This is a genomic window from Blautia massiliensis (ex Durand et al. 2017), from assembly GCF_001487165.1.
Taxonomy (GTDB): Bacteria; Bacillota; Clostridia; order Lachnospirales; family Lachnospiraceae; genus Blautia_A; species Blautia_A fusiformis.
This window is the reverse complement of the sequence record NZ_LN913006.1, coordinates 1,146,966-1,204,636: the sequence shown is the minus strand read 5'-3', so window position 1 is coordinate 1,204,636 and position 57,671 is coordinate 1,146,966. Positions and strand designations below refer to the sequence as shown.

The window sequence follows — 57,671 nt, the reverse complement described above, 5'->3', positions numbered from 1 at the left end:
AACGATGGACAGCTCCGAAAGTTGCCGCAGTGGCAGCTGCGTGTGCACTGGCAGTTTCCACGGCAGTATATGCAGGAGTAAATCTGTATCACTGGTTTTTGGAAAAACAGGGTTCTTATGGTGTTTCAGTCAAAATTGATGCTGGTGATGCAGCAAAGAAGACCGTGCTTCCAGATGAGGTCCCAGAGGTAGATCTGTCTGCTAAATATGTTCCGGAGGGCATGAGCTGGATTGACGAGTACCATCTCCAATATCCTGAGCATGGCATGACTGGCGGGTTCAGTTTTTCATTTGTCCTGTTGGATAAAAATGATCTGGGACAGGTAGTACAGGATCAGAATGTTATTGATAGTGAAGAGCGTACATTTGGAAAATACCAGGGGATATATCTCAAATATAATAGCATTACCGAAAACGGGGCTCTTAACCAGAGAATTTATCTTGTCTGCCCGGATTTATATCGTGTGCTTATGATCTACATCGGAGATGATGTGTCAAAGGATGAAGCCATAAAAGTTGCAGAAAATCTGGTGATTGAGGGAAACACGACTATGGTAAAGACCGCCGGATTGCCTACATGGAGCGGAGAGATGATATCTGAAAAGACAGAAGATGATAATGATGAAATAAGTACTTCTGTAAATGAGAAAAAACTACCCATTTACCAAATTGGTGACACCTTTGATCTGGATGTGATTGGTGAAAACACAAATGGTGAATATCTGGAAAAAACGATTTCTGCAAAGGTAGATTCTGTTCAAATTTCTGATGATCTTCAGCTTCTCGATCCGGACAAAATACCACAAGAATGGGCGGAAGCCATTGATGCTGATGGAAAGCTATCTACAAACACATTGAATTATGTGAAATCTGGCGACGGAATCGATTCCCTGGATGAAATTGTGAAGTCAGAGGAAGTGAATCAGAAACTGGTCTATGTTACAGTTACCTATACCAATCATTCAAATGAGGAAATCGACCATATGCTTTATCTTGGTGCTTTACTGACCCTGACTAAGGAAAATGGAAAAGTACAGCTTTACATTCCAACAGAACAGGCCGGCGATGGCTATGACTACATTAGCTGGGACGGCGTGGCAAAGACTGGAGGAATGGTATATTATAGTGTCTCTGAAAATTATGGCAATGGTGGAAACTACATTTCCTCTATAAAACCAGGCGAAAGTGTACAGCTGAACATGGCCTGGATCGTAAATGAAAGCGACCTCAAAAATCTGTATCTGAATGTGACTGGAGACGGAGCTTCATATGAGTTCTCTGAATATATACTGAAAAAGGGACTAGTAGATATTCGCAAATAATATGCTATCGTTTATGATCCCATTTTTTTATATGTCATATATGAAAAAGCGTTTTTCGATTCCTTTTGGTTTCGAAAAACGCTTTCTTTGCTTCTTCGATCTCTGCACATGAAGTGTAATCTGTGGTATCCAATACGATTTCCTCATTCTTTCCATTGCCGGTTAATAATTATAACGACAGTGTACTATATGAAGCAACCGACAACAACAAAAATCATTAAATGAGTTTCGACAGAAAAAGAGATTCCACACTGTAAGTGGAACCTCTTATCTATTAACGCAATGGACAATCAGATACTTTTATATTTTGAGCCAGTTTATGCAACCCAAGATGTCTGCAGTAGTTTTCCAAATCTTTTGGATTCTGGGATGAACGTGGTCCGATAATAATTGAATTGATAATATCTTCCCTGTGCATATTTTCTGTTTCTAAGACTTTTTGTAAATCTAAAATGTAGAACTCTTTTATTATATTGAATGTTTTGTATTCGATATGAGGATCGTTGTCCGTTACAAAATATGGTGCGATTCGGATTTCCTTTTCAGCAGTAAATGTAGGATGTTTGTGAATAAGGGCACATAATGCTAAATTATCAATGAATCCATCTAAGTTGGAAAATCCTTCCAGAATTCCAGTGGAAATATATGAAGACAATAATTTGTATAATTCATGATCCCTGGTCTCCTGAGTATAATACTGTTCGCCAATGATCATCCCATGATAATATAACAGGTTGTGCAATGCTTCGGTATTGAATTCTATTGCAACACCACGTCCATGATCGGCATAGCGGTCCCATTGAGCTGCATCGTCTAATGCCTGTGACAAACAGAACATAAAAAGGTGTTTTTGCGATGTTCTGTCATATATTTCTTTAAATATTTTATCAACATCACATTTGGGTTTTATATTGTTTTGGGTAAGACCGTTCTCAATGTTCTGCTTCAGGTTATCAATAAACCCAATCACTTCTTTTGCATCATTCACATTCGTTGCGCTGCCAAACCAAATCTTTTTTTTCCTTAAAATTCCATCCAAGGCTGGAAAAGAAGTGTAATGCCATAAAGTTTTACCAACTTTCTGAACAAATTTGTCAGTAGATTCCTGTCTTTTCTGAATTTCTACTAAATTGTAGGTCATATACAATACCTCTTCTGAAATAATATCATTTGAATATGCATCGATCGGACAAATCCTTTATTCTGTATAGATGTTCCCATTCTCATCCGTCCAGGTGCCGTCACCATTGTCTGTGTATCCGACCCCATCTGCGTCACAATAATAATAATCTCCGTTTGTTGTTTCTATTACATTAACAGTACCGTTACTGCCCTGGAGTTCATGCTGTTCCAGTTGGTTTCCGAAATGATAACCTTCGTCATTCCAGGTACGATATGAATTTCCATTGGCATCTGCCCAGTTTCCATCTCCCTGATAACTGTATCGGCTCCCATAATAATCAGAATAGGTCCCATCTCCGTTATCGTAAAGAACTCTGGATTCTTCATCTCCTCCACCCGGTGCTACAATTGATGCTACACCGGAAGTAGTACTGAATCCACTGGTATATGGTACGCCTGCTGGCAGATTTTCATAAGATGAAACAGACCCGTTGTTGTCAGAGGTAATTCCATCATCGGTCGTTTCACTTACCTGTCCGCTGTTTTCCATGGCAGGTTCATCGTTTGTTTCCGCATCTGCTTTTTCCTCTTCGTCTACAGAATCCTCTGTATCTGTATTCTCTGTCACTCCTCCTTCGTCCTGGGTTTCAGCAGCTTTCTGCATAGTTACCATTTCAGAAAATGGTGCATAATCCGGTACATTATTTTTCTCTGGATCTGCATTTTTTTCAATACCAGACTTCTCCGTCTCTACTGAAACTGTATCTGTCCCGGCAGAGACATTAAATACCAGATTACCGCCTGCAAGCAGCAGCGTCACAAGAATTCCCGGAAGAATTCCTTTGCGGAGTTTCCGAATGTTCACCATATACAGAATCCGATCTTTAAACACCATTTCGCTGTCATTAAGACTTGCTGTCACATATGGAATCTGATTTTCCATGGCTACTGTCCTGAGAAGCAGCTGTCGATATAATTTATGTTCCTTTTTATTAACTCTGCGAACAACTGCTGTATCACACAGATTCTCAATATCCTTATCCGCTTCTTTCAGCATGATAAGAAGAAAGGGATTGAACCAGTATATCGATGCACAGATTCGAAGGAGCATCTTATACCAGAGATCCCGATGGCAATAATGTGTAAGTTCATGGTAAAAGATAAGTTTTCTTTCTTCTGCTGAATACCCGGTTGCTGGTAGATACAATTTTGTATGTAAAAGTCCTGCAAGAAGCGGTGTGGTAAGACCTGCGTTTTGCCTGAGTTCCGGTATTCTGCGTACGTGCTTCTTTTGACACGCTGCACGGTACATCTGAATACTCACCGTATCACTTACCTGCAGACTCATCCGTTCCAGATTCCTTATAGAAAAATAATATGCCAGCAATTCTCCCGTCAGTTTAAGTACCGCTACGCTCAGCCAGACAGCAGCAAAAATCAAAGCCACAATTCCCAGCCATTTATCTGATTCGTACCTGACAGTTCTCTTTTGTTCCGGGATTTCTGTCAGATTTTTCATGTCTTTGCTCGCAGATGATACGTTTTCTGTTATCTTCTGACTTTCCTCTGGTCTGACTGCGTAATCCGTTATCTTCGGGCTTTGCGTATTCTGTTGACTGCTTCTAAGTACTTTGAAATCCACCAGTGCCAGATTCGCCGGAAGGCGCACCGGAACACAAAGGCTTATCGTAATCAACAGCCAGATAAGGTACTTCCATCTCGCTGATACACGTCCTTTAAACAGAGTCGCAAGCACTTTTACCAGTAAAATTACTACTGCTGCAATAACATTCAGTTTCAGAATGTGTAGAATGAAAACCTCCATAATTCGCTATTCCTCCCTGTCCTCCAGGTTCTTAAGAAATTCACTGAGATCCTGGACTTCTTCCGAGCTGATCTTCTTTCCATGATAAAGTGAAGTTACAAACTTTTTTAGTGAATTCCCATAAAGTTTCTCAAGAACACTCTGGCTTTCATGTGCCTGATAATCTGACTGCGAAACCAGGGGTGTATACAGATTCATTTTTCCCTGTTTCGTCACTTCCACGAAATTTTTGTTCTCCAATCTGGTCAGCAATGACAAAATTGTTGTTGATGCAAGTTTTTTCTTCATAGTGATCACTTTCTCAATCTCCGGTCTGGTCATCGGCGGAGTATTATTCCAAAGAACGAGCATAATATCCAGCTCTGATTCCGGAAGTCTCTGGTAAGTTTTTTTCACTTTTTCATACCTCCTGTTACATATTTTCTACAAATGTAGGAATAACTCTATTTTACCACGGTTCACGGAAATGGCAAGGGCTTTTGCACAATTTGCAAATGCCCTTGCCATTCCTGCAGCTACTGACCACTATCAGTCTATTTCTGTATAACTGCTGCCATTTTCATCACTCCATGTCCCGTCTCCATTGTCCGTAAATCCTGTACCATTTTCGTCCTGGAAATAATAATCACCATTTGTAGTTTCCGTAACCGTCACAGTATTACCGTTTGCATCCTGAAGGTCATGCTGTTCCAACGTATGTCCCAGATGATGAGTATCATCATTCAGAGCTGAGTAGGTATTTCCATTTTCGTCGGTATAAGTCTCATCCCCATTATCGGTATAGTTCATTCCATCATCTCCACGATATTCACAAGAATAATCTTTGTGAAGAATGTAATTAATCTCAATGGTATTTCCATCACTGTCAACTAATGTCATTGGTGAGGTAGAAAGGATATCGGAATCATCATTGCTGTCCGAGGATTTTGCAGAAGCATTTTCTTCTGTATCGGAGGAATCTGAATCTCCTCCTGACTTCTGACTGGCAGTATCTGTAGTTGCCTTATCAGAATCATCAGAAGAATCATCGGTCTGGTTTTCATTCTCCTGTCTGGTAAGTGAAGGATTTCCAGGATACGAAATATATTCTACAAATTTTCTGACGTCACTGATGTCATCTGCATCTTTTGCATATCCCACTGCCATATACAGGCTGTTTCCCTCTGAATAAATTGTCTGATAGCAGGCATCGTATGTGTCATTGCATTTGGCAATCCCTGTTTTGACATCCTCCAGTGAATATTTATAGATATTTACATAATCATTTCCGTTCGTATAGCTTGCATAGGTACCTTCCGTATCTGCTTTTTCCCATTCAGATCCAGCCGGCGGCTGTGTATAGAAATCGTTATTTCCTGCTGCCATAACCGTTGCAGCTGAAAAAATCCCAAGTGTTGCTACCGTCATAAGTGTCATAAATTTTGTCTTCATCGTGGATTCTCCTAGAATTTTATTTTCTACATCTGTAGAAGTTAATTGTATTCTACAACTGTAGAATACAATTGTCAATTCTTTTTTCTATATTTTTTTATCATCTCAGTTTAATTTCTATTTTTCCTTCCACTGGGCTATATAAATCCAGAGGATCTTCATCGCTTTCATAAACACGTCCTTCGCCTTCTCCAAATGATTTGCGGCATACTGGACATGATAGTCAGAACTAATATTTCTTTTTTCATTTTTCTGCAATCGTATTTCCATCAAAAGTGCCATTTTACGCCATTCTTGCAATAAAAAAAAGGTCCTCCCGGATAGACTATTATTGTTCCTGTCCATCCAGAAAGACCTGAAAATTAAAATGTTATATTTTTTAGAAATTATCCATTAAATTTCTGCAAACATTTAAATAAAATCATGGGTTTCGTTTTCTACAAACTCCCCATCTAAGAAAGCAAGATCATCCGTAGCTTCCTGTACTTCTGCTTCCTCGTCAGAATATTCTATCTGCCCACCTTTCTCTTCCTGCCTTTCACACCATATGACCAGACGTTTGGAGGCATCTGTTCCACAGGTGGAAAGCAGAAGCGTCGGGACTTCTTCCTGCGTTCCAAGTAAAAAAGCATCTCCATCTGCCGGTGTATACTCGCATTTTACGATCACAAAGATCCATACCCCTTCATCCGGAAGATACAGATAGAGGATATGGTGTTCTTTTAAAAATTTATCGCCAAGGAAATTTCGAAGTCCGCGGAACATGCTGCCATCTTTCATATTGTGACCATAAATGATGTTCTTGTCATCAGAAAAATCGGCATTGTTATCGGAATCCAGGAAAATGGCCCCTGCCACATGTTCTGTCTTCTTAAAAGTATGTGTCAGGTAATAGGAGTCATCGTTTCCCTGAACTACCGGGTAATCAATGCTGGTATCTGGGATCCGGATCCATGCAACGATATCCGGATTGATCTTTTTTAATGCCTTAAAATCAACCACGGTCTGTTTCCCATCGCTTCCGTCTGTTCCTTCTGTGTGGTCATCCTCATCTGTTTCCTTGACGTATGTACGCAGGTCTTCATATTCCTGCACACCTTCCCGGTACATAAAGTAAATGCCAAAACCGGTACATACGCAAAAACTGAGTACCATCAGGCAGACTGCCACGATCATGATTTCTTTTATGTATCTCATACAAACCTCCGATTATTCTTCCTGGAAAAAGGGCTGCCGGTAAATCGAGCAGCCCTGAACCGTATTCCTTAATTTCCTTTTTTCTTCTTATACCAGATCACGCCGCCAATGCCGCAGGCAGAAAGGACTGCCAGAAGGATCGGAAGCCAGATGTTGGTGCTGTCCCCTGTTTTCGGGCTGTTTCCTGTCGGTGTGCTACCGGAAGGGGATTTGGTGTTTTTGATCTCTTTTACGATCTCGATCACCTTGGTTTTTCCGTCTTTGTATTCAAAGCGGATCTCTTCTTTTTTGCTGCTTAATTCATAACCATTTGGTGCTTTGGTCTCTACCAGGATATATTCCACGGTTTTCTCTACTTTTCCATTTTTATAAGTAGCAATCGGAAGCTTGCCGCTTGTCGCTGTTCCGGTCTTATCCGTTACCAGTTTTTCTACGACTTTTCCGCTTTCCTTTTCACGCAGTTCAAATTCTGCTCCTGAAAGGGCTGCCTTACTGGTGGAATCGGTCTTTTTGATGACCAGTTTTCCATATGGATGTGCGTCCTTCATTTTGACTTTCTGGACTTTTCCGGTATCTTTTACCGTAAATTTCACATCTTCCGCAATGAGGTATCCATCCGGAGCCTGCTCTTCACGAAGGGTATATTCGCCTACCGGAAGTTTTTCGACCATATGCGGTTTATCCGTGGACGTCCAGCTTTCAACTTTCTTTCCATCTTTATCCAGGATGATCAGTTTTGCTCCCGGTACCTCACTGGAATCCGTAATGTCTTTCTTGCTGATTTCCACTTTGGTCACATCATCAAGCATCTGGTGTTTCTGTACTTCTTTTGTGTTTTCGACGGTAAATTCAATACTTTCCGCAGTCACATAACCATCTGCCGGCTTTGTTTCTGTCATCTTGTATTTCTTTCCTACGATAAGGCCCTTGATGATATGTGCTTCCTCTTTGGATACCCATTCATCCACCGTATTTCCACCCTCATCTGTTACCTTTAAGGATGCTCCCGGAAGTTCTTTTTTGTCCGTCAGGTCTGCTTTGGAAAGTTCTACCGTAGTCTGTTCATCTTCAAAGGTGAACGCATACTCTGCAACACTGGTTCCACTGCCCTGGTACTCAAAAGTGAATTCCTGCGGTTCCTGGTCTGTCACATAGCCATCCGGGGCGGCAAGTTCCTTAATGTAGTACCTGCTGTCAATCGGGAGATCTGCAACAAACTGGATCTTTCCATCCTCATCTGTGGTCTTCAGTTCGATCAGAGTGTCTTTCGCAAGGAGTACTTTTCCTTTTGAAGATACGATGTCGTCTGCTGCATAGAGGCCAAAGATTGCCCCGGAAAGTACTTTGTCACTGTCCTTTTCTTTTTTCAGGACTTCCACCTGTACCCTCTGGCGCGCATTCTGCCAGTCGGCACTATAAGTAACCAGAGGTGTATCCTGGTCACGGTATGTAAGATCCACATATCTTGGTTCATTATCCAGAACGTAGCCATGTGCGGTCTCTTTTTCCACGATGTAATAACGTCCAAGCGGGAGGTTATCCATCTGGGCGATACCATTTCCATCTGTTGTAATGGAGCCGACCAGTTCATCTGCCGCATAATAATCTGCACTTACCCCGTCTGCTGCACGGATGGCTTCTGCCGCGTAAACATTGAAGGTTACATCAGTCAGGTTTCCGGTCACATAGTTGAACAGGTGCTCGATCATGCCTTTTGCATTGTCAAGAAGGGATACGCTGTCTAAGAATTCCCCTTTCTTGTTTACCAGAAGTCTTGCTACCGGGACTTCATCTTCCATTTTGACTTTCTGTACTTCTGCAGTATCAGAGATCGTAAACTCTACGTCTGTTGCACGTAAGTAGCCATATGGTGCAAGCTCTTCACGCAGAATGTAAGTTTTTCCAACCTGAAGTCGCTTGATCACATGTGGGGAATCCTTTACGGATGTCCAGGAATCGATCACGTTGCCATCCTTATCCAGTACACTCATGGAAGCCCCGTCAAGTTCTGTTCCGGTCGTGATATCTGCTTTTGTTACTTCTACCGTTGTCGGCTGGTTTTTCTTCACGGATTTTAATTTGATCGTTTTTACGTCCTGGCCCTGGTATGTGGCATCAAATTCCAGGATCTCATCAGAAGATACATAACCCGCCGGTGCCTGCAGCTCTTTCACATAGTATCTGCCAAGCGGAAGATCCAGCGTAAACGCTGCCTTACCTTTTTCGTTGCTTGTGATCTCCTGAAGCAGTGTATCTGCTTTTACAATCACCTTGTCGCCGGAAGAAATTGCTTCTTTATTGTATAATCCAAAGGTTGCACCTTTTAAAGCCTTTCCGGTCTCAGCATCCCGTTTTTCCACACTCAGCTCTACTTTCTGGCGTTCATTGGAAAATTCCAGTTTTTCTTCGATCTCCGGTGTGTTCTGATCCTTATAGATAAAGGCTACTTCCTGACTGTCTGGATTTAAGACAAATCCGGCCGGTGCTTTTGTTTCTTTCACACGGTATTTTCCAAGCGGAAGGTCTTTGATAACAGCTTCCCCATTTTTATTAGTGGTCACTGTTTTTACCAGGGTATCCTTTGCATAGATCACGTGACGGTTTCCCTGCTCGTCCACCTGATGATCCGGTGTGAAAATATCTTCTGCTGCGTAGATTTCAAATTCTGCCCCTTCCAGGGAAGCTTCTTCGTATACAAAATCCTTTTTAAAGGATTTTAAGGTTTCACCGGATTTATGGATCACCAGTTTGCCCTTGACCGGATGGTTTTCATAGGTCACGGTAATGATGGCATCCCCGCTGACGGAATCCATCTGATAAGCTGTATTCTTATCAACTTTGATCTCCACATACTGGGTATTCTGGGTGTAGCCATCAGGCGCTCTCACTTCCTCAATCCTGTAATTTCCGCATTTTAAGGATTCCGGAAGAATCAGGTAACCATTTTCGTCCGTAAAATAGGATTTATGGACAACCGTATTTGGATAGGTCGTTACCTGTTCCACGTACTTTTTCGCATCCAGGTCGTACACTTTGAATTCTGTATTGGCAAGGAGGACCGGCTGTTTGGTCTCATCATCCTGTTTCACGATCTTAAGCTTTGCTTTGAACTCATCGTCCAAAAGGACTCTCCATACCTGCGGTGTGCTGCTGTTCTCGGTTACGGTTACGATAAAATCATCTACCGGCATGAAATTATGCGGTGTTGTGGTCTCACGGACAATGTAGCGTCCATAAGGAATCGGGATGCTGCACGCATAGCCGCGTTCATCGGTAAACATTTCTGTTTTTCCATCTTCCGTAAGAACGATCGGGGTCGCATTTGTAAAGTCATAGCTTCCATCGTCCTTTACAGTCAGGCTGCTGATCAGATAAGCAGAGAATCCGGCACCTTTTAAAAGGTCCGCATCGGTCTTATCATTATCCGCTGCTTTAATCAACTGGAATGGCTGTTTGATCACGTCTTCTTTGGAAACGGTATTTCGTTTTACCGTCTCTACCTGGTCTCCTTCGTAGTTACAGTTTACATCATGCTCCTCTTCGTCCAGAAGATAACCTACTGGAGGCGTGATCTCCTTCAAATAATACTTTCCAAGATACAGGTTGCTTACGCTTGCTTTTCCCTCTTTATCGGTCGTCAGGGTAGCTACCTGTTCGTCCTTTTTATAAAGGACTCCGCTCCTGCCATCCGGATGGTTAATGTCTTCCCTTGCATAGAGCCCGTAAATGGCTCCTTCAAATACGGCATCTCCCTGTGCGCTGTTTCCTGTCTCGCTGTCTTCTTTTACCAGGTCGATTGTTGCATTTACACGCTTATTTGTAAAGGTATGGCTAAAGTTTACCTTTTCTTCCTTATCATTGGTGAACTTAAAAGTGAAGGTGTAAGTATCCTCACTGTTTCTAAGGTAAAGTTCCGGTGCCTGGATCTCCCGGATGCTGTAGCTGTAATTAATCGGAAGTTCCGCTTTATAAGAAGCTTTTCCATCGGCTCCGGTCGTTGCTTTTTCGATCAGGGTTCCTTTGGGAACAACGGTCTTACCATCAACTTTGATATCTTCTGCTGCATACAGCCCGTAGATGCCTCCGGAGAGCGGATTTTTTGTCTCTTCGTCCTGCTTTTCCACACGGACTGCAGCCTTCTGGCGTTCATTTAAAAATGTTGCACTGACAGTCTGCACTTCTACGGTCTGGCCTGCATACACAAGCTCAACAGTCTTAGACTCTCCTTTGCATACATAATTATCCGGAGCTTTCGTCTCGGTTACTGTGTAGGTGCCAAGATAGAGATCCTTTAACGTAACGCTTCCGTCATCTCCGGTAACCAGATTATCCTTGACAAGTGCACCTTTTTTATAGATGAGGGTGCCATCTGCCGCCTTGATATCTGCACCTGCATAAACACTGTAAACGGCTCCTTTCAATTTCCGTTTTTCGTAGGCAAAGGTCACACCATCTTCCGTGACGGTCGCTCCAGTAAGCACTTCTCCTTCTTTATAAATGGTGAGTGCACCTTTTTGCTCTTTATCCGTTAAGTTCTTGGAAGCGGTCTGCCCCACGACCAGTTTTACCCCATAGGCTTTCGTATCCAGCACATATCCGGATGGGCCTGAGATTTCACGAAGGTAAACGGTATCCTGTGTTTTGGTGATCTTTACTTCGGATTCCCCTTTTGCATTTGTTGCCGGCATTTTTTTGATAAGTTTCGTGCAGGCTTCATCTGCATAGATGCCGTAAACGGCACCTGCAAGGAGCGCGTTGCTTCCCTTATCTTTTTTGATGATCTTGACCGTTGCTTCATCCGGCCAGTCTACCTCCAGATTCAGCTCCAGTGTATCGGTATAATATCCAAAGCCGATATCCTGGCTGTTCGCCAGCTTTAAGAGCATGGCATGGAAATTAAGCGGATAGTTGGATGTGATCGCATATTTTCCTTTCAGGCTTCCAATATTCTGGGTGGTTGCTTCCAGATGGAATTTTTCACCGCCCTTTACGCTCACATTTCCGGTCCCGGTTTTTCCTGTCGTCTCATTTACAAGGGAGACCCCGTTTTCCAGATGGATCGTGATCACAAAAGCTGCGTTTGCCTTCCATGTGAAGGTCGGGCTCTGGTTTTCATTTGCAGAAGCACTGAGCCCAGGTGTCAGCTCCATGGTCGTTGGATCCGGCATCTTTGCAAGGGCTGCCTTGATCTCTTTTAACATGTTTTTGGCAGTTGTCGAAAGGGATCCTCCAAATCCGGATTCCCCGTCATATAAATAATCGACCAGATAATGCTGCATTGCACGGGTCTCGGAGGAACAGCCGTATTTTTCCATGATGGATTTGATATTATAGCCGTTGAATGTGCCGCCCCATCCGGGACCGCCATATCCGTAAAACATGGCCTTCCTTAAATAACGGTCATCGCCGCCCTCATCCAGTTCGACCATATTTTTATAAGTCGTTCCACTTGGCGGGGACTGTTTACTGTGCTGCATGCAGTATGCATAGACGGTATAAGTCTTTCCGCCTGCTTTGTAACGGATATACTTATAGGAATCATTTCCGCCCTGTCCCATAACAGAATCAAAAGGATGCAGTTTTCCATCTGAATAATAGTAATAGGTATTAGCTTCAATGTCTGTTGAATCATCCCACAAGTCTCCATCGGAAGCTGCCATGGTACTAATACCGCCCTCAGCCTGGTCATATACCACACTTAATGCAACATCATCTTCCGGCATCTCAAAGCTGAAGGAATTTGTTCCCTCATCGTAGCTTACTTCTGCATACAGAAGATCTTCGGTATTCTCTGTCTGGTTTGCTTCGACAAGACTTGTTCCCACTGCGATCAGGCTTCCCTGCGGGATATCACCGGAAAAGTTGACCGTCTCCCCCGTCTGGTAACGTCCGTCCTCGTGGTCCAGTTCAATATTGAATTCATTTCCCTGTACGATGTCAACCTGATGGCTTCCATCCTCTGGTTCCTCATCGGAAAATTCTTCTGCTTCCTCTTCTTCTGGCTCCTCCGTTTCTTCCGGCTCTTCCAGGGTTTCCGGGGCATCTTCCGGGCTTATGGTCGGGAGGACGGGGTCTGCCTCCGGTTCGTCATCGCCGCTTTCCTGTTCCTGACCGCCATTGGATCCGTCTGTTTCTGCTTCCCTTGGTGTCACCGTAATGTTTCTGGCAACCAGATAGGCTTCCCCGGATGCGGGTGTAACAAGATATACGCATTTATAGGTTCCCGCATGGTTATAATCAAATACAGTCCCGTCTTCCATTGCTGCTTTTTTCAGTTCCACATGGTCTCCTTCAGAGAGTTTCAGTCCTGTAAAATCATTCTGGATATCAAAGGCTTCCCCTTCGGTAACCATAAGCGCAAGTTCCGGATCAGCAACGGTTTCCTCGATCAGTTCTTCCTCGCTTTTCTCCGTCTGCGTTTCTGTCTGTGTTTCTGTCTGTACCTCGATCTGCGTCTCGCTCTGTGCGGAAACGCCTCCCACCTCAGCGGCGGATACTGCAGAAGCTCCCGTCTGCAAGAGCGTAGTGCAGCACAGAGCAAAAGCCATCGCACCCGCCATCCATCTTTTCTTCCAGTTTTTTTCCAAGTGCACGTTCTCCTTTCATGATCGCTTTTTTCCCTGCAGTTTTCTTTTGGTCCGTCTCTTATCTGCATCGCTTTCTCCTTTCTTCCGGCTTTTTCAGCCAGATAAAAAGGAAACTGAAAAAAATTCCAGTTTCCCTTTTATCTGACCAAACATTTTATGCCGTCTTCCTGTGTTCTTTTTCCTCTTTTTGAAGGATCCAGTCATCCACGCCTTTGTAGTGTTCCATCCAGGTACCGGATGCATCGGTATCCCAGGTAACTCTTTTGCAGGACACATTCAGTTCCTCACAGATCTCATATAGTTTTATACAGCCTTTTCGGATCATGTCCCTCTTTCTGCGCTTTCTGGGGCATTCTCCATGATACAGATGAATTCCATGTTCACATTGCCGGCACGCACTTTTTTCATCGTGCTTACAGGACAATTCCATCATTTTATCCATGTCGTAACATTCGTAAACTCTTTTTAACCCCTGCTCTTTCAGTTTTCGCAAGACAGTTTCCAGTCCTTTATGATTGGAAACTCCAGGGACTCCGATATAAGGATTTCCTGTACACATCCATGCGATCTCTGCCTTTAAGATCCCTTCTGTTACGTAAACCGTGCCATCCTTTATTTTCCCAAACATTCCTGCCGGGCTGCCGCTTGATGTGCCTTTTTCTAAGCCGCTGCTGGTAAACCAGAGGTACTTCCGTTCTTTTAAAGGAACATCCAGCCGGATCTGGAATCCTATGATCCGTTCCTTCCCATCCCGGACCGGGCAAAGATACCCGTTATTCTTCCTATAAAAAGCAGCTTCCCAGTCACCATCCCGGTTGATGAAAAATCCAGGAACCCCATCCAGGCGAAATCCCTTTTTTAAGAGCTTTCTGGCAATGGCCACGGAATTCTCCTCATCCGTACTTAAAAAACCTCGTTCTTCCATCTGTCTGACCTCATTTAACGTCAGCCCACGTAGGAGGAGGTTCCTCCGGTGTGTTTCCTTAAGCTTAAGAAAAGTGAGCATCTCCTTATATACCTGGTCCCGGTAATCCCATTCCTCTTCCGTAAGGGAAATGCGTTTCTTTTTAGGAACGATAGAAGCGAACCCATTTCGTGTCGTGGCCTGCTGCCTTTCATCCGTTCCAGAAAAAGAAAGTGCCTGCCTTATCTCACGGTAGGCTTCTTTATACCGGTTCCTTCCATAAATGCCGGATAGTTCCGCATACAGTGTCAGCATGTTTCCGGATGCTCCGCAATGATAGCAATGGTAAACATTTTTCAGTTCTCCATTTTTGCAGATGCAAAAACTGCATTTTCCTCTTAAATCCCCGCAAAAAGGACATTCCACCGGAAATTCGTCCTGGTAAGAATCACTCAGTCTTCGGATTGACAAAAGATCTGCTACTTCTGCGATCGTAAACGATTCTCTGGCATACATGCCTTCCTCCTTTTCATAAAAGATGGCCCCGTTCCCGGAGCCACCTCGAACTGTTTCTCTGTTTTCAGGCTGCTTTTTGCATTTCCTTTTCATGATCCAAAAGAATCTTCGCAGCTTTCTGTATTTCCTGATTCTGGCCTTTGTAACGCTGTACCAGCCATTTGATCGTCTGGTAACCTCTGGCATCCTGCATCATTTCCCCAAGAGGGGTTCCGGCATAGACACCAAAATTGCAGATAACCTTTTCTGCCCATTTCACTTCGTCTTCTGCATCCTCTACGTTATCTATATCCTCTACCGTTTCCTCTGCCGTCTCTTCTGGTGTTTCTTCCTCTTCTTCTGCATCAAAAGAAATCTCATCATCCTCATCAAATGGAACTTCATCCGTTTCTTCTACTGCACGGAAACCGTCTGCATCCGTCTCGGCAGTAATTTCCTCATCTACGGAGATTTCCTCGGTCTGAACCGGATCTTCCGCTTTGGTTTCTTCATCGGAAAATTCTTCCAGTCCGCTTTCACTTTCTTCCATTCCAAAAGTCATCTGTCCAGGCAGGTTTTCTTCTGTATCCGTTACTGCATATTCCACTTTTACAGGATCTTCGGATATGGCATTTCCATCACGCAGTTTTTTACGGTCCGTTTTCTTTTCCCTGACCGGTTCCGTTTGCTCCTGCTTTGCTGCGGTTTCTTTTCTTTCTGTCTTTTCCTGTTTCTTTTTCGGCTTTTCCGGTTTTACGGAAGCTTCCTGCTTCGGCATTTCTTCTTTTTCCGTCCCACGCATGTCCGGATCGTCCATTCCAGATGCCTGCATGATATTGAATTTATTCAAGAAATAATATTTCAGGCCATACGTCCATGCCGCACCTTTTGCTTTATCCGGTGCTTCATTGGTTCCAATGACATGCAAAAAGCTCCGTACCTTGTCTCCCGGACGGTCTGCATTGGTCCAGCACAGTTCCAGATCAGCCTCATATCTCCAGAGTGCTCCCATTTCCTTTAAAAACACGGAATTGCCCTGTTCGTCCATCTGAGTCGGCCTTTCACTTAAGATGTCAAAATCGACCCCGTATTTATTAAGGGCCGGTGTCAGGCATTCATAAATATCATCCAGTTTTACAAAATCATAAGTAACGTCCTCACTGTACCGTTTGCGGATCAGCTTCGGCACCTTTCTTCTGATCTTGATCATCTTCTGGTTCAGATTCATGTAATTGTATTTACCCATATTATTCGTTTCCTCCTGATTTTTTCATTTTTTATACTAAGCAGAACGCGGAAGGCTTACCTCCGGCCCTGTCCCAGTCTTTTTTAACATTTCTTCCATTTCCTCCCGGATACATCCGATACAGATCTTCTTTTTTGAGATCTCCGGAAGTTTTTCAAGCAGCCACTTCTGGGCGAAAAGCTCTGCTGCCCGCTGTGGGTTGCTTAAATATTCCAGAAACATCCAGTCAGAAAATTCCCACTTCATATCCGCAAAATGAAACTGCGGCTGATAGATCAGATCCTCCGGCCGCTTTCCTTTTTTAATAAAACGGTCTGCATTTAGCTGGATATAAACCCTGCTGATCTCCGGGATCATCTGTGAAGCTGCATACCCGCCTTTTAACAAAAGTTCATCCCATTGTTCCCGGATAAGTTTCTTTCCAATGCGGCTTATCTGTGTTTCCAGTTTCGGGATCAGATCCTCACGCACAGGAAAACCAAAATCATCCGGTATCCCGATCGGCTTCAGAAAAAGATCTTCTGCTTCATAAAGGGAATACTCCGGCATGTGGATCACGGCACACCAGTTCCGGTCTGTTTTTCTGTTTTCCTTTAAACAGTCAAAGAAAAAGAAACAGTTTCCATATCTTGCCTTTATAAACAGCTGTCCGGAAAATTCTTTTACTTCACAATCCGGCGATTTCAGCCATGCGATCAGTTTTTCTGCCTCCCTGCTCTCTTTTAACCAGTCCGGAAGTTTTCTATCCATCACATACCTCCGTAATTTAGATATATGGCAGGGAATACCTGGAATACACCATCTTTGCCCGTTTTAAAAATGCAGAGCCTTTTTCTGCTTTTGCAAACCATTCCACAAAAAACCGTGTCAGGTTCTGCTGCAATGTCCGGTGGGTATCAAGGGCATAATCCACAAATTCCCCATATCCGTCCATACTTCCTGCAAGCAGGTAGCAGGTAAACATTTTTGCCATCTGCTCTTCATCTGAAGGATTGATCTCCATTTCCTCTGCACCTTCATACACCAGGCGCACCCTTTCTGGCTGTTCCTTTACATGCAGACACAGATCATCGGCCATCAGTTTCGATGCTTCGTTTCGAAGGTCGTAATATCTGACCTCTGAAAGACCTTTTAGCCAGGCAAACCCAAGATAAGTGTAATTGTCTTTTATTTCCTGCTGCTCTTTTGCCATGGACTCCATAAATTTTTTGTGTCCGGTGGGATGGCAGTTCAAGTATTCATCTACCAGCAGCCTTGCCACATCTTTTCCATTCGTAACCTTCATGTTTTCCTCCCATCAAAAAAAGACAGTCCATACTGTCTCCATTCTTTTAAATCCTGTTAGTATTTTACAGTGCCAGGAATATCATATTCATGCCAGCGTTTTGACACACAGCCGGCAATTTTTTCTTCCAGAGCTAAAAGTCCTCTCTCATTCGTCTTTTCCTGCCTTGCAATGGTAATGGATTCACAGATCCCGCAGTAGATCTCGTATGCGCTGCATGGCTCATCCCCGGTAGTAGCCTTAAACTGCTCCACGGTTTCTGCAAGCAGTTTTTTTCCAAATCCCGCCTGCTTCATGATCCCTGCCATGGCATTTGCCGGATGCTCGATCCAGATATCACACAGCCGCATGACCCCTTTTAAGACTTCCCGGTAGTAATCAAAGATCGACTCTATGTTTTCCGTGAAATCTTCCATTCCTTTACAGTTTTTGTGCGTAACCTTCAGGGCATTGCCAAGGATCACATTTCTTGTCGGCTCCTGCAGGGAGTAAAAAACATTCGCTCCGGACACACCAACGTCTGACGTAGTGATCCGTACAACTGCTTTTATGTCCTTATCGGTCTTTCTTCCATAATTCTGCATCAGTTTCTTATAAACATCTGTAAGTTTCGTATCTTCCAGCTGCCAGGACGCCGTAACAGAATAATGATCTGCATAGCCGTTTAAAAACGTTGCCTTCTCATAGTCCCCATGGATATATGCCGAGGTAACCATGTACATATCCGGCATGGATATGATGGCATAATCTTTTTCATCACCAGACAGGACTGCCCTTATTTTTCCTTCACAGAAACGGATCAGTGCTCTTCCTCTTGCAACCTTCAGGCATTTATTCAAGATCTCTGCCAGTGTTTTCTTATCGACATCTGCCAGGGCTTTTCCATCAATCCTGGCCCGTCCTTTCAACGATTTGATTGCTGAATTTCCTATATAACAGATCCTATCGGGCAGGATAAGAACCAGCCTGGAATGAGATAAGGTATCTTTTTCCAGTGCTTCCAGGGAAATGCCCGGAACCTCTGTACAGGTTTCCTCTCCTGCAGCTGCTACCTTTAATTTCTTACTGGTGATCCGGATCCATTCTGCCCGGCTGTCTATCTCTTCCAGATACTCGCACAGTTCCTTTTCTGTCCGGAACTCCTTATAAAAGTCATCTTTATAATACATAATGTCCGCCTTTCCACGCTAGCTGAAAATCCGGACTTCAACAGCCTGTATCTTTCCATCTTCGATGCAAAATACATAGCCGTCTTCTGCCATCTCCATAAGCATTCCAATTTCCAGTGCATTTGCGTTTTCCCATTTAATTGTCTCCATAATCGACCCTCCTGATTTTACAATGTGTTTTCTTTTTTTGATGTTCTTAAGGTATTTCTTTTTGCAGTTTCCTTAACTGCCAGTTTCATTCGTGCTCCTCCTTTCTGCTTTTTATGCAATAAAAAAAGACACAAAAAGAATCTTCTTTCCTTCTTGCATCTTCCTTATATTTTGCATATCCATTTTTTCTCATTAAGGGCAAGACCGCCCCAAAGTGTTTCTTCCGGAATGTCCGGAACTAAAGAATAACCACAGTCTTTTATAGACTGTTAAATTATTTTTCATTTAAAGACTACCACAACATTTTGCGGTTGTCAATTAATTTTAACTATATATTGTGTTATTGTGTGAGTTATCTTTATTATTCTGCTACATGTTGTGACAGGCGGCATGATACCGCCTGTCTGTTTCATCCGTCTGCATAAGTGCATGTATCTGAGGGGAATAGGTAATCTGTACATGCACTATGAAAACGTCTTACTCAGCGTTTGGATCCGCCGGGGAAATATTTTTGGCAAGGCTTCGCCCATTGGCATCCGTCCCTGCTTCAAAAAGGACCGGCTGGCCACCGCTTAATTTCCGGTATCCATCCATCTGGATCTCCGAAAAGTGGGCGAAATAATCAATCCCGTCTTCACCGGTGATAAAGCCGTATCCTTTCTGTGCGCTGAACCATTTCACGGTTCCCTGTAGTGTTTCTGACATATCCTTCTCTCCTTTGCTGTATTTCCCGCAATAATCTTTTGCGGAAACAGGGCAGCATGGAATCGAACCATGCCTGGTGCTCCCCTCCCTGCTATAAAAGAAATCTCTTCCTCTTATATTTCTTCGTTTCCTAAAAAAGTCCCGTTATTGAGTGCTGCATCCACCCGGCGGATTCCTACCAGCTTCTTTTCATTTATGCCAAAATAAAACCGGTAACGTTTTCCCTCCAAAACTTTTACGTTTTTATCCAGCAAAAGTTCACTCTGCCGTCCGGCCGGATCACTTACCCGGATCTTCCGTAATCTTGCAAAGGGATTTTTCCCGTCTATCCCGGTTACCAGCCCTTCCATGATTTCATAGGTCTTTTTATCCGCGGTGCGGAAAATAAGATATGTTCTTATAAACCCGATAATCCCAAGCAGGAAAGACCAGAAAATAAAAGTTTTATCTTTCATCCATGTTCCCATAAATGATCCGAAAAGCAGGATAAAAAGAGACAAGATACCATATCGCTGGATCCTGTCCTTAAAAAAATCCGGTATATTCTGATAACGTATGCCAAAATCTTCCAAGCATCTATACAGCCTGTGCCAATACGAATGTTCCGTTTGCTTCAAGACAGTCCTCCCTTCTTATGTTGTCGATCACAAGCTGTTTCTTATAGTAAAGCTGCGCTACGCGGCTTATAAATTCCCGTTGTATCTGTTCCTGGAGGGAATCTGCTAAATTGGGTTCCCTGCTTTTTGCCTCTTCTTTTAAACATTTCAGGTGGCAGGAAACATCCCCTTCTCTTTGAAGATAGGAAAGTAGCTGGTATTCCTCTTCTGTAAGCAGCGGCTTTTTAAAAGCTCTCAGTGAAAACTTCAGTCCTTTTCCCATGGAAAGGGCTTCCATAAAATGCTTCATGCGTTCTGTCCATGAAAAGGCCATGGGAGCCATGACTGACCGGCTGATAATACTGTATACAGCTTCCTCTCTGGTACATCCTTCTGTCAGAACAACCAGGCCCCGCTTTACCAGACGGTTCAGGCAAAACTGAAAATCCTCTTTGTCCGCCCATTCCTGTGCCTGTTTTTCTCCAAGGCTAAATACAAGAAGACGATGCATCTGGGAATGGACCTTATCCTCTTCACAGAAAGACCAGGTGAGCGCAGCCCACAAAATAGTTTCCATTTCTGTAAGTACTTTTTCTTCCCCATCTACCCAGACACAAAACATTCCATCTGCATCATCTTTTTTCATTCCGATTGCTGTATACCATCTCATGACATTTTTCCTCCTAGCCATTTAAGCTCTTTCTAATCTCTGCTTCTGATCTGTTTTCTTTCATATAACTTGTTACCCATACATCATTTCCAGGAGTTTTGGAAGTACATACCCCAAAAGTATGCCTGCTGCCGTACAGATTCCGATATTCGGCCGCCGCAGTTTCCATACTTCCTGTGTTTTGGTCCCGATAATCCTTGTTCTTCCCGGTACAATCCATCTGAGTTTCCGATAAAACTCCATGAATCCCTGATTGTCAAAGCCAAAGGATCGTACACAGAAAACATCCCGTTCCTGTTCTTCCTCATCCAAAAGGAAAAAGCTTTTCTGTTCTTTCCCTTCTTTTCGGATCACGATATAAAATTCCGGAATTCCCCGTCTGGTTCCTTCTACGATCTTATCCATCTCATCGTAAAAGATCCTGCAGGACTCATATTTTCCGTTTCTTTCCGGCTGGCAGACTGCCAGGCTGTCCTCTTCAAGTGCCATATAACAGTTTTCTGCCTCCATGATCCTCCGGCTGATTTTTATGGCCTGACGAAGAAGCAGGATTATCGCAAGCGCCAGTGCAGTACACAAATATGCAAGATCCCAGCATCTTTTCTGGTATATGAAAAAGTATGCGCTGATTCCCTCTGCCACACTGCATATTGCTGTCATAATAAAATACTGTTCTTTAAGGTCCATCAGATGATATACATCATCTTCTGTCGCCTGTAGTCTCAAGGGCATCCATCCTTTCCGTCATGCCACGCTTATTTTATCCGGGGATTTCTTTTTTTCCTCTCGGCTTTTTATATAGTCTGTACATTCCCGGATGGTCTGTTCACACAGGTAATAAGAAAATTTCCCGATATGTGTGTCCTTTTCCCGGAGATTCAAACGGTTCTGAAGCCAGATATACGTGCTATGTTTGGTCATATAACCATTTTTCCAGATTGCATCCAAAGCTCTGTGTGCTTCGATCCGCTTATTACGCAGATTGCTGTCAGCCATGGTTCCCATGGGACGCATACTTTTTTTGTGTGCCCCAATGTATGAATCACAGGAAGGATAGCCGCTGCATACATACAGGTATTTCTCCGGATCCAGGTTGTTATCCCCATAGACATAGGCTGCAGGCCTAAGTACCCCGGGTCTTTTGCAATATGGACAGTACAAGGTTTCCCGCATCTGTTTTCTCTTCTTTTTTGCCATCTGACGTCACTCCTTTCCATCTTTATCTCCGATGTTAAAGAAATCCCTTTTTCTGTGTCAACAGAATTCTTTGAAAATCATAAAAACATTTTCAGGAAGCTCTTTTGATAAGCCTTGTGATAATGCCTTCTGCCACTTCATAGTTGTCGTTGATGCGGGTCACCACAAATCCGATCTTATCTTTCTTTCCCGGAAGTGCGGACATATTGCAGGAATGTGCCACGGCATTGACTCCGATATCAAGGCGGATAAAATAGGTTCCCTTATAGACTTCCGTAATGATCCCTGTATATTTTCCCTGTTTATGGCATTTCCGGAGGTTATCTTTATTGATATTGGCTGTCGGACTCTTTGCATCCACTTCTATAATGATCTGGTCAACAGAGCTTGCTTCCACCTTATTGACCATGACCAGCACCAGATCACCTACCTGGAATTTTTCTCCGGCATCTACCATCCACTCCCAGGCCATGTCTCTGGCCCGGACAGATACTTCTACACCAAAGACTTCCAGGCGGACTGCTTTGGGAGCTACCGCGATCACCCTTGCTTCTACGATCCTGCCTTCATAGAGCATTGGTTTTTCTGTATCTTCCCCAAGGTAAAAAGTCTGTCTCTTTTTAAGCATTGCATCTTTTCTGGATGCTACAACGCTCCGGCTCTTGTTATCCAGATCTTTGATGATGAAATCAATATCACAGCCGAGCATGTTGTTAGCAATACGGACCTGACGGTTTAAGGTATCCGCGTTTTCACGCCCGTCTCCCTGAAGGTTGATCATCATTTCATTCATTGGGATAATAATCCGGAAGCCATTAAAGTATGTAACAGCAACCATCCATCCACTCTCCAGTTTTTCAATGCCCCCGAGCTGGCCCGTCAGAATCTTTCTGGTACGATGTGCATTCAAAAGCTGATGCCATCTGGCTTCTTCCTGTTCCTCCATGCTTTCAACCTGCGCGTCTACATCGATTGTCAAAACACCATCGTAGACTGCACGCGGAACATCTTTTTCCCCGTTTCCCGCCAAAACTGTTTTTTTGGTATCCTCCATATATTTCCTCCTGTTCTTATTTATTTTTTGTCTTCTCTGCTCCATCCAGAAAACTCCTCCGGTACTCAGGAAAGACAAAAGAAGACACAAAAAAAGCAGCCCGTTTAAAGCTGCTTTCTTCATGCCTTCTTTTTACAGATACCATTCTATAATACATGGAATTCTATGTCAATATTACCTCGATTGCAATAGTGTCGCATATTAGTTCCTTTTATGAAGCCTGTACGACAGAAGGATTTGGTAACACTAAGAACTGCCAGATTCCTGTGTCCTTATAGAAAATTCCATCTCATATGTAATTGTTTTATTATATAGTGTTTATTTCTTCCTCTTAATCGTCCCAAATAAGACAACCGAGCTTCTTGTACATTTTTAAACTATAGATATTACGGAACAGTTGCAGTAGATATATATTTTTTCAAATAGCTGAAGGATAATACCTGATTATCTGTTATTTATATACATAATACATATTGAATTTTAGTAAAACTAGAGGATACATAAAAATGCCATTAACCAAAGAACAATTTCTTAAACAATTAAATTCTGATTGTTATTTCTCCACATACTCTTCTGCCATATGTACTGCCATAGCACCATCTGCCACTGCTGTTACTATCTGACGAAGTAACTTTGTTCTGACATCTCCTACAGCATAAACACCCGGAATACTCGTTTCAGTGTTTTCACCTGCCACAATATATCCTTTATTATCCAGTTCTATCTGATTATCTAAAAAATCTGTTGTCGGTTTTCTTCCTATACTCACAAACAGGCCGTCACATTCTATAATGTTTTCTTCTCCTGTAACTGTATCTTTCAACCGCACACCAGTCAATCGTTCTCCATAAATCAGTTCATTTACTGTATTGTTCCATCGAAACTCTATATTTTCAGTTTTCATCAGCTGGTCATGGTAGATTTTCGTTGCACGTAATGTATCTCTTCGATGAACAATGATGACTTTCTTAGCAATTCGACTTAAAAGAACAGCATCTGATACAGCAGAATTTCCACCACCAACAACCACCACGATCTTATCTTTATAAAACATACCATCACAGGAGGCACAATAAGCAACCCCATGACCTATCAATTCTTTTTCTTTAGCAAGACCAAGTTCTCTTGGATTTGCTCCAGTAGCAATCACTACTGTTTTCCCAATATAAATTCCCGAACTAGTTTCTACTCTCTTAAGCTTTCCTGTTAAATCCATATTATAAACTTCAGCATATTCACTTTTAGCGCCAAATTTTTCCGCCTGTTTTTGCATTTTCTCTGCCAATGAAAATCCGTCAATTCCATTTTCAAAACCAGGATAGTTATCAATCTGCCAGGTCAATGACATCTGACCACCTGCAGATAATTTTTCTATAACAATTGTATCAAGTCCTGCTCTGGCTGCGTATAATGCTGAAGTATACCCTCCAGGTCCTCCACCCACGATAATCATATCGTAAACATGATTTTCATTCATACAGCAGTCCTCCTTTTATTTTTCCAATGCTTCATTAATAAAATTCTCTATCATTATTTTTGATTCAGGTGCAACAATAGAATCTATTGCCTTTCCATCCCGATATAAAACCAGCGTAGGAATTATCTCAATCTTTTCAGCTTCTGCAATCTGTGGTTCTTCATCAATATTTACTTTTCCAGCAATAAGAATATCGCTGTATTCTTCACTTATTTTTTCATAAGCCGCTCCAATTCTACGGCAATAACCACACCACGGTGCCCAGAAATCAACCAAAACCGGTTTTTCCTTATGAATTAATTGTCCAAACTTTTCTTTATTTATATTTATAGATGTCATATTTTTCAACTCCTTCTCCTATTTGAACTTAATATATCGCATAAAAGATCTTGCTTCTGTGATGATATCACAGAAAAGATAATTTACTTTATTACACTTCTTTTTATTTCTATTTATGGCATATGCCAGTTACATAATTGACGCATCTAAAAAAAGCAAGTATACTATGTTCGTAAAGGAGATAACGGTTATGAACTTCGAAAATTGTTTTCCACTATGGAATGACTTAAATACAACACAGAAAAAAATAATTTCAGACAATTTAATCACACAGTATGTAAAAAAAGGGACAATCATTCACAATGGAAACCTGGACTGTACTGGATTATTACTGGTTAAATCCGGGCAGCTTCGAACTTACATACTTTCAGATGAAGGACGGGAGATTACACTTTACCGTCTGTTCGATATGGATATGTGTCTTTTATCCGCCTCATGTATCATACGCTCCATTCAATTTGAAGTAACCATTGAAGCAGAAAAAGATACTGATCTTTGGATCATCCCTGCTGAAATCTATAAGGACATTATGAAGGAATCTGCTCCCGTCGCAAACTATACCAATGAGTTAATGGCCACCCGTTTTTCTGATGTCATGTGGCTGATTGAACAAATCATGTGGAAGAGTTTGGATAAGCGTGTTGCTTCATTTCTTTTAGAAGAGACCTCTATCGAAGGAACAAACGAGCTGAAAATCACTCATGAGACGATTGCTAATCATCTTGGTTCCCACAGGGAAGTTATCACTCGAATGCTTCGATACTTTCAAGGCGAGGGTCTCGTCAAACTCTCCCGCGGCAAAATCACAATCCTTGATCCAAAAAGACTGGAAACACTCCAAAGGTCATAAAATTGTTTTTCTGTAACATATAAAGAAGAATCCTCCATTTATCAGAATTATGGAAGTCATTCTAATAAATGGGGGATCTTTTTATATTACAATCAAACTATAAAAATATTTTATTTATTTCTAATAATCCATACCACATGCATATGATCTTTCAATCAGTGCATGGTCATTAGCCACTGCATCATAAAAGCGGAATCCACCTGAAAAGTTGTATGTTTCATATCCATTTCCTTCCAAAATACGGCTTGCAATATAACTGCGTAGCCCACTCTGGCATATCAGGTAAACAGGCTTTCCCTTCTCAACTTCATTGATACGTTCCCTCAGTTCATCTACAGGAATGTTTTTGAATCCATCCATATGCCCCCTGTTAAATTCACCTACAGTTCTCACATCCAGCAACACAACACTTTTATCTCTAGAAATCTTATCCATATCTTCCAGATGCCATTGTTTTAAGGTACCTTTTGCTATATTGTCTATCATGAATCCTGCCATATTTACAGGATCCTTGGCAGAGGAATAAGGCGGTGCATATGCGAGATCCAAATCCTTCAGCTGGGTTGCCTTCAGCCCTGCATGAATTGCTGTTGCCAGCACATCAATACGTTTATCAACTCCTTCATATCCAATAATCTGAGCACCAAGCAAACGATAGGTCTCTTTTTCAAAAACCACCTTCATGGTCATCACTTTTCCACCAGGATAGTAACCGGCATGACTCATAGGAGAAAGAATTACTGTATCTACCTCTAATCCTGACTTTTTGGCATTGGTTTCATTGATACCTGTAGTGGCTGCTGTCATATCAAACACTTTTATAACGGAGCTTCCCTGACTGCCCAGGTAACGACTATCACCGCCACAAATATTATCAGCGATGATTCTGCCCTGTTTATTGGCTGGTCCTGCCAAAGAAATCAGCGCATCATTACCCGTAACATAATGTTTTACCTGAACTGCATCACCTGCAGCATAAATATCCGGTACAGAGGTTTCCATTCTGTCATTCACTACAATACTTTCCTTGATGCCAAGTTCCAGACCGGCTTCTTTTGCTAATACTGTGTCTGGTGTGACTCCGATTGCCAGAACTACCATATCAGCCTGAAGGGATGGATTATCTTTCAACAGGACCTCCACTCCGGTGTCTTTTTCTTTAAATCCTTCTACTGTATAGCCCAGTACCAGTTTTATCCCATGTTTTCTCATTTCATTATGGATCATGGATGCCATATCCGGGTCAAAAGGGTTCATCAGCTGCTTAGGCCGCTGGACAATCGTAACATCCATGCCAAGCTCCCTCAAATTTTCTGCCAGTTCCAGACCAATAAAACCACCACCTGCCAATACAGCCGATTTTGGATGATTCTTATTTATATATTCCTTTATCCGAAAAGTGTCTTCTACAGTACGAAGTGTAAAAAGTTTATCAATACCTACTCCGGGAAGTCTCGGCTGTGTTGGCTTTGCACCTGGAGAGAGGATCAGCTTATCATATTTTTCTTCAAATATCTCACCATTCTCTAAATTTTTCACTGAAACCGTTTTACGTTCCGGATGTATGGAGATAACTTCATGATGAATTTTCATGTTAATACGGAAGCGTTTAAAAAAACTCTCTGGTGTCTGTAGTGTAAGTTCTTCCGGGTCTGTGATCACGTCTCCAATATAATATGGAAGTCCACAATTTGCATAGGATATGTATCCGGATCTTTCAAACACAGTAATTTCAGCATGTTCATTCAGTCTGCGTATTCTTGCTGCGGCTGTAGCTCCTCCGGCTACACCTCCTACAATTATTACCTTCATCTTATTTTTCCACCTTTCCTGAGTAAGCTACAATGCCACCGATATTATTTACTTTAGAATATCCCATTCGTTGCAGTATCCCAGTTGCCTGGCGGCTTCGTGAACCGGAATAACAGTATACAAACAGTGGGATATCCTTATTCTTCGCTACAGAAGCAATATTGTCAAGTTGCTGCAACGGCACATTTTTACTTTCTGGTATATGTCCTTCCTGATATTCCTGCGGTGTACGTACATCCAGCAGAACTGCATCATCAGTCCTTTTATATTCTTCTATGCCTTGATTAATATTCGACTGTTTAAAGAGATCAAAAAATCCCATTAGCACACCCCCCCTAAAGCATTTCTAAAATCGCATTCTTAGGTCTCGCCCCTGAAACCTGCTGTACAATCTTCCCATTCTTCATAACCACTAAAGTTGGAATGCTCATAATACTGAACTTATTTGCCAGTTCAGGCTCTTCATCTACATTAATCTTTCCAACTTTAATATCTCTACGCTCACTTGCAATCTCCTCTACAATAGGTACTACCATACGGCAAGGCGCACACCAAGATGCCCAAAAATCTAAAAGAACGGGTTTATCGGAATTCAGTACTTCGTTCTGAAAATTATTTTTATTGATATTAATAGCAGACATTTTACAGTCCTCCTTATCTTTCTCTTTTTGTAGATTTATTATAGTCTTAATTTCATTTATTTTCCGTGATTACATCACCATACCTCATTAACTTAACTTCTTGCCATACCATCTACACTTAATATAACACCTGTAATGTAACTCGCCTCATCTGAAGCAAGAAACACAAACGCGTTGGCAATATCTTCTGGCTGTCCAAGACGACGCAATGGAATTCTTTCAATCATAGGTTCGATAACTTCCTTTGGCACGGCCTTCATCATATCAGTTTCTGTAATTCCAGGTGCAACAGCATTAACACGAATACCTTTAGGTCCTAGTTCTCTTGCTAATGATACAGTCAATCCGTTTACTGCAAACTTCGATGCCGGATAAGCAAACCCACTTGGCTGTCCCGAAATACTCACCATGGAAGAAGTTGAGAGAATGACCCCCTTGCCTCTTGCCACCATACATTCTGCTGCTACACGAGTAGTATTAAATACTCCTTTTACATTTAGATCCATGACTTTATCAAAAGTCTCCTCTGTATAATCCATAAATGAGGTGTTTTCTGAAATCCCTGCATTATTTACCAGTATGTCGACACATCCATATTTTTCAGTTGCCTCTTTAAAAGCCTTTCTGACAGACTCCATGCTTGCCAGATTTGGACTAATTCCAGCAACTATTGCATTGGGATATTTTTCTTTTAATTTATCTACAGCAACATCTGCCGATTCCTGTGAACTTGCTGCCAACACAACTGAAGCACCTTCCTTCAAGAATTTATCAGCTGTAGCAAATCCTATACCACGGCTTCCACCCGTAATGATTGCAACTTTATCTTTTAATCTCATTTAGACTACCTCCTTACTTAGTTTCTAACTACATTATAAGCAAAAGGTAGATTATTTTCTGTGATATCATCACAAAATATCGCAATAAAAAACCCTGTTGCTCACGCACCAGGGTTTTGGTTTATCCATCTGTATTTAACACAAGATTAGGCTTCTATTCAACGTAAGCGTCAAATAAAACAGTGTATAGAAAAATAACCGTCAGCCTTTTATACTAAAAGGTCAACGGTTATCGACAGAATTCTTTTACAAGAGGATTCCAAGGCAAATAATCATCCAGATATTCAGGATGTTCAAGAAAAGCACTCCCCGGCATGTCGGACAGGATATATTTTATATATTTCATCGGGGCAAGCCCATTCGCTTTCGCTGTCTCTACCAGTGTATAGATTCCTGCACTGGCTTCCGCCCCTTTCGGACTGCCGGAGAACAGCCAGTTCTTTCTGCCGATCACAAAGGGACGGATACAGTTTTCCGCAAGCGAATTACTGATGGAACAATTCCCGTCTTCCAGATAATTCCAAAAACCTTCGCGGTTATTTAAGGCGTAATGAAAAGCTTTTGAAAGTTTGGATTTCGGCAGCTCTCCGATGGCACTTTTTTCTGCCCATGACCAAAAAGCCTCGAGAAGCGGTTTCTCGCGGATAAGACGTTCTTTTTTCTTCTGATCAGGAGGGAGCGCCTCCAACTCTGACTCTATGTTAAAGAGTTGATTCAGACGGAGGATTGCTTCCGCTGCTTTTGATGCTTCCGAATTATGGATGTCTTTTGGGAGCGCATCCACGAAAGCCCGGCGCAGATGCGTATAGCAAAGACATCTTTTTACTCCTGAAACTGCATTGTATCCGGAGTAAGCGTCTGTATGGATATAACCTTCATATTCCCTCAGAAACGCTTCCGGATATTTCCCGCTTCGTCCCGGCTGGTACTCGAAGTAGCGGATGGGATTTACGGCATCTCTGATGCTGCAGTAAACCCACATATAGGAATCGGACGTATTTTTCCGTCCCGGTTCTTTCAGCACCTGTACATGTGTTTCATCGATATGAAGGTATCTCTGTTTCAGAAGTTCCAGCTTCAGACGGTGGACGATGTGTATAAGCCAGTCCCGATAGACAACCAGAAGCCAGTTTGACATAGTCGCTCTGCTTAAACGTAATCCCAAAGCCTCCCATTCTTTTTCCTGTCTGTACAGCGGGATGCTTAATTCAAACTTCTGGTGGATGAGCCAGGTGATGGTAGATGCAGATGCCAGAGAATGCAGGACGGGAGGATATGGCACCGGAGCCTTCTCCATATAAAGAGTTCCGTTTTTCCGGCATGACCTGCATTCATACGTTTCCCGGTAATGGTCAATCACCTTGAGTTTTGCAGGGATAAACTGTACTTCTGTGCGGACGAATTCTTCCCCTACTTTCACCATCGTACTCCCGCAGTTATCGCATATCTGTTCCCTTTCATCTATGGTATGGAGTACTTTGCTGTGAGGGAGATTTTTTACCAGTTCTTCCCGCTGACCGGTGTACTTCCTTTTACGTAGGTGCTTCTCTATCTCAACAAGCTCCAGTTCGTGTGCATCAGGATCCGCACAGGTTTCGATTTCATTAAAAAGAGACATCTGCCCCTCGATTTCGAGAGTAGATGTCTTCTCGGATTTTGTTCCATAAAGTTTACGGGTCAGGAAATCAACCTGCTCTTTCAGGAGCCGGACCTGCTGTTCCAGTTCTTTGATATGATTTTTATACTCCTGTTCCGTAGCTGACATAACCTGAAAACCCTTTCGTTTCGATAGGATTATTATAACATAGAATCGTCAGATTTCCCAGCATTTCTAAGGATTTTCAGTATTTTCAGACTTATGCGGGAGCCATTTCTGAACCGCCTTTGGCTGCTCCGGGTTCAAACCTTCCAGAAGCCAGCGCAGCTGCTGATCAGAAATCTGTTTTGCTTCTTCGCCGGTCCGCGGCCATTGGAGACGTCCGTTTTCGTACCGTTTGTATAAAAGGCAGAAACCGTCTTCCTCGTAATGGACTGCTTTGATCCGGTCAGCCCTCTTTCCACAGAACAGGAATAAGGAATTGCTGTAAGGATCCAGTTTGAAGTTGTACTGGATGATATCCAGCAAGCCATTGAGCTGCTTCCTCATATCGGTGTAGCCGCATCGGATATAGATTTTCTCCACATGGGAAAGATCTCCTAACATGACTGCACGGCTTTCAGAATGTTTTCCAGCATCTGGGCAGATGTGCCTTCATAAAGTTCCACTGTTATGGATCCGATATGAAGTATGGCTGCAGGAGTGGAACGGGAAATGTTTCTGTCCGGAAGTGAAAGCTCCGCAAACTCAGCCGGGGATTCCGTTAAAGCAGTTGACTGTTGGTCTGTACACATGTGGATGCCGTTTTTCTTACGGGGCACTTCTTCCAGGGCAAGCTTTCGAATTTTGGAAAGCCAGTAATAATAACTTTTCAAAGAGATATCGTGTTGTTCACACCAGATCTGATTTGTCAGTCCTGAGGCCCTGCATTGCCGTATTACATCCAGCCAGTATTGAAGTTTCACCTGTTTGTCTGGAGTCAAAGAAGAAAGATTCATAAGCCTGCTCCTTAGATTAGATTTAGAGTTTTTAGAGTCAACTCCCAAAACTCTAATCAATAGTTTACATGCAACAGCCAGAAATTTCGATACACCCTCTTATTGGACGCTTACTATTCAACTTCTGAAAACTGATCTTTTCCAACATTACATAATGGGCATTCAAAATCTTCTGGAACATCCTCCCACTTTGTTCCTGGTGCAATACCACCTTCAGGATAACCTTCCTCTTCATCATATTCCCATCCGCAAACGTCACATACATATTTCATTAGTTTATTCCTCCTTATAAATATATTAATACACAGCATATATTACTGTTGTATCTGAATTATTTTGTAATCTTAGCACGAAAGTCAAGTGTTTTTAGCATTTCCAGAGTCCATGAAGATTGCAGTATGCGTATACTTCTTCTACATATTCTCCATCACAGAGGCAGAAATCCGCAATAGGTTCCTGTCCTGGAATTAGCTGTTTTCTATAAATACCCTGATTTGTATTTAGTGTAATCCATTCAATGAAATGATTATCAAGCATTGGATGTTTTATTTCACCGACCACAACATGTACATGCTGTTTGTCCACTGTATATACAGGTACATGCTTCTCAACAGCAGCATCTGTCACTCCAGCTTTTAACTCATGCATAGCCTCTCCGCAACACATTACTGGTACGCCTTGATCCTTTAACATTTCAATAATGTTTCCACAATGATTGCATACATAATATTTTACTTCCATCTTTTTTATCTTCCTATGTTTAAAATTTAAAATCCAATTGTTTCTATAACTTTCTTCAAAGCATCCGTCGATTCTTAAACTTTAATGCTTCTTTACCAACCGATGCAGAACCAACAAAGCCACAGCCTATCATTACTGCTTTTTTTAATAATCACTTTCTTCTTTGTAATAATCTCCTTCTCTTTAATAGTTCTCTTCACGTATTTCGAAATAACTCTGTGGATGGTTACATACTGGACATATCTCAGGTGCCTTTGTTCCTACCACAACATGTCCACAGTTACGGCATTCCCATACCTTAACTTCACTCTTTTCAAACACCTGTGCAGTTTCAATATTCTTAAGAAGTGCACGATATCTCTCTTCGTGGTGCATCTCAATCTGTTTATTGTCAATAGATAATAGTAATAATTACTATTATTATAATAATCAATATTACTGATTACCTTTTATTTAAAATAATCATTCAATCATCATTTTTTCCGTTCAAAAACATATTCTGCATCTGATGATAAATCAGAGCGGAATGAATAGCCTAGTCTATCAAATTTCTTAATATCCTCAGGATTTTCAATTCTGTTTTCAGCCATGAACCTAACCATTTCACCACGGGCCATCTTAGCATATGTACCTTTTGTCACCAGTTTATCTCCTGATAACTCACAAAATGTAATCGTAATGTATCTATCCTGTCGTGTCAGATATTTTTCTATGCACTTAGAGTATTCTTTCGATGCCAGATTGATTATAATCCTGCTGTTATCAATCACTGAGCGGTATAATAAATCTCCCCAGTACTCATACAGATTTTTTGTTTCTCCTATTCCAACCTTCGCCTGCATTTCCAAACGATAAGGTGTCACACCATCCCTTGGTTTTAGCACACCATAAAATGCAGATATTATTCTCAAATGATTTTGTACATACTCGAATTGACTGTCCTCAAACACGGATGGAGCCATATATTGAAAAGCAATTCCTTCATATGATAAGACAGCTGGGGTAAGTAAATGATAAAGATCCATGTTTTCCAATCTATTGAAGTTCTGTTCTGTAATTTTGTCATTACATTTCCAGATAGTCTTCAGTTCTTCTTTTGACTTACTTTTCAACCAACTTTGTATCTCTGTCGTCTTTTCAATAAATTCAGGCAATCCATCCGGCGCTATGCTGTCAGTATCTGTAATCATCTTTTTAGCAGGGGATAATATTATCTTCATTAATCTAATTCCTTGAGCATATTTTCAGGATCATCTGCAGCCTTGACTTTATCATTTGCCTTTATAATAATCCCCTGTTCATCAATAAGATATGTGGTTCTTACTACTCCCATAGAGACTTTGCCATAATTTTTCTTTTCTTTCCATACATCATATGCTTCAATAACTTTCCGCTCTGGATCTGCTAAAAGTGTAAATGTCAATCCATATTTTTCCTCAAATCTCTTATGAGAGGATACAGAATCCTTACTGACTCCAAGAATAACTGCTCCTTTTTCGGTAAACTGAGGGTATCGCTCAGAAAACCCACATGCCTGTTTCGTGCATCCCGCTGTATTATCCTTGGGATAGAAATATAAAATCACTTTTTTTCCTGTATAATCCGATAATCTATGTATTTTCCCATTTTGATCTGGCAACTCAAAATCCGGTGCCTTAACCCCTACTTCCAACATTATTTATCCCTCCCTTTCTGTATCTTTCTCTTTATTCGCCTTTTTCTTCCTATTCCCGGTAATCATTTTATGACCTGTATATATCGCCATTACCATACATAACATAGAACTTAAAGCAAAGTATTTGTGACTTGATTTTTGCTTTTTATATCCAGTGTAAAAAGTCCCAAGCATTGTGATCAATGCTCCTACTGACCAATATTTATGTGCTTTCATGTAATTCCTCCATTTTTTCAGTGTATTCAATTCTAATTATACGCTACCATATTCCTATGTCAATTTGATAATAGAGCATTCCTATAAATTTTTTCAAAATATCATTGTCAAAACTATGTATTGTTATCCTTTAATTTTTCTTTGAAATAATTGACAAAAAGCTTGCTTTCAGGAGATTACTATTTAATCTCTTTTCCATCTATATATAGTTGAAATTTATCAGGATTATTGACAACATCATAGTCCTTTCCGTATTCTACAGGTCTATATTCGGCTGTCATTACCGATTCCCCGTCTTCAATATCCTCTTTCCATAAATAGATGTTCATATCAATGCTCGTCGCATATCCTCTGTCTGTGGAGAATTTTGTCGAATGAAAAGAGACTTTACAACTTAAAATTGGATAAAAAGGACAAAAAAAAGAAGAGCTGCTTGCTCTTCCCATATAGTAGTAGTAAAATAATATGTCATGCCAGCGCAATATATTACCTAGAATATCGCTATAACAGGAAAGGGGCTGCATTGTGACAGCCCCTAATTTACTTCATCACGTTGTCTACATTCTGAGTGAACTCGTTCCCTGGTTTATTTTAGCATCGGTCTGGATTTTGTTTCATAAAGATAAATTTTGCCACAGAGCGGTCGTATGTTTTAATGTGTCCAAACAGCCAGTCGATTACATTTTTCTGTACAAGTTCACTGAACCGATCTGTTGGTCCTTCATACTCCTGAAGGTATTCATACAGTTCTTGAATTGTCTTTTTAAACTCTTCATGTTTTTCATAATGTTTTTCACGCTCTGGATAACCGGATTTTTCCTGAAGCTTTTCCTCTTCTTTGAAATGAAAGTCAGTATATTCATCCAGATAATCCAGCATTTTGATTGCTTTTACTTTGCTGTCGCCATTTTGACAGGCAGTTACAAAGTTCTGGATACGGTCAATCAATTCTTTGTGCTGTGTATCGATTGTTTTATTTCCTGTTACTAAATTGTCATCAAAGGTAATGTTTAAATCGTAAGTCATAATTTGACCTCCATTTCTTTTATATGTTCTCTTAGGCTCTTTTAATGTCTGGCAGTTTCGTACCTGCATTTTCTGCTTAGTCTTCTACAGGAACGAAAACATCTTTTCCTAATCCGCAGATTGGGCATGTCCAGTCATCTGGAATATCCTCAAATGCAGTTTCTGGAGCGATACCGGCGTCTGGATCTCCTACTGCCGGATCATAAATATATCCACATGGTTCACATTCATATTTTTTCATAGTCATTTTCCATTTTCAATGTCGATTTATTTTTGTTACCAAGTTCCTAGCAATTTTTCTAACACTTTGTTTCTTGTATATCTGTATTATACATGATAATTATTCTTTTGTCAATAATAGTAATTATTATTATTTTTGCACTTAGCATAAACTGATATTTGAATTGCACATTTACATATTGTATATATCATGGGAATAGTTGAATAAAAAAATGAACTCTATTCATTAAAGACAGAGTTGCTGGAAATTATTTCTCTCCAACAACTTTCTTCGTCTTTAAGTCCTTGAAACACAATACTGTCCCATCAGATTCATCCAACTGTTATATTTATTCTTTTCACACACCTTTCGACAAATTTCATTTTCCATCAATACACAGAACATCTTATCATAATCAAATGCCCAAACAGCACCATTCACATGGTTTTCCACTGCTTTCTGATCTATGTACTTTAAACGTGTGACCATTTTTTCAATTTCTCCATTTCTCAAGTTACCGATATTTTTGCAGATAAACCGAAAGAAATTCAACGTTGCATATTCGTCATGCCAATGGAACTCTTCTGGATTGTTTTTAATTTTACTGGCTCGCTGCTGTTCTTTGATTATTTGATCAGCTACACCTTTCATCGAATCTTCGTATCTCATATTACTCACCTACTCTTCCTCAACGCCCAGTGACGGTTTAAATCTTTTATCCTTTGCCTGCGGTACCACGATCTCGTAAAAATAAAATCCTAAATATCCAAGTGCCTGCTTCTTCATTTTATAAAAAGAAGTCCTGCCTATTCCTAGCTCCTGCTGTACTTCCACATCTGTCTTATTATAATGACTGCAAAAACAGGAATGAAGGATTTCACTGAGCATCACACCATTCGGTGCATAGAACTTCACCAGTGTCATTCCACGATAGATCATATCAGACAAGCCATAAATGATCATCAGGTTATTCATTTCCCGGTGCATCTTTGGCACATTCAGCTGATTGTTATAAATGCTCAGATAACTCAATGCATATGCCATATCTTCATTGATTTTCTCCTGGCACTCCATATCCAGTTCTTCCAATACAACTGGTTTTCTAAAATCAGTTTCTGGTAGCTTGTCATCAGTTCTTTAATATCAGTATAATGTCTTAATCCTGTGCATGACTTGCCATATGGAAGGTAATTTCTTTCACTGATTTAATTGCATAATCTCTGTCTGTCATCAGTTTCAAAATCTCCTTATCATCATCACACTAACTGGCGGTCTTTCAGACCAGTTCGCTTTCCCCATGATTTTGATGGGAAGCAATTACTTACTACAACTTGCAGAAGCGGATATCCAAAAGGCATTGTGGGAGCTGCCTTTGCTGACCGAAATCCATCTTCTTATGTAAAACCTGCAGGAATATAAAGGGAAAGTGACTATCCCTGCCGATTAATAATCCAAATAATATCGTCTATACCAATCTCTCCTTATTTTTCAAAGCATCTGTAAAATCGTTTTCTATCATTTGGTTATAAAGTCTCTTCTGCGCCAGTTCATCTGTATAATACGCATAGTCATGATTATAATCTTCCATAACTGTTTCTGCCGCCATAGATGCATAATCATATATGGTAGCTATTGAAAGATTCTTATCTATATTTTTGTAAATACCATATTTAATCTTTATTCCTTTAATCGGAGCATTCTCTACAAACTCATTAATAACATTGTCCATTCTCCGATGATCCAGCTCACAATCATCACTTAATAAGCAGAGAAAAGATGCTTTTTCTTTTCTCACCGGTGCTGCTCAAGTTCATAATGCCTAACTCATCTAATCTTATATCTGAATCCTCACTTGCAAACGCAAACACTATTTTTTCGAATGTATCTGCATTTCCAATTCTTGCACATTTCATACGATAACGCAAAATATCATTACCATTTTTTATCCTGTAATGTATTGTGAACTGTGAGACCAGTTGCAGTTGTTTGCATATATTATTAAAATCCGTAGCAACCAGCATTTTATTTCTGTCTTCTTCAAATACATTGGTCTCTATATACTTTTGTATTACGGTTTCATATGTTTTCTTCTCGTTCATTAATTCATCTAACTCTGTGTTTTCATTTAGATGTCTATAAATCTGAATGTACTGATCTTGACGATTTACGCAATATATACTACTAAACTCATTCCCCAAAATGTTAATAATATCCGTAATCAGCATTTTTCCCCTTACTCTTCATTTACATATCATTTTATTGTAATCCCTTGATCTTTTTCAAAGATACTTTCGCTGTTGTTCCAAAGTTTCCATGTCTCTCTTTCTTTAAAATACAACGAAAAGTGAACTCTTATGTACTTGAAGAATCTGAAATACGATTCCTCCCTGTAAATATCAATCTGTTCCACAAAGCAAGTGACATGCTCCCACCACTTAAATCTTACGATTTTGAAGTGGGGGCTTCCTGCTCGATTACCCTTTAGGGCAAAGCTAAAACAGGCTATCCCCGCGTGTCCCGCGGTTTTGTTTTTTATGTTTATCCGGTTACGGATTTTTTTCTTGTGCCGTCAGGCACATTCTTTATAGATTCTTTTTCCTTCTTCACGGATGTTGACTGCTGCATTCACATCCCGGTCTATCCTATTTCCACATTCACAAACATACATTCTGTCCGACAATGCCAGTTCCTTTTTCTTATGTCCGCATACACTGCAGATCTTACTGGATGCAAAATAACGGTCTACTTTTATAAGATGTTTTCCATATTCTTCCAGCTTGTATCCCAACATGAACAGAAACTGCCCGTACCCGTTATCCTGCACACCTTTCCCAAGGTGCAGCCCTCCGGACATTCCCTTCAGATTCAGATTTTCCACACATACTGCATCATATCTTTCCGCAAGCTCCCTGCTGAGCTTATGCTGGAAATCTTTTCTCTGGTTCTTTATCTTTTCATGACATAAAGCTACCCTTTTTTTCTGTTTCTGATAGTTCCGGCTTTCTTTTTCACAGTGGGAGAGCTTTCTCTGTTCTCTTGCAAGTTTTTTCTCTGCTTTTCTGTAAAACATAGGGTACCCGGCTCTTTCTCCTGTAGAAAATACACACATTCCCTGCATGGCAAAATCGATCCCAAGAAATCTCTCTGCCGGTCTTTTTTCCACTGTTTGGTTCTCACAGCAGAACAAAAGGCTGGCAAAATATTTCCCGGATGGCTCACGGCTCACAGTTACAGACTTCAGTTTCCAGTCTGATGGAATCTGACGGTGAAGTTTTATCCTTATGACGGACATCTTTGGAAGTTTCAGATGGGTATCCTGCAAAAGGATATTTCCGTTTAGTGCATTGGTCGTATATGAATTTCTTGCATGCTTCTTTGATTTATAACGTGGAAATCCGCAGGCTGGTTCCCGAAAAAACTTCCGGAACGCACTTTCCAGATGCAGCTGCGCATTCGCCAGGGCAAGGGAATCCACCTCCTTCAGCCATGGATATTCCTTTTTATATCCGGCCGGTGTGTTCCGGAGCATCTTTTTTTCTTTCTGGTAATAGCTGATCTTATCTGCAAGCATCTGGTTATAGATAAAGCGGCTGCAGCCGATTGTTTGCTCTATCTGAACTCTCTGCTCTTTATTTGGATAGATCCTTATTTTTACGGCGCGGTTCATTCTTCTCACCCTGGCTTTCTATATACTGCCGTATCGTTTCAATCGTTGCTCCACCTGCACTGAGCAGGCCGAAGATCTGACCCCAGAATGCATCTTTCATGGTCTAACTCCATTATATTTATCGTCCTTTTTCTTATATCGACGGATATGTATTTATGAACTAATTGTTCTTTTTCAGTATACTACATCAGGGAAGGGAGAACGAGTGTTTCTTTTATACTATAGAGATTTTTTTTGAGCAGATATGCTCAGATGTGCAATTCATCTCACCACCTGAAGAGGTGGGAGAATTCTTGCTACATTTGTTAAAATTTATTCTTCTCAGTGGCCTTAATATATAGTTTATCAAAATATAGAAGAAATGGATATATATTTTCTTTTAATATTTTTCTAAAAAAGCTTTATTTTATCACTCTTCAGTCACCGGACGCATCATGGAAAGCAGCTCCTTCCGGTAATGATCGGCCTTTTCCTGATTGCCCTGTTCTTTCCGTACCATCTTTGTGATTCCCGGATACTGTCCCGGGAAGCTTTGCAGCATGATACCATCTCCATAGATCAGGTAAACATCTCCGTCTGTCATATCTTCCTCTGTCAGCTTCTTTCCATTCTCATCCGTAAGCTTATCCGGTATCGTTCCGGAAAAAATCGTGTCCGTGTCCAGATCCGCAAAATACCAGCTGTTATCATCTGTATGAAAATACACTGCTGTCATCGGCTTTTCCCCACATCCCGCCAGACAGAACATAACAAGTACCGCCAGCATCACGATCCATTTTTTCATTATTCCACCTCCTAGTCTCTGTCAGTATTTGATTATTTCGACTTCGTACCGTGCTAGCACCATGAAAAACATTAATATTACTGACTTCTACAATGTTTTTTATCTGGCACTACCATTAGTGGGAGATTTTTAATATAAATTTAATTGATCGTTGGAAGTACTTCCATAACCTGATCAATCACTTCCACAATTCTCTGTATATCCATATTTTCTTTTACATCAGAACTATCATTCACGTTCAAACCATCTTGCCAGTCCTGGACAATAGATACTGCCGGGATATTCACTAATGCAAACGGATAATGGTCACTGTTGGTTGCCATTGTCAGGAAAAATCTGTCACTGGGTGTAAATAGTTCTGACATACTGTTTTTATTTAATTCTGCCAGTTTTTTCAATCCCTCATCATCATATTCCGCATTGTCTGGTCTTTTGTTTCCTTCGATCATCGCCATATAACCCAGATCACTTTTTTCTGCAATAGTATCAATATTTATTACTCCGATGATCTGTTTCCGCTCGTCCTCCGTCAGCTTACCAACATACCATCTTGAACCCAGCATATATTTCTCTTCGCCCGAGAACAGGATGAATTTTATATTATACGGTATCTCTGTATCTTTTAAAATCCTTGCCAGTTCAAGCACTGCTGCCACTCCGGAACCGTTATCATTGGCGCCCACCGAATCTTCTGCACTGTCATAATGGGCACTTATGATCAGATTTTTTGTAGTATCAATGGATGAGTTTTTTGTCACAATGATATTTTCACCAATGCCGTCAACAATTGCATTCTCGGCTGTTGATGCCAGAAACACATCCGCCTGCGAGGAATGCCTTATTGCATTCTCATTGTTTTCATCGTTATATTCGAATTTCTGGTATTCTATATTGTCATATCCCAGATTGCCAAAATATTTACTAATATATTCTTTTACATTCTGTATTGCATCAGAATTTATTGGACGCGGTTCAGAAGTGATTTCATCGATGATCTGTTCAATATTCTGTTCCAAAGGCTCTATTATTGTACCGTTCTGGGTAACACTCTCCGCCATTGTCTGAATTGGTGCTATTAATGATATAACCATAATTAAGGCAATTGTAATTTTTTTCATTTGTGAGCTTCCTCATTTTACCAAGTATTAATCAGTATCTTTTATCCAATAACTTTCCATGCAGAACCATAGGCTACAACGAAAGCTTTTTTCCATACCATAAACATTATCATTTAAATCTCAGATTTTGAAAAAGGGACAGACATTGATAAATTCACTTAGTTCCATTCTGGGCTATGTACGGAACATTACAACCACATGATCAAAAAGCAGTAAATCTGATATTCAAATGTACATTGTGATTCTTTTTTTTACAAAATTAGCTTTTTTATCATTTATGTTATCAACTGATACTATTATACCATGAACTGCATCACCAACCAAGTGTTCTTTTTTGCTTTTACAGCGTTCGTACAGTGCTTTTACAATTCATTGCACATCTGTAAAGGAAAGAGACTTCTTGCTATATATTATGTTAAATTCCTGAAAGTAATTTCTTTGCGTTCTCCAGGTTATTCTTTCCATTTATTTTTAGATATACTTTACTGATCTCAGAAGGCTCTCCTATTTCTCTGCAGAGATCCTGTGCCTGGGAAATGGGTATGTAGATTTCGTTTCCTTCTATTACTACAGCGGCTTTACAGGGCATATATGAGATTTGCGGTTCTCTTGCGGAATTGCCGGACAAAGTGGTAAGATCATCCGTGGCTTTGGAAGTATCCTTCTCTTTTTCATCCAGGGAATAAAAAATATTTAGGTTTTCACCCATCTCTAGAAATTTTTCCTGTTGTTTTTTTGAAATGGCATGATTATTATAGTCTTTCATATCCCGTAGGGAACCATTTCCCAGCAATAACAACGGCATCTTCCCCAATTCATTCTGAGTTGGATTTTTTCCAAACGCATTCATATCAATTCCTGAAAAAGTCGTTGTTTCCGTATAATCTTCAATTTTGATGACAACCGGGACTTCTATGACTGGCCAGATTTCTTTTATACCTTTTATCTTCTTCGCTTTCTGCAAAAAATCTTCATCATAAGCCAGATCTCCAAGTGGGAGCAACACAGTAAATTGCCGTTTTTCTTCTTTCATGCCTGCCAGCAGCATTCCTAATAATGTAAGTATCAATGCCAGCAGAAGTATGACAAATAAGGTAAAACTGTCTATTTTTTTTCTTTTCAATGAGAAGCCGCCTTTCTCGCTTCTTCAAGAAGGATATTTTTCTTATGAAGCTTTCTGACCAGAATCAGGATTATGGAAATAAGCAGTACTGCAACAACTGCAGCTATGGAATACCACCAGTTATTGGTTTTCTCCTGGTCATCTTCAACCTTTAAGGACTTTATCTGGGTTTCTTTGATTTCAGAATCAAATTTTATTTCTTCCTCATATGATTTGCCATCGGCATCCTCATACGTAAGAATTAATTGACCTGCACATTTTCCTGTTTTTCCTTTTACATATATGCGAAGACTTCCCTGGGATAAATCTCCGGCCTCTATGGTCCCTAAGAATGCCGTATCGTTTGAACTTAATTCATCAGCCTTTAAGCTGACACTTGCATTGTATATTTTGTCTCTTCCGAGATTCATTGCTTTTACCGGGATCTCTACTGTATCCATAGTGTATAAAACAGATGGAATATCTGAAGCTTCCAGCTTAACACGAACCGGTTGGATGATCTGAAAAGACAGTAATTCTGTACCGGTGGTTGCCGTTGCTTTCGAATCTTCATAATCCAGAGAAAAAGTAATGACAGCCTGGCCAGGATCACAGTTTTCTGTTATAGTAATCATCTGTTCCAAAGTAATTGCTTCACCAGGAGCCAGGACTTGTACATAAAAAGAGTTTTTCTCAAATTCGATTCCTTTGTTCTCTGTAGAAAGGGAAATTTTTAAACCAAATACATTTTGACTGCAGCTTTTATTTCGAAATGTCAGCGACATTTCTGTTGTAGAACCAGCCTCCAATCGTCCACCTGAAAGATTGCTGTCTTCTAATAATAACTGCGGTTTATGTAATATTTTTTCACTTGATGAGTCTGATGTTGAATTATCTCCTCCCCCACCGCCCGAATACCCTCCGTTGTCTATAACCGGATCTGTTATCTGCGGGGCGTCACCGTCCTCCGGATTATCACTGTCTATTACAACATGAAAAGGATTCGATTTAGAACCATCACCAAAGTCATCTCCTGATGTAAAAATATCCGGATCCGGATTTTCTTTATCGCTATCAGCTTTATCAGGAGTCTTTTCATCCTCTGCCGGAGGTTCGGTACTCGGAGGTTCGGTACTCGTAGAATCATCCTCTTTTTCATCAAGGGTTAACGAGTTGTCATTCTCATAAGATACGGACGGATCTGAGTCCGTAAATCCTTCTTCAGCAGATGTAATCTCCGTGTTTTGAGGCTCTGTGGCAAAAACGGTAGCTGGAAGAAATATTATTGTCGTACATAATACTAATGCCGTTTTTACAAATAAATTTTTCATTATCAGGCAGTCCTTTCTCTTAAGATTCCTCCATCCATTTCATATACGTGGTCACATAAGATTCTGATGTCCTCTTCATTATGGCTTGCCAGCAAAATGGTTTTTCCTGCTGCTTTTAAATCCAGCAGCAGTTCTCTTATTTCTTCCACGCCATGTTTATCCAGTCCATTAAACGGCTCATCCAGAATCAAAAAAAGAGGATCTTCCATAATGGCCTGTGCAATACCAAGGCGTTGACGCATTCCTAGGGAATATTTTCCGACTGGTTTCTTCATGTCCGGATCCAATCCTACCCTTTTTAAGACTATGCGGATATCGGCCTTCGAGATCCGGCCATTCATGTCTGCCAGGATCTCCAGATTTTTAAAGCCCGTATATTGTGTAAGAAAACCGGGAGTCTCGATAATAACTCCAAGACTTTCAGGAAAATCCACATCATGGCCTATTTTTTTTCCAAATACAAAAATAGTGCCCGTAGTTACAGGAAGAAACCCACAGATGCATTTCATAAGGACGGTCTTTCCTGAACCATTATTTCCAACAATCCCATAGACGTTCCCTGTTTTCAGGGAAAGATTTACTTCCTGTAACACGATGTCTTCACCGAAACGTTTGGTCACGTGTTCTATTTTTACGCAGGTGTTCTGCATCATTCCACTTGCTCTTTGCGGATCACAGGCCAGATTAAATGTCCCTTCAGATTTCTTCCAATCTTCCATATAAAACACCTCCCAGAATTCCCAGCATTACTAATAAAAACAACAGTAGAAATAGCCAAACTCCTATTTTGTCCGGTCCCCAATTTTCATCAGCCAGTATCCATTCTACTGGATAAAACCATATCTGATTCTTAAAATAGCGGTCATGAAGGATAATTCCGAAATAAAAGCTTACAAAAGGGATTCCATATGCCATGTAAGCAGAATCCCATAAAATCCCGCAGCTTCCACCGAAAGTACTTATGATACTTCCGATAAGTCCTGTCCGAAATGCCTTCATGAGTAAGTCCAGAAGTGCTTCTTTCTGAATAGCACCCTTTATCTCCAGCGGATAGAACACAATAAAATTGATAAAAAGTACCGTTAGTATAGATAACGTCCAGACCATAAAACCAGATACCATAATGGAAAAGACTTTACCTTCGATATACTGTCTGCGAGTCGTTCTGGGAAGTATTTCCTTTAAAAATCCACTTTTATATTCTTGCAGAATGGAATCACTCCATGGCAATACGGCTGCTACCGGAATGGCAAAAGATACTGCCTGACTTTTTAAGGAACCTTCCAGTATACTGATAAAAGTACCACATGTCAGTGCTTTTTTTAAGCTGGGATAAGTCTGTCCAAGGGCGATGGAGATGCAGGCTATCAGCCATGCTGCCAGAAAATTCTTATTAAAAAACATACGTTTTGTTTCACCCCACATAGGTTTTCCCCCTTCCAATCATGTCTTTTCTCCAAGAAATTCAAAGGTATATTTTTTCATCCGGTTAATTGCAAAAACTGCAAGAAGAACTAAAATACCCAGAAAAAACATATAGGAATGCGTGATTTTCGGAAGCAATGGGTCATAACCCAAGTTATGTTTTCCGTATACTGCCTGGTTCAGAGGACTGATCCAGCAGATTAATACATTTACCTGATACATTTCGTATTTTTCTTTATGTAAAATTGCAGCCAGTACTTTCGGGTCCAATAAAAAACCAAAGACACTGTAAAGAAGGCCAAAAATCATCCCCTTAGTCTTCCCTTTATAGAGATTTCCTACAAGGATTACAAAGCTTAAGGTCAGCGAATAACAAAACAGAAGAAAGAAAACCTGCAGCATACAGCCATAGGGTGAGATACTTTCCATGACTCTTACTGTAGAAGGGACCTGCAGGTTTTTTCCTAATTCTGAATAACCAAGCATGGCCGCAGTTTCGCTCCACAGATTACCTGGATAACTCTTTTTCATACACAGCACGGCCGTAAACAGCAGCATCAAAACCGTATATAAAACAGTTACAAGAATAACATAAATGAATTGACCTAAAAGCCATTTCCTCTTGGTTGTCCGGGTCAGCTGGTATGGAGTAACAGGTGTCATCTTCGGCAGGTCAGAAAACATAAGAAGCAAGAGCAGCGAACTGGACAGTACTGCTATCCCATCCCCAAATGTCCAGATAAATGGTTCAATGGCCTGTACCGGTGTATCGTAGGTCTCCATTACAACCATGATTCTGCCTGTAAGCAGGAAACTAAGTACAAATTCTAACAGAAAAATAAAAACAACTTTGGGATTGCGTAGAAATCCGAAGAAATTGTACCTTACAATTCCAAATACCTGTCTCATGTCAGTAACCCAGATTCCGGTTTATAATACTGCCATCCACGGCATTAATGGTAAGGAAACTTTCATTCGGATCTTTACTGGTATTTGATTCTGTTTCTCCGTTATATTCACTTTCTGAAGTCATGCTGCCGAAAAAATCCCAGACGGGGATCAAAATACCTGTGTGTGCGTCAGTAGACGGCTCATATATTCTGGCATAACCAAGAACGATCCGATCAATATTATAGACCCTGGAATTTTCATATTGCATATTATCAGCGTTTGTTACCACCATCATTTTTTCATAAATTTTCATAACCTCGCTGAATGAAAGAAGATTTAAATTCTCTGTCTTTATTTTACCAATTGTGTAGGGATTTGAATAAGTCATGCTTTCTATGCCATCTTTATCGACATAGAAACAGAGACTTTCATAAGACCATGTTTCCATTGTGCTGTCCATATCTTCCAATGCCCCACCGTCTGCAATTGTCTGAGTTACCGGCACACCATTTATGGTACGTGCATAATCAATTCTATATCCATTTCCAAAATTACCTGAACTATTATCGCCTTCAAAACTTTTGCACACCGCGTAATTCCAGTTAGAAAACTGTAAATCTGTGATGCCCATTTTTTCAACTTTTTCCTTTACAAGTTTTTTTGCTTCATCCAGGGACAGCCCGATAGATTCTTCTGTGGGTTTTTCTTCCTCTTCAGAATATCCGTAATCACACCACATTGCATCCTCCGGTATTTTTTCCCCGCCCTTGTTTGCTGCTTTCTTGATCTTGACTGACAAGGTATCGGAGCCATCGGAAGATATTTTATAATAGTATTGTGAATCGTCTGGCATTTGTGCAATACAATCGAAAAAATTTCCGGCAACAGGTTTTGCCTCTGTCAGGGTTTTCTTTTCCGGAGCAGTTTCGTATTCCTGTTCCCATGTCTCAATATCTTCATAGATATCATAGACATAATTCCCATCATCATCTGTTCCATAGTTATACGGGTCCAGGTTTCCGTTTGCAACGTCTTCTTTTAGTTCATCCAGAGTTTTTTTAATTTCATCCTTTGTCTTCACGTAATAACTATCCATGGTATAAAGTTTTGCCTCTGAGAAGAATGCGTTTGTAATACGGTCGAGAAGCTCCTGGGTAACTTCTGCCGCGGTGACAGAAATAGCAGATATCTTTTCCACTTCCGGAATTTCTACGCTTGCATCTGTATTTACCACGAGCTTGGCACTGTCATCTTCCACATGGCTTTTATAATTTTGAGGAGCATCAATGAGATTCCTGATGGTTGTCTTTGACTCTGAACCGTCATCGTTCTTGCTTTCAGATACTTCTCCTTTAGAACCGCTAACATCATCCGCTTCCGTATAAGCATCTACAGCCTTGCTCCCCTTCGGCTTTACCAAAGAAGAATCCGGGGTCTGTGCGCATCCTGTAAACATTCCAATACAAAGCACTATTCCTGCAAACTTTTTTATGTTTTTTCTCATTTCTGGTAATATCTCCTTTCTAAGGTTGTTATAAGTATATCATCGAGCATTACACCAAATCTTTCGCGATTTGTAACTGATATGTAAACGTTAGTGTGATTACCAGAAAACAGAGACGGTAGTTCCTTTTCCCGGATTGCTTTCAATCTTCAGTTGGAAATCGTGCAGTTCTATAATTTTCTGACATAAAGAAAGACCGAGTCCTACACTTCCTTTTGCCCTGGAACGAGATTTGTCTACCATATAAAATGGTTCCGTCACCATTTCCAGATCCTCTTTCGGTATTCCCTTTCCAAAATCCTGAACCATCAGATGGTCTGGGGTTGCCTCAAGCACAATTTTAGATTCTTTCCTGGAAGCTTTGACTGCATTATCAATTAGATTTGTCACTACACTTATCATTAAGTCCTGATCAAACTTCTTTACCAATTCTTTTGGTTCACAAAATACATCAAGAGAGATGTTTTTTTCTTGAAGCCTGCAATCAATGAGTTCTTTTACTTCTTTCAGGAAATTATCCACCTGTATTTCAGCTGGATTGAATGAGTCTTCCGAAGCTTCGTAGAGTCCGGTTAATTCCAGCATTTTCATAGAAAGTCTTGACAGCCTGCGACATTCATTTTCAATATAAATCAGAGCCTTCTCCTGCCTTTCCGGGGTTAGGCGCACAGTAAGCAATGTATCTGCATAACCTATGATTGCAGTCATTGGGGTTTTCAGCTCATGAGCCAGACTTCCAATAAGCTGTTTTTGTGTCCGGTTTATGTTAGAAAGACTTTCAATTTGTTCTTTTATTTTACCTGTCATAAAATTAAAGGTTGCACCTACCTGCGCAAGTTCTGTATTTCCCTCTGACGGTACTTTAAAATCATAAATACCTTCAGAAACAAGAAGCGTAGCTTCTCTTAGGCTTGTAAGCGGTGCTGTGATTTTTCGAAGGCTCAAATAAAGGATAATTCCCATCACCACGATCAAAGATAAAGTAAATACACCCGTCTGAAAAAACAGCAGATGACTTTTTTCTATTACATCTGTTATATCTTTATAAGTAACAATCTGATATCCCATATTTACATTGCCATAGTAAAATAACAAAAGTGTCCTTCCATTTATCTGACTGATCATAGGGCCATGACCGTCACTGTTGCTGCCATGAGCCACCATGTTTGCCTTACTTGCACATAATTCTCTTAACTTTTTTACATCGAATTCATAAACAGTTCCATTATAGGTCATTTTTCCATCAAGATATAAAACCGCGCTGTCATGAAAAACCTGCCGAAAAGCATAAGTAACTATTTGGGGGCGCATTTCGTTGTCGGCATTCTGTTTCTGATTGTCAGAAAGGCTTGTTTTATTTTCAAACTGTAAGATATTTGTTCTGAATATACTGCTTTCATAACTGTTGATATTCTGTATACTCTGATTTTTCCAACAATAAGTGGTATAGAGAAAAATCCCTGACGATACCAACAGAATGATACATGTAGTCTGAGAAAAGATCTTTATTAAGAGTTTCATAAATCCACCTCAAGTCTGTAACCGATTCTGGGAATTGTTTTAATCTTATCCTGCCAGCCAAGCTTTTTCCTGATACGACCCACATGTGCATCCACAGTTCTTGTTTCTCCGCAGAACTCTTCATTCCACAGTTCCTGCAGAATCTGATTCCTGGTCAGTGCTTTATTCGGATTTTTGGCGAACACCATGAGGCAGTTATATTCCATTGGCTTTAAATAGATTTCCATGCCCATTTTTGTAACAGTACGACTAGACGTATCAATGATAACATCACCAATTTGAATCTGTTCTTGTACAGTGCCATTACGTTCCAGTACCTTTTCAAGACGGACCATTACTTCCAGCATTTCAAATGGTTTTACAATATAATCTTCTGCACCGTCTTTTAATCCCTTTATCTTGCTCGCGATATCTCCCTTTGCGGTAAGAAATATTACGGGGATTTCATACTGCTTCAGTTTCGGTAACAGGCTATATCCGTCTCTTCCGGGAAGCATGATATCTACAAGTGCACACTGAAACGCATGATCTTGAATAATTGCTTCATATGCCTCATTTCCATCCAGATATCCCACTGTTTCATACCCTGCAATCTCCAAATTCATACATAGCAGGTCATTGATTGACATTTCGTCTTCTATCACAAGAATTCTTGCCTTCATAATTATTACCTCACATGTTTTTATAACTATCTTTTCACAGGTTAATTATACATTAAATTCTATAATGCAGTTGTAACTGATTTGTAACAGCAAAAAAGGAAACCAAAACCATTCTGTGAGAATAGTTTTGATTTCCTGTATAAACCGTTATTTTCTGATCGTTTATAACGCTGGTGAGAACATTTATTATTATTTTTACTCCATTCCGGAATCATTCGAAAGAGAGACAATGCAAATACAAAAATTATTAAAATCACTAGAATTTTCATACGTAGCCTGATTCCCTTCATTTACCTTTATCAGATCGTGTCATTCAAATCACATCCACTGATGATGCGATTCCATAAGTTCTCCCGCTTGTCCATTCCTTTGGTAAAATAGGGAAGTCTTTCTTCTTCCAGCTCTTCCAGACGAAGCACATTTCCATTCAGATAATTGTCAATCCGGTATCCTGTACTTTTAAGTCTTGTAATTACGCCACCAATTTTTATATCCAGAATCTCATAACCAAATGGCTTTGCATCGTTCATCCAGATTTTTTCTCTTGATGATTTCATATCTGTCAGATTGCAGATGATTCCAGGAATAACATTCTGACTGATATCTTTCAACGCTGCTCTGTCCGATCTGTCATATGCTGATTTTATACACATGCCCAAATCGGCTTTATCAGCTAATACCGCCGCCAGTTTTTCATAAAATGAGAATAAAAGCTGATATTTTCCTGTTTTTTTTGCACATTCCTTCATACATTTCTGTATGTTTTGGTAGTAAGATTTTGTATTGACACCTGATTCTTTCACATGATAATCAAAAATGCCTAACATTGGATCCTGGTATAACAGATATTTTGAAGGATTTTGAGCCTCTTTATTCTCTTTCGTATTTAAGAATAAGGAATCAAAATTGTCAAGTGCCATAAAATCATCAAATTTTCCGCCTGTGCAGTTCCTGAACTCCTGCTTAAGGATTGTTTCGTCATAGTCTCTGTGAAAATCAAGGTGTGCAAAAAGTACAAGTCCCGGAAGCAAAGCATCCACCGGGGTTTCTGCACCATTATCCATCCATGCTGTACAGAGAACCTCTTTTATATTGTATTTTTTACAAGTAAAAAGAGCTGCTTTGGTACACGCATAGGTCTTAGAATAATTGGGGGAAATTCCGTTCCAAATCCAAGATCCTCCTGCAAAAATAACGTTATCCGAAAGCTGCGCATGGATATCCAGCATTTTTTCATAGGTTCTGGTATCATCATGATAATAGTCCCAATATACTAATCCTAGATCTTTTTTCGGTTTTTCCCATTTGGAGCAGTCCGTGTTTTCGGGCAGATCATAGTATCCGCCTGTAGAATTTGCTGTAATGTACATGTCACTCCATATCATAGGCTTTAATTCTAATTTTCTGCAAATATCTACGACCCTGTTACAATGTTCCCTGATTATCAGTGACCCTTTTTTATATCCATTTTCTTTTAGATAATTTCCAAGTCCCAGCATGACAGCCTCATCCATTCCAAGATGTACCCTGTTGGTAGAAAAATTCTCTTTTACTGAGCTGAGCAGCTTTTCAATAAACTGATAAGTTTCCTCTTTTTCAGGCTGGAGAATATCCGCAGAATCACGAATCTTATCCATTCCCGGCCACTTCAGCACATTGTGCAGATGAGCCAGGGTCTGAATACACGGAACAAGCTCTACCCCAAACATGGAAGCGTAAGCATCCAGCTCTTTTATTTCGTCCTTGGTGTATTTTCCGCGATAAGCTCCAAAATAAGGCTGCCCTTCTACTTCATAGGTATCTTCTGTATAAAGCATGAGTACATTCATTCCAAGTTTTGCCAGTGTCTTGATCAGGAATTTCACCTTTTCAACTGTAAATACAGCATTTCTGGAACAATCCAGCATAAGACCGTTTCTTTCAAAACAGACATGCTCTTGATATTGAAATTCATCTTCTTCCATATGATGTATGGCATAATTAAGTGCGCGGTAATAATGAGATATTTCCCGACAGATGATATGAATCTGGTTTTTTCTTTTATTGATCAATATTTCTGGTCTGTCCTGAAATTTAACAAACAATTCTATGTTTTGGTTGAAACCGTCATTTTCAGCCAGCAGTATTTCAGTACCTTTTTTAATAGTATTATATTCTTTCTTATCAGATGAAAAAACAATGTTCATACGTATTCCTCTTTCTTTAGGAATTCTGCTCTTCTTAATAAATCAATCTTTTTAGCAGAGCATCCCCTGTCAATGTTCTATTTTATTCGTTTGTAAATAATCGGCTCATCATAACCAAAAGTTCTTTTCCCATTTACTTCCATGGACTCTGATACTTCCAATTGATTTTCAGTGAACTTTTCATGCAGAGAAAATTTCAATACGGGTGAAAACATACTTACACTTCCGCCTTCCCATGTATCACCTGATTTTCTGAAAAATGCAGGAGTAAATTTTGCAGAACACTTTAGCTGATCATAGTCGGCACCTTTGAAGATTTTGTAAGTAAAATTCTTTTTATCATATCCTTCCGGTATCTCATAAGAAATAAGCTTTATTGAATTGCTTTCTTCCATGAAAAGAAACAAATGTGAAGAAGAGCGGGTAGTTCCCTGTACAGAATAATAGCTCTCTTCAATCATAAATACGCCTTCGAAACCATTTGGGAGATTTGCAATTTTGGAATTACATATTGTATTGATATGCTTTGCATATGGATACTGTGGATTTGTCTTACTTATTTTTTCAAATTGATCCTTATTATCAAATTTTCCATTCAATAGCGTAACAAAATTTACCAAGTCAGCCATGATCTTATGCCTCCATAATTTTTATCATATAGTTTTCATTCACTATACACCTTCCATATAAAAGAGTCCATGTACAAAATAAGGGAATATATAAACAAAATGCATCAGTTAACAAACATCGGCAGAGGGGCATATCATTGTCCAATTGATATGCCCCTCTTTGTCTGAATTACTGTTCCATTTTATAAATTTACGCATAATATTTCGTACCACACCCTGTTTCTATGGCTGAATCAGGCTAATAAGAACGTTACTGTTAATTGTGTTTATATCTACTTAAGGCACGAATCAGTTTTTCTGACTCCAGTGGTTTGGTAAGATAATCGTCCATTCCAGACTTCAGTGCTTTAGTCTTATCTTCTGTAAAAGCATTGGCGGTCATAGCTATAATCACAACAGCAGATGCATCACTTCTGTTCATTGTACGTATTTCTCTGGTAGCTTCCAGGCCATCCATAACTGGCATCATAATATCCATCAGAATTACATTGACCTCACCAACACCTGATTTTGCAAATGCTTCAACAGCCTCCTTACCGTTTGAAGCCCTTATAATTTCTGCTCCTGCATTTGTCAGAAGGAATTCTGCAATTTCCATGTTCAATTCATTGTCTTCGGCCAAAAGGATTCTCATGCCTTCAATTGATACATCGTCTTCCTGGCTTTCTGCCTGCTTCATATCAGCAGAAATAAGGAATGGGAGCTGTACCATGAATGTGGTTCCTACATTTTTCTCGCTTTCAAATTTAATCGTACCGCCCATTTTCTCTATTAGTTTTTTTGTAATTGGCATACCAAGACCTGTTCCTCCATAAACAGATCTTGCACCGCCTGTTTCCTGAGTAAATGGTTCAAAAATATGGTTCTGAAATTCTTTACTCATTCCAACTCCGGTATCCTTGCAGTGAAACTCAAACAGTATATGCCTGTCATCCACCTGTGTTTCATAATAGCTAAGCAGTATTACTCCTTTTTCTTTATTGTATTTGACAGCATTACTTATGATATTCATAAGGATTCTTTTTAAACTTTAATCACAGCACTTTTGCATGCTCTGTCAATGTGTTTATTTCCATAAATAAATTTTTCTTTGTACCCATTATATGGTTCCAGTATTGATACGTCAATCCCATTAATGTGCCTTCTCTTCTTCACTCTTTGTGAAAGGAAGAGATTGCTAGCTTTTACCAATCACTCTGCCACTTCCACATCAAGTCTGCTTTGTTCTGGATTACCGAGCGGGTGATCATGTGCCAATCTGATACTGTTGACAATGAAAACAGGAGCCAGCTGCATTACAACTTAGCTCCTGTCCTGTACATCTTGACTATAGAATTAGTAAAAACAGATTATCGGGACATCATACTGAATAAGACTATAAAGCTGTCCGGCATTTTCTGGTGGAAGATTGATACATCCATGAGAACCACCTGTAAGATATCTGTCACCACCAAAGTACGGCTGCCAGTCTGCATCATGAAAGCCAATTCCTCCATTGAATGGCATCCAGTACGTTACCGGCTGTTCATAAGAATAGGTTCCATTTGCTGTCATTTCACCTCGCAGCACGGACGGACTGCTCTTTGAATTCAATGTGAATATTCCAGGGGGTGTTTTTCTATCCGGATCGCTTGGCAGTCCGGATACGATTTCTGATTGGAAAATAATATTTCCATTCTGATAATACCACATATACTGCTCTGTAAGATCTACCTCTATATATGTATCTCCGAGATCATTGATCCCGTGTGCATTTGCCCTCATAGAATACACCGGTTCCCTGGTTGTCTGGGTTCCTGACTGAATTTCCTGCATGAGCTGTGCTACTTCCTTGTCCTGATCAATCTTCCACCCATAGGCAGAACCATATACATACACAGTCCTTCCGCTCGTGGTCTGAAATTGTCTTTCAGTGCCAACTGTATCATGATCTGCTGCAAGCTGTGCCACATAATCCACTACGTGCTGCCGGAAGGCTTCATCATTCTGGAGCAGCTGCCCTTTCTCGTCAAACTGCAGCCAGTTTTTGATGGTATTCCCATCGAGTGTTACCGTTTCGTCTCCAAATGTATATGTGATATTTGCTTTTGTCAGGTTCTTATATGTATTTACCATATTCTGAAGTTCTGAACTTTCTTTCGTCACATCTGCTTTCTTATAAGCCTTTGGATCACTTTCCAGATTTACCTCTGCCGCATCGTTATCGATTGCCCTGCATATCATCTGATAAGCTTCTTTGGTATTTAATTCGTTGCCTTCCGTTTCTGGCACAATAGTGAATTCTGAGTTAACAAAACTTACATACGCATTTTCCGGTGCTATCTGATTCTCTTTTTTCGCACAATTTAATGAATTTACCTGTTCTTCCAGTTTCTCCCGGCTGAAAAAAGTCTCTTCTTGAACCATATAGTTTTTTGTTTCAAAAAGACTGCCGATCCATTCCCATGATTTCTGAGTTTTCAGCAGCTGGAGAACCGCACCGCTGGATACGTATTTATAATCAATGTCTTTTCCTGTAATGGCCTGCGGGTCCTGCATTCTTGCCCTTACCTGAATAGTATAGTTATCCTTTTTCCCAGCAATCTCCTGCTCAACCTCATATGCTGTCTTATTTGAACTGTCAATCCCATTGATGGTCGTCCCATAAAAGAAGTGATATGAGTAATAATAAGATATACCTGCATACATACAACAGCCTATAACAAAAATCATCAATATAATCAATATTACAATTTTCTTAATTTTATTTTTCTTCTTTTCTGAAAATATAATAGATCTGAATTCCGATTTATCCATCGGCACATACACAACTGAACCTGGTCTTGCCGATTTTGTGGTTCTCATTGACTGCCCTATCACTTCTTTTTGTCTCATATCCTACTTATCTTTCTTTGAATCACTTAGTTTTTTGCACTGTCTCACTGTCATTATCAAAATGTAATGTCTTATGATATTTCGCATTCTCCTCTAAAAGTTTTTTCCATTTCTGTCCATCCTCTTTTGTCGGATTATTAAAATTCTGCTGCCCCTTCAGTTCATCCATATACTGGATATAATCCAGGAAATAAATATCTACTGTCGAAATATCCCTGTCCTGAATTACGAAGTTATTACAGTTTCCAGTAGACTCATTATATGGAAGTGTGTTTCCGTTGGCATCAAGAGCTACCATGAAGCAGTCACTGTTGGATCCTTCCTTATAAAGTTCATTTACCGTCAGTTCATACGGAGAACGAATTACGGATTTGAGTCCGATACCAGCATCGTTTGTATCATTCAGTTCCAATACTTCTGTCCGGGAATCATCTACTGTAACCGGGATATCGAAACTCCAGTCACCTTCATATTTGTAGTAGCCGGCATCCCTTCCATAGTTTTCATCATCCGCTTCTGACCACTCATAGTCTGCTTCCAGCCCTCTTACCTTCGAGATATCCAGATGCAGATTAAAAGTATCCGGAATCTCAATATCTTTAATATATTTCTGATATGCTCCACCACGCTCAGATACTTTATTGATAAACTCTTCCAGCAGTGCATAACCTTCATCCGTCTGATCATCTAAGTCCGCCTGAGTTATTCCCATCTCATCCATTACCTGCTGTGTCATTTCATTGTATTTCTCATTATATTCCGTATAGTCTTTTGCCGCCTGAGCAAGATCATAACGGAAAATGCATGCATAGGTGTTGTCATCCAGAAACTGTCCTTCCACATGACCGTCGATCACCCGACTAGCTTCTGAATCAAAGTCCACACCTCCAGTCATATCCAGATCAATGACCGGTGTTCCACTTTCCGCCCTGGTTGACGTTTCTGGAAATGGCTTATCACTCTTAAACTGCATAGTTATATAGACTGCCTGGCTGTTGGCATATACCTCAGAACATGTAATTGTCAGCCCATCTGCTGTTTTAATGTAAGCATTCTCACTAGTGGCATTACCTGTCTTGTCCCCATCTGCTTCACTGCCATCTGCCGTTGTTCCATCAACGGATTCCAAGGTTGTTGCATAATCCGAAAAATCACCAAAGAAACTTACATTATCCTGCAAGATTTCAAAAAGCCCTCCTACAACCGGAATATTCTTTGCCATTACTGGATTGGTTGCACAGAATATAAATCCGACTGCCAGTACCGCTGCCATACCTCCTGCTACCCTGCCTCCAATTTTCATCCAGTGATATGGATCCTTTGGTGCTTTTTTCTGTAACACAGCATTATTTTCAATCAATCGATATGCCTGATTGATACGTTCATGCACGATTGCCGGCATTTCTGTATCCTTTTGAAGTTTTTCCTGGAAGTCTTTCTCATTATTATTTAAAGTCATCATTAAACACGTCCCTCCTTAACCTTATATCCATACATCTCTGCAATCTGTTTTCTACCACGATGAAGACGAGATTTCACAGTGCTTTCCTTCATATCCAGAGCGTCACTGATCTCCCGGACACTAAATCCTTCCATATAGTACAAAAGAACAACCAAACGATATTTGCTATCCAATGTTTCTAATACTTGTGCCCATTCCATTGCCGCATATTCTTCTTCGTGAAAAGGTGTTTCCGGCATCTGATCCGTATAAGTAACCAGCTTTTTCTTCTGTATCATGTCCTTACACTTGTTGATCAAGATTCGAATCATCCAAGTTTTAAAATATCTGTTCTGTTTCAGACTTTTCAGATTTTCATAACAGGAAAGAATCGTATCCTGTATTGCATCCGCAACATCTTCATCATTTTTCAGATATGCTGCCGCAATCTTATACATACTCTGTACATTCTCATCCATAAGTCGGCAGAAAGCATCTTTGTCGCCTTTCTTCGCTTTTCGTATCAAAACCTCATTCATTGTAGTTCCGGCTCTCCTATCTCAGACTAGTCATCCGTAGTATACTATAGAAGCTTCATTTATGTGCTTCTACTTATTAGACGTGCGAATCCCTAAAAAGGTTGCAAATATTTTTAAAAAAATTATCTCAGATAAAAACATCCCCGAAATCGTTCAGAATTTTTATGATCATCAGGTCCTATTAGGGTAGAAAAACAGCCATACCATGTGTTTTTACATGATACGGCTGTCTATAATTTCCAGGCCCTCAGGATAGATTAATTGAATCGCCACACTAAATGCTTCCTATACAGATCGGCAGCTATTTTAATCTCCTGTACGATTTTCTCTCTATCCTGTTGTTTTCCCATCTATCTTTTCCCAATCATCACTATAATATAAAAACAGCACCGGACAACTTTTTGTTATCCAGTGCCCATAATCTTAAAAAGCGGTTTTATGCTGGCTGTCAGCCGCGACATCCTTCCGAACGTCTAAAATGTCGCCGGTATCATTAAGTCCCCGGCGCGGACTCACCGTATCTCCCTGGTGTGGGCGTAATACCCTTCCGAGTATCAAATAGTCCCAGTAATTACCCTGCCCGGGCACAGTACAGCTTTTACGTGCCGCTA

General features: G+C 40.5%; 60 protein-coding genes and 1 pseudogene (1 of these 61 only partly in view). 2 read left to right on the top strand and 59 right to left on the bottom strand.

The features are described from left to right. Nucleotides 1-1,322: the 3' portion of a DUF4367 domain-containing protein gene (locus tag BN3261_RS06520; protein ID WP_059085783.1), read on the top strand. 121 nt of this gene lie to the left of the window's left edge; 1,322 of the gene's 1,443 nt are visible here — the last part of the coding sequence; the start codon falls outside the window, past its left edge; its stop codon occupies nucleotides 1,320-1,322. 274 nt (nucleotides 1,323-1,596) lie between these two features. On the opposite strand, the gene BN3261_RS06515 is transcribed toward BN3261_RS06520, so the two are convergent. The 21 genes from BN3261_RS06515 to BN3261_RS06420 all read right to left on the bottom strand — a co-directional run bounded on the left by BN3261_RS06515 (nucleotide 1,597) and on the right by BN3261_RS06420 (nucleotide 24,771). Then, nucleotides 1,597-2,463, bottom strand: coding sequence for a DUF2971 domain-containing protein (locus BN3261_RS06515; RefSeq protein WP_059085782.1), 867 nt, complete (start codon nucleotides 2,461-2,463; stop codon nucleotides 1,597-1,599). A 57-nt stretch (nucleotides 2,464-2,520) separates the two neighbouring features. Beyond that, nucleotides 2,521-4,269 carry a M56 family metallopeptidase gene (locus BN3261_RS06510; RefSeq protein ID WP_015542764.1) on the bottom strand — a complete coding sequence of 583 codons (1,749 nt, stop codon included), beginning with the start codon at nucleotides 4,267-4,269 and terminating at the stop codon, nucleotides 2,521-2,523. A gap of 6 nt (nucleotides 4,270-4,275) precedes the next feature. Continuing rightward, nucleotides 4,276-4,665, bottom strand: a complete 390-nt coding sequence (locus tag BN3261_RS06505; protein WP_059085781.1) for a BlaI/MecI/CopY family transcriptional regulator — start codon at nucleotides 4,663-4,665, stop codon at nucleotides 4,276-4,278. 132 nt (nucleotides 4,666-4,797) lie between these two features. Further along, nucleotides 4,798-5,700 carry a hypothetical protein gene (locus BN3261_RS06500; RefSeq protein WP_015542765.1) on the bottom strand — a complete coding sequence of 301 codons (903 nt, stop codon included), beginning with the start codon at nucleotides 5,698-5,700 and terminating at the stop codon, nucleotides 4,798-4,800. Between the two features lie 117 nt (nucleotides 5,701-5,817). After that, nucleotides 5,818-6,000: a hypothetical protein gene (locus BN3261_RS06495; protein WP_059085780.1), complete on the bottom strand. Its 183-nt coding sequence runs from the start codon at nucleotides 5,998-6,000 to the stop codon at nucleotides 5,818-5,820. A 111-nt stretch (nucleotides 6,001-6,111) separates the two neighbouring features. Continuing rightward, complete coding sequence (gene srtB / locus BN3261_RS06490) at nucleotides 6,112-6,897, bottom strand: class B sortase (protein ID WP_059085779.1); 786 nt, start codon at nucleotides 6,895-6,897, stop codon at nucleotides 6,112-6,114. A 68-nt stretch (nucleotides 6,898-6,965) separates the two neighbouring features. Then, complete coding sequence (locus tag BN3261_RS06485; RefSeq protein WP_235812350.1) at nucleotides 6,966-13,484, bottom strand: LPXTG cell wall anchor domain-containing protein; 6,519 nt, start codon at nucleotides 13,482-13,484, stop codon at nucleotides 6,966-6,968. 154 nt (nucleotides 13,485-13,638) lie between these two features. After that, nucleotides 13,639-14,904, bottom strand: coding sequence for a DNA primase (locus tag BN3261_RS06480; RefSeq protein ID WP_059086887.1), 1,266 nt, complete (start codon nucleotides 14,902-14,904; stop codon nucleotides 13,639-13,641). 64 nt (nucleotides 14,905-14,968) lie between these two features. Beyond that, nucleotides 14,969-16,129, bottom strand: coding sequence for an ERF family protein (locus tag BN3261_RS06475; RefSeq protein WP_059085778.1), 1,161 nt, complete (start codon nucleotides 16,127-16,129; stop codon nucleotides 14,969-14,971). Nucleotides 16,130-16,165: 36 nt separating this feature from the next. Next, on the bottom strand, nucleotides 16,166-16,879 hold the full coding sequence (locus BN3261_RS06470) for a hypothetical protein (protein WP_059085777.1): 714 nt from the start codon (nucleotides 16,877-16,879) through the stop codon (nucleotides 16,166-16,168). Between the two features lie 16 nt (nucleotides 16,880-16,895). Further along, a complete protein-coding gene (locus BN3261_RS06465) occupies nucleotides 16,896-17,414 on the bottom strand; it encodes a hypothetical protein (protein WP_015525057.1) in 519 nt (172 codons plus the stop codon). A 56-nt stretch (nucleotides 17,415-17,470) separates the two neighbouring features. Next, entirely contained in the window at nucleotides 17,471-18,583 is a 1,113-nt protein-coding gene (locus BN3261_RS06460) for a hypothetical protein (protein ID WP_059085776.1), read from the bottom strand. Nucleotides 18,584-18,601: 18 nt separating this feature from the next. Then, nucleotides 18,602-18,733 carry a hypothetical protein gene (locus BN3261_RS18095; RefSeq protein WP_005423021.1) on the bottom strand — a complete coding sequence of 44 codons (132 nt, stop codon included), beginning with the start codon at nucleotides 18,731-18,733 and terminating at the stop codon, nucleotides 18,602-18,604. Nucleotides 18,734-19,210: 477 nt separating this feature from the next. Beyond that, a complete protein-coding gene (locus tag BN3261_RS06455; RefSeq protein WP_005423033.1) occupies nucleotides 19,211-19,438 on the bottom strand; it encodes a cold-shock protein in 228 nt (75 codons plus the stop codon). A 113-nt stretch (nucleotides 19,439-19,551) separates the two neighbouring features. Next, a complete protein-coding gene (locus tag BN3261_RS06450) occupies nucleotides 19,552-19,893 on the bottom strand; it encodes a hypothetical protein (RefSeq protein ID WP_199874102.1) in 342 nt (113 codons plus the stop codon). 121 nt (nucleotides 19,894-20,014) lie between these two features. Further along, nucleotides 20,015-20,704 (bottom strand): hypothetical protein, encoded by a 690-nt coding sequence (locus tag BN3261_RS06445; RefSeq protein WP_059085774.1) that lies wholly within the window; start codon nucleotides 20,702-20,704, stop codon nucleotides 20,015-20,017. Between the two features lie 72 nt (nucleotides 20,705-20,776). After that, nucleotides 20,777-21,430 (bottom strand): hypothetical protein, encoded by a 654-nt coding sequence (locus BN3261_RS06440; protein ID WP_059085773.1) that lies wholly within the window; start codon nucleotides 21,428-21,430, stop codon nucleotides 20,777-20,779. Between the two features lie 18 nt (nucleotides 21,431-21,448). Then, nucleotides 21,449-21,901 carry a zinc-finger-containing protein gene (locus BN3261_RS06435; protein WP_059085772.1) on the bottom strand — a complete coding sequence of 151 codons (453 nt, stop codon included), beginning with the start codon at nucleotides 21,899-21,901 and terminating at the stop codon, nucleotides 21,449-21,451. A gap of 91 nt (nucleotides 21,902-21,992) precedes the next feature. Next, nucleotides 21,993-22,955, bottom strand: coding sequence for a S1 RNA-binding domain-containing protein (locus BN3261_RS06430; protein ID WP_110925766.1), 963 nt, complete (start codon nucleotides 22,953-22,955; stop codon nucleotides 21,993-21,995). A 553-nt stretch (nucleotides 22,956-23,508) separates the two neighbouring features. Further along, nucleotides 23,509-24,432: a thioredoxin-disulfide reductase gene (gene trxB / locus BN3261_RS06425; protein ID WP_059085771.1), complete on the bottom strand. Its 924-nt coding sequence runs from the start codon at nucleotides 24,430-24,432 to the stop codon at nucleotides 23,509-23,511. Between the two features lie 15 nt (nucleotides 24,433-24,447). After that, nucleotides 24,448-24,771 carry a thioredoxin family protein gene (locus tag BN3261_RS06420; protein ID WP_005330449.1) on the bottom strand — a complete coding sequence of 108 codons (324 nt, stop codon included), beginning with the start codon at nucleotides 24,769-24,771 and terminating at the stop codon, nucleotides 24,448-24,450. A 166-nt stretch (nucleotides 24,772-24,937) separates the two neighbouring features. On the opposite strand from BN3261_RS06420, the gene BN3261_RS06415 reads away from it, so the two are divergent. After that, entirely contained in the window at nucleotides 24,938-25,621 is a 684-nt protein-coding gene (locus BN3261_RS06415) for a Crp/Fnr family transcriptional regulator (protein ID WP_059085770.1), read from the top strand. Between the two features lie 120 nt (nucleotides 25,622-25,741). Here the strand turns inward: BN3261_RS06415 and BN3261_RS06410 are convergent, their stop codons facing one another. The 38 genes and pseudogenes from BN3261_RS06410 to BN3261_RS06235 all read right to left on the bottom strand — a co-directional run bounded on the left by BN3261_RS06410 (nucleotide 25,742) and on the right by BN3261_RS06235 (nucleotide 57,060). Then, nucleotides 25,742-27,433, bottom strand: a complete 1,692-nt coding sequence (locus tag BN3261_RS06410; RefSeq protein WP_059085769.1) for an FAD-dependent oxidoreductase — start codon at nucleotides 27,431-27,433, stop codon at nucleotides 25,742-25,744. A gap of 1 nt (nucleotide 27,434) precedes the next feature. Continuing rightward, a complete protein-coding gene (locus BN3261_RS06405; RefSeq protein WP_015524982.1) occupies nucleotides 27,435-27,755 on the bottom strand; it encodes a rhodanese-like domain-containing protein in 321 nt (106 codons plus the stop codon). A gap of 13 nt (nucleotides 27,756-27,768) precedes the next feature. Next, the gene (gene trxA, locus BN3261_RS06400; protein ID WP_005421612.1) at nucleotides 27,769-28,074 is read right to left on the bottom strand and encodes a thioredoxin; all 306 of its coding nucleotides are present in this window, start codon (nucleotides 28,072-28,074) and stop codon (nucleotides 27,769-27,771) included. A gap of 92 nt (nucleotides 28,075-28,166) precedes the next feature. Then, the gene (locus BN3261_RS06395) at nucleotides 28,167-28,913 is read right to left on the bottom strand and encodes an SDR family NAD(P)-dependent oxidoreductase (RefSeq protein WP_005421611.1); all 747 of its coding nucleotides are present in this window, start codon (nucleotides 28,911-28,913) and stop codon (nucleotides 28,167-28,169) included. Nucleotides 28,914-29,142: 229 nt separating this feature from the next. Continuing rightward, the gene (locus tag BN3261_RS06390; protein WP_059085161.1) at nucleotides 29,143-30,678 is read right to left on the bottom strand and encodes an IS66-like element ISRob1 family transposase; all 1,536 of its coding nucleotides are present in this window, start codon (nucleotides 30,676-30,678) and stop codon (nucleotides 29,143-29,145) included. Between the two features lie 66 nt (nucleotides 30,679-30,744). Next, nucleotides 30,745-31,095, bottom strand: a complete 351-nt coding sequence (gene tnpB / locus BN3261_RS06385) for an IS66 family insertion sequence element accessory protein TnpB (protein WP_199874089.1) — start codon at nucleotides 31,093-31,095, stop codon at nucleotides 30,745-30,747. A gap of 14 nt (nucleotides 31,096-31,109) precedes the next feature. After that, nucleotides 31,110-31,508 (bottom strand): IS66 family insertion sequence element accessory protein TnpA, encoded by a 399-nt coding sequence (gene tnpA, locus BN3261_RS06380; RefSeq protein ID WP_059085159.1) that lies wholly within the window; start codon nucleotides 31,506-31,508, stop codon nucleotides 31,110-31,112. Between the two features lie 113 nt (nucleotides 31,509-31,621). Continuing rightward, the gene (locus BN3261_RS06375) at nucleotides 31,622-31,780 is read right to left on the bottom strand and encodes a rubredoxin (protein WP_005339874.1); all 159 of its coding nucleotides are present in this window, start codon (nucleotides 31,778-31,780) and stop codon (nucleotides 31,622-31,624) included. Nucleotides 31,781-31,874: 94 nt separating this feature from the next. Beyond that, a complete protein-coding gene (locus BN3261_RS06370; RefSeq protein ID WP_015524981.1) occupies nucleotides 31,875-32,249 on the bottom strand; it encodes a desulfoferrodoxin family protein in 375 nt (124 codons plus the stop codon). A gap of 183 nt (nucleotides 32,250-32,432) precedes the next feature. Continuing rightward, a pseudogene (locus BN3261_RS06365) lies at nucleotides 32,433-32,633 on the bottom strand (rubrerythrin family protein); the annotation flags it as partial. Between the two features lie 89 nt (nucleotides 32,634-32,722). After that, the gene (gene yaaA / locus BN3261_RS06360) at nucleotides 32,723-33,469 is read right to left on the bottom strand and encodes a peroxide stress protein YaaA (RefSeq protein ID WP_005421606.1); all 747 of its coding nucleotides are present in this window, start codon (nucleotides 33,467-33,469) and stop codon (nucleotides 32,723-32,725) included. Then, the gene (gene bcp / locus BN3261_RS06355; RefSeq protein WP_005421605.1) at nucleotides 33,469-33,924 is read right to left on the bottom strand and encodes a thioredoxin-dependent thiol peroxidase; all 456 of its coding nucleotides are present in this window, start codon (nucleotides 33,922-33,924) and stop codon (nucleotides 33,469-33,471) included. Before bcp ends, yaaA begins: the two co-directional genes overlap by 1 nt. 3 nt (nucleotides 33,925-33,927) lie before the next feature. After that, the gene (locus tag BN3261_RS06350; RefSeq protein WP_005421604.1) at nucleotides 33,928-34,140 is read right to left on the bottom strand and encodes a DUF6219 family protein; all 213 of its coding nucleotides are present in this window, start codon (nucleotides 34,138-34,140) and stop codon (nucleotides 33,928-33,930) included. Nucleotides 34,141-34,319: 179 nt separating this feature from the next. Beyond that, the gene (locus BN3261_RS17660; RefSeq protein WP_015524977.1) at nucleotides 34,320-34,469 is read right to left on the bottom strand and encodes a hypothetical protein; all 150 of its coding nucleotides are present in this window, start codon (nucleotides 34,467-34,469) and stop codon (nucleotides 34,320-34,322) included. A 262-nt stretch (nucleotides 34,470-34,731) separates the two neighbouring features. Beyond that, nucleotides 34,732-35,166 carry a bacteriohemerythrin gene (locus BN3261_RS06345; RefSeq protein ID WP_015524976.1) on the bottom strand — a complete coding sequence of 145 codons (435 nt, stop codon included), beginning with the start codon at nucleotides 35,164-35,166 and terminating at the stop codon, nucleotides 34,732-34,734. Nucleotides 35,167-35,242: 76 nt separating this feature from the next. Continuing rightward, nucleotides 35,243-35,407 (bottom strand): rubredoxin, encoded by a 165-nt coding sequence (rd, locus tag BN3261_RS06340; protein WP_015524975.1) that lies wholly within the window; start codon nucleotides 35,405-35,407, stop codon nucleotides 35,243-35,245. A 276-nt stretch (nucleotides 35,408-35,683) separates the two neighbouring features. After that, complete coding sequence (locus BN3261_RS06335; RefSeq protein WP_059086885.1) at nucleotides 35,684-36,055, bottom strand: hypothetical protein; 372 nt, start codon at nucleotides 36,053-36,055, stop codon at nucleotides 35,684-35,686. A 9-nt stretch (nucleotides 36,056-36,064) separates the two neighbouring features. After that, on the bottom strand, nucleotides 36,065-36,460 hold the full coding sequence (locus BN3261_RS06330; protein WP_015524973.1) for an ArpU family phage packaging/lysis transcriptional regulator: 396 nt from the start codon (nucleotides 36,458-36,460) through the stop codon (nucleotides 36,065-36,067). Nucleotides 36,461-36,851: 391 nt separating this feature from the next. Next, on the bottom strand, nucleotides 36,852-37,115 hold the full coding sequence (locus BN3261_RS06325; RefSeq protein WP_015524971.1) for a hypothetical protein: 264 nt from the start codon (nucleotides 37,113-37,115) through the stop codon (nucleotides 36,852-36,854). Nucleotides 37,116-37,140: 25 nt separating this feature from the next. Continuing rightward, entirely contained in the window at nucleotides 37,141-37,611 is a 471-nt protein-coding gene (locus BN3261_RS06320; RefSeq protein WP_015524970.1) for a hypothetical protein, read from the bottom strand. A gap of 344 nt (nucleotides 37,612-37,955) precedes the next feature. After that, nucleotides 37,956-39,053, bottom strand: coding sequence for an RNA-guided endonuclease TnpB family protein (locus BN3261_RS06315; protein WP_110925765.1), 1,098 nt, complete (start codon nucleotides 39,051-39,053; stop codon nucleotides 37,956-37,958). Next, nucleotides 39,016-39,153: a hypothetical protein gene (locus BN3261_RS17195; protein ID WP_199579967.1), complete on the bottom strand. Its 138-nt coding sequence runs from the start codon at nucleotides 39,151-39,153 to the stop codon at nucleotides 39,016-39,018. The genes BN3261_RS06315 and BN3261_RS17195 overlap by 38 nt, the downstream gene beginning before the upstream one ends. Before the next feature lie 309 nt (nucleotides 39,154-39,462). Beyond that, on the bottom strand, nucleotides 39,463-39,837 hold the full coding sequence (locus tag BN3261_RS06310; protein WP_059085767.1) for a hypothetical protein: 375 nt from the start codon (nucleotides 39,835-39,837) through the stop codon (nucleotides 39,463-39,465). A gap of 140 nt (nucleotides 39,838-39,977) precedes the next feature. Then, entirely contained in the window at nucleotides 39,978-40,955 is a 978-nt protein-coding gene (locus BN3261_RS06305) for a M28 family metallopeptidase (protein ID WP_227190737.1), read from the bottom strand. Nucleotides 40,956-41,370: 415 nt separating this feature from the next. Then, on the bottom strand, nucleotides 41,371-41,988 hold the full coding sequence (locus BN3261_RS06300; protein WP_235812349.1) for a hypothetical protein: 618 nt from the start codon (nucleotides 41,986-41,988) through the stop codon (nucleotides 41,371-41,373). Nucleotides 41,989-42,074: 86 nt separating this feature from the next. Next, nucleotides 42,075-43,388 (bottom strand): COG1361 family protein, encoded by a 1,314-nt coding sequence (locus BN3261_RS06295; protein ID WP_059085766.1) that lies wholly within the window; start codon nucleotides 43,386-43,388, stop codon nucleotides 42,075-42,077. Between the two features lie 2 nt (nucleotides 43,389-43,390). After that, the gene (locus BN3261_RS06290) at nucleotides 43,391-44,107 is read right to left on the bottom strand and encodes an ATP-binding cassette domain-containing protein (protein ID WP_005423055.1); all 717 of its coding nucleotides are present in this window, start codon (nucleotides 44,105-44,107) and stop codon (nucleotides 43,391-43,393) included. Next, the gene (locus tag BN3261_RS06285) at nucleotides 44,085-44,813 is read right to left on the bottom strand and encodes an ABC transporter permease (protein ID WP_059085765.1); all 729 of its coding nucleotides are present in this window, start codon (nucleotides 44,811-44,813) and stop codon (nucleotides 44,085-44,087) included. The genes BN3261_RS06290 and BN3261_RS06285 overlap by 23 nt, the downstream gene beginning before the upstream one ends. An 18-nt stretch (nucleotides 44,814-44,831) precedes the next feature. Next, on the bottom strand, nucleotides 44,832-45,722 hold the full coding sequence (locus tag BN3261_RS06280; RefSeq protein WP_059085764.1) for a hypothetical protein: 891 nt from the start codon (nucleotides 45,720-45,722) through the stop codon (nucleotides 44,832-44,834). A gap of 1 nt (nucleotide 45,723) precedes the next feature. After that, the gene (locus tag BN3261_RS06275; RefSeq protein ID WP_059085763.1) at nucleotides 45,724-47,208 is read right to left on the bottom strand and encodes a DUF6034 family protein; all 1,485 of its coding nucleotides are present in this window, start codon (nucleotides 47,206-47,208) and stop codon (nucleotides 45,724-45,726) included. A gap of 99 nt (nucleotides 47,209-47,307) precedes the next feature. Then, nucleotides 47,308-48,444: a sensor histidine kinase gene (locus tag BN3261_RS06270; protein WP_235812348.1), complete on the bottom strand. Its 1,137-nt coding sequence runs from the start codon at nucleotides 48,442-48,444 to the stop codon at nucleotides 47,308-47,310. Between the two features lie 281 nt (nucleotides 48,445-48,725). Then, on the bottom strand, nucleotides 48,726-49,391 hold the full coding sequence (locus tag BN3261_RS06265) for a response regulator transcription factor (RefSeq protein ID WP_059085761.1): 666 nt from the start codon (nucleotides 49,389-49,391) through the stop codon (nucleotides 48,726-48,728). A gap of 299 nt (nucleotides 49,392-49,690) precedes the next feature. Further along, a complete protein-coding gene (locus tag BN3261_RS06260) occupies nucleotides 49,691-51,577 on the bottom strand; it encodes a beta-N-acetylhexosaminidase (protein WP_059085760.1) in 1,887 nt (628 codons plus the stop codon). 77 nt (nucleotides 51,578-51,654) lie between these two features. Next, a complete protein-coding gene (locus BN3261_RS06255; RefSeq protein ID WP_059085759.1) occupies nucleotides 51,655-52,206 on the bottom strand; it encodes a hypothetical protein in 552 nt (183 codons plus the stop codon). Nucleotides 52,207-52,462: 256 nt separating this feature from the next. Continuing rightward, on the bottom strand, nucleotides 52,463-53,224 hold the full coding sequence (locus BN3261_RS06250; protein ID WP_268872681.1) for an ATP-binding response regulator: 762 nt from the start codon (nucleotides 53,222-53,224) through the stop codon (nucleotides 52,463-52,465). Nucleotides 53,225-53,541: 317 nt separating this feature from the next. Continuing rightward, complete coding sequence (locus tag BN3261_RS06245) at nucleotides 53,542-54,894, bottom strand: L,D-transpeptidase family protein (protein WP_227589060.1); 1,353 nt, start codon at nucleotides 54,892-54,894, stop codon at nucleotides 53,542-53,544. A gap of 208 nt (nucleotides 54,895-55,102) precedes the next feature. Then, on the bottom strand, nucleotides 55,103-56,542 hold the full coding sequence (locus BN3261_RS06240; RefSeq protein ID WP_059085757.1) for a DUF4179 domain-containing protein: 1,440 nt from the start codon (nucleotides 56,540-56,542) through the stop codon (nucleotides 55,103-55,105). Beyond that, nucleotides 56,542-57,060: an RNA polymerase sigma factor gene (locus BN3261_RS06235; RefSeq protein WP_005423085.1), complete on the bottom strand. Its 519-nt coding sequence runs from the start codon at nucleotides 57,058-57,060 to the stop codon at nucleotides 56,542-56,544. Before BN3261_RS06235 ends, BN3261_RS06240 begins: the two co-directional genes overlap by 1 nt. Nucleotides 57,061-57,671 lie beyond the last annotated feature (611 nt).

Bases quoted from the DNA above. Each gene is read 5' to 3' on its own strand.
- BN3261_RS06240 (WP_059085757.1), bottom strand. From the start codon at position 56,542: ATGATGACTTTAAATAATAATGAGAAAGACTTCCAGGAAAAACTTCAA.
- BN3261_RS06245 (WP_227589060.1), bottom strand. From the start codon at position 54,894: ATGTATGCAGGTATATCTTATTATTACTCATATCACTTCTTTTATGGG.
- BN3261_RS06280 (WP_059085764.1), bottom strand. From the start codon at position 45,722: ATGAGACAGGTATTTGGAATTGTAAGGTACAATTTCTTCGGATTTCTA.
- BN3261_RS06265 (WP_059085761.1), bottom strand. From the start codon at position 49,391: ATGAAGGCAAGAATTCTTGTGATAGAAGACGAAATGTCAATCAATGAC.
- BN3261_RS06370 (WP_015524981.1), bottom strand. From the start codon at position 32,249: ATGGAAGTAAAATATTATGTATGCAATCATTGTGGAAACATTATTGAA.
- BN3261_RS06470 (WP_059085777.1), bottom strand. From the start codon at position 16,879: ATGGATAGAAAACTTCCGGACTGGTTAAAAGAGAGCAGGGAGGCAGAA.
- BN3261_RS06410 (WP_059085769.1), bottom strand. From the start codon at position 27,433: ATGAAGGTAATAATTGTAGGAGGTGTAGCCGGAGGAGCTACAGCCGCA.
- BN3261_RS06235 (WP_005423085.1), bottom strand. From the start codon at position 57,060: ATGAATGAGGTTTTGATACGAAAAGCGAAGAAAGGCGACAAAGATGCT.
- BN3261_RS06330 (WP_015524973.1), bottom strand. From the start codon at position 36,460: ATGGAGTGCCAGGAGAAAATCAATGAAGATATGGCATATGCATTGAGT.
- BN3261_RS06435 (WP_059085772.1), bottom strand. From the start codon at position 21,901: ATGGCAAAAAAGAAGAGAAAACAGATGCGGGAAACCTTGTACTGTCCA.
- trxB (WP_059085771.1), bottom strand. From the start codon at position 24,432: ATGAATGAAAATCATGTTTACGATATGATTATCGTGGGTGGAGGACCT.
- bcp (WP_005421605.1), bottom strand. From the start codon at position 33,924: ATGTTGGAAGTAGGGGTTAAGGCACCGGATTTTGAGTTGCCAGATCAA.
- BN3261_RS06270 (WP_235812348.1), bottom strand. From the start codon at position 48,444: ATGACCTATAATGGAACTGTTTATGAATTCGATGTAAAAAAGTTAAGA.
- BN3261_RS06475 (WP_059085778.1), bottom strand. From the start codon at position 16,129: ATGGGTAAATACAATTACATGAATCTGAACCAGAAGATGATCAAGATC.
- BN3261_RS06260 (WP_059085760.1), bottom strand. From the start codon at position 51,577: ATGAACATTGTTTTTTCATCTGATAAGAAAGAATATAATACTATTAAA.
- BN3261_RS06500 (WP_015542765.1), bottom strand. From the start codon at position 5,700: ATGAAGACAAAATTTATGACACTTATGACGGTAGCAACACTTGGGATT.
- BN3261_RS06255 (WP_059085759.1), bottom strand. From the start codon at position 52,206: ATGGCTGACTTGGTAAATTTTGTTACGCTATTGAATGGAAAATTTGAT.
- BN3261_RS06405 (WP_015524982.1), bottom strand. From the start codon at position 27,755: ATGGGATTTTTTGATCTCTTTAAACAGTCGAATATTAATCAAGGCATA.
- BN3261_RS06335 (WP_059086885.1), bottom strand. From the start codon at position 36,055: ATGAGATACGAAGATTCGATGAAAGGTGTAGCTGATCAAATAATCAAA.
- BN3261_RS06395 (WP_005421611.1), bottom strand. From the start codon at position 28,913: ATGAGATTAAAAGATAAAGTTGCAATCATTACGGGTGGAAGCCGTGGT.
- BN3261_RS17660 (WP_015524977.1), bottom strand. From the start codon at position 34,469: ATGAACATCTATTTATGGAAAGAGGATATTGAAGACGGGGAATCGGTA.
- srtB (WP_059085779.1), bottom strand. From the start codon at position 6,897: ATGAGATACATAAAAGAAATCATGATCGTGGCAGTCTGCCTGATGGTA.
- BN3261_RS06315 (WP_110925765.1), bottom strand. From the start codon at position 39,053: ATGAACCGCGCCGTAAAAATAAGGATCTATCCAAATAAAGAGCAGAGA.
- BN3261_RS06445 (WP_059085774.1), bottom strand. From the start codon at position 20,704: ATGAGATGGTATACAGCAATCGGAATGAAAAAAGATGATGCAGATGGA.
- BN3261_RS06325 (WP_015524971.1), bottom strand. From the start codon at position 37,115: ATGGACAATGTTATTAATGAGTTTGTAGAGAATGCTCCGATTAAAGGA.
- BN3261_RS06300 (WP_235812349.1), bottom strand. From the start codon at position 41,988: ATGAAAGAAGAAAAACGGCAATTTACTGTGTTGCTCCCACTTGGAGAT.
- yaaA (WP_005421606.1), bottom strand. From the start codon at position 33,469: ATGAAGATAATATTATCCCCTGCTAAAAAGATGATTACAGATACTGAC.
- BN3261_RS06345 (WP_015524976.1), bottom strand. From the start codon at position 35,166: ATGACTTACGATTTAAACATTACCTTTGATGACAATTTAGTAACAGGA.
- BN3261_RS06320 (WP_015524970.1), bottom strand. From the start codon at position 37,611: ATGCTGATTACGGATATTATTAACATTTTGGGGAATGAGTTTAGTAGT.
- BN3261_RS06430 (WP_110925766.1), bottom strand. From the start codon at position 22,955: ATGGAGGATACCAAAAAAACAGTTTTGGCGGGAAACGGGGAAAAAGAT.
- BN3261_RS06310 (WP_059085767.1), bottom strand. From the start codon at position 39,837: ATGAAAAAATGGATCGTGATGCTGGCGGTACTTGTTATGTTCTGTCTG.
- BN3261_RS06510 (WP_015542764.1), bottom strand. From the start codon at position 4,269: ATGGAGGTTTTCATTCTACACATTCTGAAACTGAATGTTATTGCAGCA.
- BN3261_RS06465 (WP_015525057.1), bottom strand. From the start codon at position 17,414: ATGAAGGTTACGAATGGAAAAGATGTGGCAAGGCTGCTGGTAGATGAA.
- BN3261_RS18095 (WP_005423021.1), bottom strand. From the start codon at position 18,733: ATGGAGACAATTAAATGGGAAAACGCAAATGCACTGGAAATTGGAATG.
- BN3261_RS06275 (WP_059085763.1), bottom strand. From the start codon at position 47,208: ATGAGAAAAAACATAAAAAAGTTTGCAGGAATAGTGCTTTGTATTGGA.
- BN3261_RS06295 (WP_059085766.1), bottom strand. From the start codon at position 43,388: ATGAAAAATTTATTTGTAAAAACGGCATTAGTATTATGTACGACAATA.
- rd (WP_015524975.1), bottom strand. From the start codon at position 35,407: ATGAAAAAATATGAATGTGAACCATGTGGATATATTTATGATCCGGCA.
- trxA (WP_005421612.1), bottom strand. From the start codon at position 28,074: ATGTCTGCTATTAATATCAATAAAAATAATTTTCAGAACGAAGTACTG.
- BN3261_RS06450 (WP_199874102.1), bottom strand. From the start codon at position 19,893: ATGAAAGATAAAACTTTTATTTTCTGGTCTTTCCTGCTTGGGATTATC.
- BN3261_RS06305 (WP_227190737.1), bottom strand. From the start codon at position 40,955: ATGAAAAAAATTACAATTGCCTTAATTATGGTTATATCATTAATAGCA.
- BN3261_RS17195 (WP_199579967.1), bottom strand. From the start codon at position 39,153: ATGAAAGATGCATTCTGGGGTCAGATCTTCGGCCTGCTCAGTGCAGGT.
- BN3261_RS06290 (WP_005423055.1), bottom strand. From the start codon at position 44,107: ATGGAAGATTGGAAGAAATCTGAAGGGACATTTAATCTGGCCTGTGAT.
- BN3261_RS06480 (WP_059086887.1), bottom strand. From the start codon at position 14,904: ATGTATGCCAGAGAATCGTTTACGATCGCAGAAGTAGCAGATCTTTTG.
- BN3261_RS06415 (WP_059085770.1), top strand. From the start codon at position 24,938: ATGTTCGTAAAGGAGATAACGGTTATGAACTTCGAAAATTGTTTTCCA.
- tnpA (WP_059085159.1), bottom strand. From the start codon at position 31,508: ATGAATCTTTCTTCTTTGACTCCAGACAAACAGGTGAAACTTCAATAC.
- BN3261_RS06375 (WP_005339874.1), bottom strand. From the start codon at position 31,780: ATGAAATATGTATGTGACGTTTGCGGATGGGAATATGATGAAGAGGAA.
- BN3261_RS06455 (WP_005423033.1), bottom strand. From the start codon at position 19,438: ATGTCAGAAACACTACAGGGAACCGTGAAATGGTTCAGCGCACAGAAA.
- BN3261_RS06350 (WP_005421604.1), bottom strand. From the start codon at position 34,140: ATGAAAGCACATAAATATTGGTCAGTAGGAGCATTGATCACAATGCTT.
- BN3261_RS06285 (WP_059085765.1), bottom strand. From the start codon at position 44,813: ATGTGGGGTGAAACAAAACGTATGTTTTTTAATAAGAATTTTCTGGCA.
- BN3261_RS06420 (WP_005330449.1), bottom strand. From the start codon at position 24,771: ATGACATCTATAAATATAAATAAAGAAAAGTTTGGACAATTAATTCAT.
- BN3261_RS06460 (WP_059085776.1), bottom strand. From the start codon at position 18,583: ATGTATTATAAAGATGACTTTTATAAGGAGTTCCGGACAGAAAAGGAA.
- BN3261_RS06390 (WP_059085161.1), bottom strand. From the start codon at position 30,678: ATGTCAGCTACGGAACAGGAGTATAAAAATCATATCAAAGAACTGGAA.
- BN3261_RS06515 (WP_059085782.1), bottom strand. From the start codon at position 2,463: ATGACCTACAATTTAGTAGAAATTCAGAAAAGACAGGAATCTACTGAC.